52 protein-coding genes and 1 riboswitch (2 of these 53 running past the window's edge) are annotated in these 57,671 nt (G+C 38.8%); of the genes, 51 read left to right on the forward strand and 1 reads right to left on the reverse strand.

Features of this window, described 5'->3' with window-relative positions; genetic code table 11:
* From MKX57_RS02490 to MKX57_RS02565, 16 genes are all read left to right on the forward strand, one after another.
* Positions 1–317, forward strand: the 3' portion of a protein-coding gene (locus tag MKX57_RS02490) for a MerR family transcriptional regulator (RefSeq protein ID WP_089986052.1). It extends 73 nt beyond the left edge of the window; 317 of the gene's 390 nt are visible here — the last part of the coding sequence; its start codon lies beyond the left edge, outside the window; it ends in the stop codon at positions 315–317.
* Entirely contained in the window at positions 310–1,812 is a 1,503-nt protein-coding gene (locus MKX57_RS02495; RefSeq protein ID WP_342550725.1) for a long-chain-fatty-acid--CoA ligase, read from the forward strand. Before MKX57_RS02490 ends, MKX57_RS02495 begins: the two co-directional genes overlap by 8 nt.
* Position 1,813: 1 nt before the next feature.
* On the forward strand, positions 1,814–3,481 hold the full coding sequence (locus MKX57_RS02500; protein ID WP_090002933.1) for an acyl-CoA dehydrogenase family protein: 1,668 nt from the start codon (positions 1,814–1,816) through the stop codon (positions 3,479–3,481).
* Positions 3,482–3,540: 59 nt separating this feature from the next.
* A riboswitch (cobalamin riboswitch) is annotated at positions 3,541–3,724 on the forward strand.
* A gap of 143 nt (positions 3,725–3,867) precedes the next feature.
* Complete coding sequence (locus MKX57_RS02505; protein WP_342550726.1) at positions 3,868–4,839, forward strand: ABC transporter substrate-binding protein; 972 nt, start codon at positions 3,868–3,870, stop codon at positions 4,837–4,839.
* Positions 4,836–5,837, forward strand: coding sequence for an iron ABC transporter permease (locus MKX57_RS02510; RefSeq protein WP_008179045.1), 1,002 nt, complete (start codon positions 4,836–4,838; stop codon positions 5,835–5,837). Before MKX57_RS02505 ends, MKX57_RS02510 begins: the two co-directional genes overlap by 4 nt.
* Positions 5,834–7,294: an adenosylcobinamide amidohydrolase gene (locus MKX57_RS02515; RefSeq protein WP_089986054.1), complete on the forward strand. Its 1,461-nt coding sequence runs from the start codon at positions 5,834–5,836 to the stop codon at positions 7,292–7,294. The genes MKX57_RS02510 and MKX57_RS02515 overlap by 4 nt, the downstream gene beginning before the upstream one ends.
* A 12-nt stretch (positions 7,295–7,306) precedes the next feature.
* Positions 7,307–7,870 carry a cob(I)yrinic acid a,c-diamide adenosyltransferase gene (locus tag MKX57_RS02520; protein ID WP_043990553.1) on the forward strand — a complete coding sequence of 188 codons (564 nt, stop codon included), beginning with the start codon at positions 7,307–7,309 and terminating at the stop codon, positions 7,868–7,870.
* A 235-nt stretch (positions 7,871–8,105) separates the two neighbouring features.
* Complete coding sequence (locus MKX57_RS02525) at positions 8,106–10,325, forward strand: heterodisulfide reductase-related iron-sulfur binding cluster (protein ID WP_089986055.1); 2,220 nt, start codon at positions 8,106–8,108, stop codon at positions 10,323–10,325.
* Positions 10,326–10,522: 197 nt separating this feature from the next.
* A complete protein-coding gene (locus tag MKX57_RS02530) occupies positions 10,523–11,722 on the forward strand; it encodes an acetyl-CoA C-acetyltransferase (protein WP_342550727.1) in 1,200 nt (399 codons plus the stop codon).
* A gap of 4 nt (positions 11,723–11,726) precedes the next feature.
* Entirely contained in the window at positions 11,727–12,578 is an 852-nt protein-coding gene (locus tag MKX57_RS02535) for a 3-hydroxybutyryl-CoA dehydrogenase (protein WP_008179037.1), read from the forward strand.
* A 59-nt stretch (positions 12,579–12,637) separates the two neighbouring features.
* Positions 12,638–13,774, forward strand: a complete 1,137-nt coding sequence (locus tag MKX57_RS02540) for an acyl-CoA dehydrogenase (RefSeq protein WP_008179034.1) — start codon at positions 12,638–12,640, stop codon at positions 13,772–13,774.
* Between the two features lie 137 nt (positions 13,775–13,911).
* The gene (locus MKX57_RS02545; RefSeq protein ID WP_008179033.1) at positions 13,912–15,048 is read left to right on the forward strand and encodes an acyl-CoA dehydrogenase; all 1,137 of its coding nucleotides are present in this window, start codon (positions 13,912–13,914) and stop codon (positions 15,046–15,048) included.
* A gap of 3 nt (positions 15,049–15,051) precedes the next feature.
* Complete coding sequence (locus MKX57_RS02550) at positions 15,052–15,684, forward strand: TetR/AcrR family transcriptional regulator (protein WP_025114794.1); 633 nt, start codon at positions 15,052–15,054, stop codon at positions 15,682–15,684.
* Positions 15,685–15,776: 92 nt separating this feature from the next.
* On the forward strand, positions 15,777–19,025 hold the full coding sequence (gene icmF, locus MKX57_RS02555; protein ID WP_090002938.1) for a fused isobutyryl-CoA mutase/GTPase IcmF: 3,249 nt from the start codon (positions 15,777–15,779) through the stop codon (positions 19,023–19,025).
* A 464-nt stretch (positions 19,026–19,489) separates the two neighbouring features.
* Positions 19,490–20,041 (forward strand): DNA-directed RNA polymerase subunit delta, encoded by a 552-nt coding sequence (gene rpoE / locus MKX57_RS02560; protein WP_170844108.1) that lies wholly within the window; start codon positions 19,490–19,492, stop codon positions 20,039–20,041.
* Between the two features lie 442 nt (positions 20,042–20,483).
* Entirely contained in the window at positions 20,484–22,076 is a 1,593-nt protein-coding gene (locus tag MKX57_RS02565; RefSeq protein WP_008179025.1) for a CTP synthase, read from the forward strand.
* 49 nt (positions 22,077–22,125) lie between these two features.
* Here MKX57_RS02565 and MKX57_RS02570 read toward each other — a convergent pair whose 3' ends face one another.
* Complete coding sequence (locus tag MKX57_RS02570) at positions 22,126–22,656, reverse strand: DUF2529 family protein (RefSeq protein ID WP_043990551.1); 531 nt, start codon at positions 22,654–22,656, stop codon at positions 22,126–22,128.
* Between the two features lie 155 nt (positions 22,657–22,811).
* Between MKX57_RS02570 and MKX57_RS02575 the strand changes: the two genes are divergently transcribed.
* The 35 genes from MKX57_RS02575 to atpD all read left to right on the forward strand — a co-directional run.
* On the forward strand, positions 22,812–23,171 hold the full coding sequence (locus tag MKX57_RS02575; protein ID WP_008179021.1) for a response regulator: 360 nt from the start codon (positions 22,812–22,814) through the stop codon (positions 23,169–23,171).
* Positions 23,172–23,591: 420 nt separating this feature from the next.
* Positions 23,592–24,446, forward strand: a complete 855-nt coding sequence (locus MKX57_RS02580) for a class II fructose-bisphosphate aldolase (RefSeq protein ID WP_090002939.1) — start codon at positions 23,592–23,594, stop codon at positions 24,444–24,446.
* A 151-nt stretch (positions 24,447–24,597) separates the two neighbouring features.
* Positions 24,598–25,248: a fructose-6-phosphate aldolase gene (gene fsa, locus MKX57_RS02585; RefSeq protein ID WP_004269447.1), complete on the forward strand. Its 651-nt coding sequence runs from the start codon at positions 24,598–24,600 to the stop codon at positions 25,246–25,248.
* A gap of 63 nt (positions 25,249–25,311) precedes the next feature.
* Positions 25,312–26,598 carry a UDP-N-acetylglucosamine 1-carboxyvinyltransferase gene (locus MKX57_RS02590; RefSeq protein ID WP_089986058.1) on the forward strand — a complete coding sequence of 429 codons (1,287 nt, stop codon included), beginning with the start codon at positions 25,312–25,314 and terminating at the stop codon, positions 26,596–26,598.
* A gap of 94 nt (positions 26,599–26,692) precedes the next feature.
* Positions 26,693–27,649 carry a class II fructose-bisphosphatase gene (gene glpX, locus MKX57_RS02595; protein ID WP_008179010.1) on the forward strand — a complete coding sequence of 319 codons (957 nt, stop codon included), beginning with the start codon at positions 26,693–26,695 and terminating at the stop codon, positions 27,647–27,649.
* Positions 27,650–27,882: 233 nt separating this feature from the next.
* A complete protein-coding gene (gene rho / locus MKX57_RS02600) occupies positions 27,883–29,166 on the forward strand; it encodes a transcription termination factor Rho (RefSeq protein ID WP_008179008.1) in 1,284 nt (427 codons plus the stop codon).
* Between the two features lie 135 nt (positions 29,167–29,301).
* The gene (locus MKX57_RS02605) at positions 29,302–31,224 is read left to right on the forward strand and encodes an AraC family transcriptional regulator (RefSeq protein ID WP_342550728.1); all 1,923 of its coding nucleotides are present in this window, start codon (positions 29,302–29,304) and stop codon (positions 31,222–31,224) included.
* 23 nt (positions 31,225–31,247) lie between these two features.
* On the forward strand, positions 31,248–32,972 hold the full coding sequence (locus MKX57_RS02610; protein WP_342550729.1) for an ABC transporter ATP-binding protein: 1,725 nt from the start codon (positions 31,248–31,250) through the stop codon (positions 32,970–32,972).
* A 41-nt stretch (positions 32,973–33,013) separates the two neighbouring features.
* A complete protein-coding gene (locus MKX57_RS02615) occupies positions 33,014–33,808 on the forward strand; it encodes an ABC transporter ATP-binding protein (protein WP_239354147.1) in 795 nt (264 codons plus the stop codon).
* Between the two features lie 46 nt (positions 33,809–33,854).
* On the forward strand, positions 33,855–34,907 hold the full coding sequence (locus tag MKX57_RS02620) for an iron ABC transporter permease (RefSeq protein WP_107921620.1): 1,053 nt from the start codon (positions 33,855–33,857) through the stop codon (positions 34,905–34,907).
* Positions 34,904–35,938 (forward strand): iron ABC transporter permease, encoded by a 1,035-nt coding sequence (locus MKX57_RS02625; RefSeq protein WP_089986943.1) that lies wholly within the window; start codon positions 34,904–34,906, stop codon positions 35,936–35,938. Before MKX57_RS02620 ends, MKX57_RS02625 begins: the two co-directional genes overlap by 4 nt.
* A 92-nt stretch (positions 35,939–36,030) precedes the next feature.
* Positions 36,031–37,080 (forward strand): NAD(P)/FAD-dependent oxidoreductase, encoded by a 1,050-nt coding sequence (locus MKX57_RS02630; RefSeq protein ID WP_090002943.1) that lies wholly within the window; start codon positions 36,031–36,033, stop codon positions 37,078–37,080.
* 182 nt (positions 37,081–37,262) lie between these two features.
* Positions 37,263–37,466, forward strand: a complete 204-nt coding sequence (gene rpmE / locus MKX57_RS02635) for a 50S ribosomal protein L31 (protein WP_004269457.1) — start codon at positions 37,263–37,265, stop codon at positions 37,464–37,466.
* Between the two features lie 116 nt (positions 37,467–37,582).
* Positions 37,583–38,155: a thymidine kinase gene (locus tag MKX57_RS02640; RefSeq protein WP_025114779.1), complete on the forward strand. Its 573-nt coding sequence runs from the start codon at positions 37,583–37,585 to the stop codon at positions 38,153–38,155.
* Positions 38,156–38,325: 170 nt separating this feature from the next.
* Entirely contained in the window at positions 38,326–39,402 is a 1,077-nt protein-coding gene (gene prfA, locus MKX57_RS02645) for a peptide chain release factor 1 (protein WP_008180577.1), read from the forward strand.
* Positions 39,389–40,249 (forward strand): peptide chain release factor N(5)-glutamine methyltransferase, encoded by an 861-nt coding sequence (gene prmC / locus MKX57_RS02650; RefSeq protein WP_342550730.1) that lies wholly within the window; start codon positions 39,389–39,391, stop codon positions 40,247–40,249. The genes prfA and prmC overlap by 14 nt, the downstream gene beginning before the upstream one ends.
* Positions 40,250–40,293: 44 nt before the next feature.
* A complete protein-coding gene (locus tag MKX57_RS02655) occupies positions 40,294–40,884 on the forward strand; it encodes a stage II sporulation protein R (protein WP_008180573.1) in 591 nt (196 codons plus the stop codon).
* A 101-nt stretch (positions 40,885–40,985) separates the two neighbouring features.
* Positions 40,986–42,020: an L-threonylcarbamoyladenylate synthase gene (locus MKX57_RS02660; RefSeq protein WP_107921618.1), complete on the forward strand. Its 1,035-nt coding sequence runs from the start codon at positions 40,986–40,988 to the stop codon at positions 42,018–42,020.
* Between the two features lie 164 nt (positions 42,021–42,184).
* Positions 42,185–42,682 (forward strand): manganese efflux pump, encoded by a 498-nt coding sequence (locus tag MKX57_RS02665; protein ID WP_342550731.1) that lies wholly within the window; start codon positions 42,185–42,187, stop codon positions 42,680–42,682.
* 27 nt (positions 42,683–42,709) lie between these two features.
* Positions 42,710–43,144, forward strand: a complete 435-nt coding sequence (locus MKX57_RS02670; RefSeq protein WP_090002947.1) for a low molecular weight protein arginine phosphatase — start codon at positions 42,710–42,712, stop codon at positions 43,142–43,144.
* Between the two features lie 14 nt (positions 43,145–43,158).
* The gene (locus tag MKX57_RS02675; RefSeq protein ID WP_036123044.1) at positions 43,159–44,442 is read left to right on the forward strand and encodes a HAMP domain-containing methyl-accepting chemotaxis protein; all 1,284 of its coding nucleotides are present in this window, start codon (positions 43,159–43,161) and stop codon (positions 44,440–44,442) included.
* A 339-nt stretch (positions 44,443–44,781) separates the two neighbouring features.
* Positions 44,782–45,219, forward strand: coding sequence for a ribose 5-phosphate isomerase B (gene rpiB / locus MKX57_RS02680; protein WP_008180565.1), 438 nt, complete (start codon positions 44,782–44,784; stop codon positions 45,217–45,219).
* Positions 45,220–45,304: 85 nt separating this feature from the next.
* Positions 45,305–45,847 carry a TIGR01440 family protein gene (locus MKX57_RS02685; protein ID WP_089986948.1) on the forward strand — a complete coding sequence of 181 codons (543 nt, stop codon included), beginning with the start codon at positions 45,305–45,307 and terminating at the stop codon, positions 45,845–45,847.
* 28 nt (positions 45,848–45,875) lie between these two features.
* On the forward strand, positions 45,876–47,117 hold the full coding sequence (glyA, locus tag MKX57_RS02690; protein WP_008180561.1) for a serine hydroxymethyltransferase: 1,242 nt from the start codon (positions 45,876–45,878) through the stop codon (positions 47,115–47,117).
* A gap of 265 nt (positions 47,118–47,382) precedes the next feature.
* On the forward strand, positions 47,383–49,539 hold the full coding sequence (locus MKX57_RS02695) for an EAL domain-containing protein (protein WP_090002948.1): 2,157 nt from the start codon (positions 47,383–47,385) through the stop codon (positions 49,537–49,539).
* 124 nt (positions 49,540–49,663) lie between these two features.
* A complete protein-coding gene (gene upp, locus MKX57_RS02700; RefSeq protein WP_008180557.1) occupies positions 49,664–50,293 on the forward strand; it encodes a uracil phosphoribosyltransferase in 630 nt (209 codons plus the stop codon).
* Positions 50,294–50,459: 166 nt separating this feature from the next.
* Entirely contained in the window at positions 50,460–51,581 is a 1,122-nt protein-coding gene (wecB, locus tag MKX57_RS02705; RefSeq protein ID WP_342550732.1) for a UDP-N-acetylglucosamine 2-epimerase (non-hydrolyzing), read from the forward strand.
* 535 nt (positions 51,582–52,116) lie between these two features.
* Positions 52,117–52,488, forward strand: a complete 372-nt coding sequence (locus MKX57_RS02710) for an ATP synthase subunit I (RefSeq protein ID WP_008180553.1) — start codon at positions 52,117–52,119, stop codon at positions 52,486–52,488.
* A 36-nt stretch (positions 52,489–52,524) separates the two neighbouring features.
* Complete coding sequence (gene atpB, locus MKX57_RS02715) at positions 52,525–53,235, forward strand: F0F1 ATP synthase subunit A (protein ID WP_008180551.1); 711 nt, start codon at positions 52,525–52,527, stop codon at positions 53,233–53,235.
* A gap of 65 nt (positions 53,236–53,300) precedes the next feature.
* Positions 53,301–53,525 carry a F0F1 ATP synthase subunit C gene (atpE, locus tag MKX57_RS02720; protein WP_004269474.1) on the forward strand — a complete coding sequence of 75 codons (225 nt, stop codon included), beginning with the start codon at positions 53,301–53,303 and terminating at the stop codon, positions 53,523–53,525.
* Between the two features lie 173 nt (positions 53,526–53,698).
* Positions 53,699–54,220 (forward strand): F0F1 ATP synthase subunit B, encoded by a 522-nt coding sequence (atpF, locus tag MKX57_RS02725; protein WP_089986951.1) that lies wholly within the window; start codon positions 53,699–53,701, stop codon positions 54,218–54,220.
* Positions 54,217–54,753: a F0F1 ATP synthase subunit delta gene (locus tag MKX57_RS02730; protein WP_089986952.1), complete on the forward strand. Its 537-nt coding sequence runs from the start codon at positions 54,217–54,219 to the stop codon at positions 54,751–54,753. Before atpF ends, MKX57_RS02730 begins: the two co-directional genes overlap by 4 nt.
* Positions 54,754–54,781: 28 nt before the next feature.
* Positions 54,782–56,290 (forward strand): F0F1 ATP synthase subunit alpha, encoded by a 1,509-nt coding sequence (gene atpA, locus MKX57_RS02735; RefSeq protein ID WP_008180544.1) that lies wholly within the window; start codon positions 54,782–54,784, stop codon positions 56,288–56,290.
* A 47-nt stretch (positions 56,291–56,337) separates the two neighbouring features.
* The gene (gene atpG / locus MKX57_RS02740; protein ID WP_008180542.1) at positions 56,338–57,195 is read left to right on the forward strand and encodes an ATP synthase F1 subunit gamma; all 858 of its coding nucleotides are present in this window, start codon (positions 56,338–56,340) and stop codon (positions 57,193–57,195) included.
* Between the two features lie 48 nt (positions 57,196–57,243).
* Positions 57,244–57,671, forward strand: the beginning of a protein-coding gene (atpD, locus tag MKX57_RS02745) for a F0F1 ATP synthase subunit beta (RefSeq protein ID WP_008180540.1). 988 nt of this gene lie beyond the right edge of the window; only the first 428 of its 1,416 coding nucleotides appear in the window; its start codon is at positions 57,244–57,246; its stop codon lies off the right edge, out of view.

A 57,671-nucleotide genomic window follows, 5' to 3' on the forward strand; every position in this document is an offset into this window, starting at 1 on the left:
GGCTTCTTTGTCCTCAACGTTCATCTACGAATCAACGAACCTTTTCGAAAAAAGAATCTGCGAAGCTCAAGCTTATTTTCAGAGGAAAGCGTTACGGCTTTTCACTGGAGGAGATCAAGGAAATGGTGTTACTTTTTGATTTTGATCGCTCAGGAATTCAGCAATTGGAGCGAACCGTTGAATACGGAGAGCAAAAGATACAGGAGATTGATAGGAAAATAGCTGAGCTTACGCAAATGAGAAATGAATTACAACAAATGCATGGCATGTTTAATGAGAAATTAACGACTTTAAGGGGAGAGATGCACGATGAATAGTTCCGATTTATTAGCACGTAATGCCCGTAAGTATCCAACAAAGGAAGCCGTTATTTGTCATGGTAGAAGAGTGACCTATCATGATTTAGATGAGCAAGTGACCCGTTTTAGTCATGCATTATTAGAACAGGGTGTAAGGCAGGGAGATAAAGTTCTGATTTTTATGCCTAACGTTGTAGAGTTTGTCGTGAGCTATTTTGCTATTCAGCGAATGGGTGCTATTGTCGTCCCAGTCAATGCTAAGTTTACATTACAAGAAGTAGAGTATGTGGCACAGCATGCTGAGGCAAAGGTGATTATTGCACATGAAGCCATTTTTGCGGCAGTCCAGCATATTGCCGTAATCCCGTTAAAAATTAAAACAGGCCAACAAGTAGCAGGCTGGCTTCATTATGAAACAATGATTCAAAGTGCCAGTTCCCAAACGATTGAATGTCAGTTAAACGAAGATGATGCTTCGACCATTTTGTACACATCAGGTACGACTGGGAAACCAAAGGGCGTATTGTTTAGCTATCGTAATATTTTAACGGTTGCACAAATGATTGCAGTTGAAATGGAGGTCAAGCCTGAAAGCCGTATATTGCTAATGATGCCATTAACTCATTCGGCTCCATTGCATTTATTTTTAATGGCAGGTGTATTTGTAGGCTCTACAAATGTGTTAACGCCAACTTTTACACCAGATTTATTAATGGATTCCATTGAACAGGAAAAAACGACTCATTTCTTTGGCGCACCTGTTGCTTATTTATTAACAGCACAGATGCCGAGATTGCAATCAGCTGATTTGTCCTCCATGAAATGGTGGGTATATGGAGGTGCACCTTTATCTGAAAACGAAGTTCGTTTCATTCAACAGTCATTCCGCACAACTAATTTAACATGCGTATATGGATTAACAGAGGCGGGGCCAAGTGGATCATTGCTATTTGGCAAGGAGCATGAAGGAAAGGCTGGGAGTATTGGACAGCGAGCACCTTTAGGTACAGAGATACGTATTGTTAACGACAGTGGCGAAGATGTACCAGCAGGAGAAGTAGGGGAAATCGTTTTATTTGGTGAGGGTAATATGCTTGGCTACTACAGAGATGAAGCGGCAACCAATGCGGCCTTTATAGACAGTTGGTTAAAAACAGGTGATCTAGCTCGTAAGGATGAAGACGGCTTTATTTGGATTGTTGATCGAAAAAAAGATGTGATTATTTCGGGAGGAGTCAATATTTATCCGAAAGAAATTGAAGATTGCCTTTTAAGCTTTGAGGGGATATTTGAAGCGGCAGTGGTTGGTGTTCCACATCCACAATGGGGAGAGACAGTGAAGGCTGTTTATTCCGCTAAACAGGATATTGATGAAGAGGCTCTAAAAGATTATTTAGAGGGGCAGCTTGCTAAGTATAAAATGCCGCGAATTTTCGAAAAAGTGGAAGCGCTACCAAGGAATGCGTCAGGCAAAATTTTAAAACAATCTTTGAAAGGACAAGAGGTGAGATAGCATGAAAGTTTTACAACAGGAAATAGCAGGCACAAGCAATTTCTTTACAGATGATGATACGCTTCAAAAAGTGTTGGAAATGATGCTCGATAAAGAATTTTCATCTTATGCGCATCGGGAATTGACGGACTTTGGTGAGCTATGTGCGGGTGCAATAGATGTGAGGGCGAAACATACTGATCGACAAGGAGAGCCTCGCCTTCAAAGGTATAATGCCTATGGCGAAGAGGTTTCAGAGGTATGGGTCAATGACGGCTACAAAAAAACAATTGAGGAGACATATAATACGGGGATTGTTGGCTATGTGCATAAAGATATTCCCCAACTAGGTCACAAAGGGAATTATGTCTATAGTTTTGCGCAAGGTTATTTACTGTCACATGCGGAGCCCGGTTTTTATTGCCCTGTGACGTTAACGATGGCTACTGCCTATTTATTAGACCATTATGCAGAGGAAGGAGTTAAGCAGCGCTTCTTACCGCATGTTTGTGCAACAGGCGATATGGAGCTATATGAGGGAGCGACATTTTTAACAGAGCGACAAGGAGGCTCAGATGTTGGTGCGAATGTAGTAGAAGCAAAACTTGTGGGGAATGAATACCGCCTCTATGGTGAAAAGTATTTCGCCTCCAATGCAGGGATGTGTGGGGTTGCAATGGTATTGGCACGAATAGAGGGTGCACAAGCAGGCTCTAAAGGATTAACTCTATTTGCAGTTCCATGGCGTAATGAAGATGGATCGGCTAACCAACTTCGTATTCGACGACTAAAAGATAAATTAGGTGTGAAAGCCGTTCCATCTGGTGAGGTTGAGTTTGATGGAGCACTCGCTTATGTAGTTGGTGATCAAAATAAAGGGATTTATTATATGCTGGAGGCGCTTAATTTATCAAGAATTTGTAATGCTGTGGCATCCATTGGTATTATGCGCCGTGGCTTCTTAGAGGCGAAGCATTATGTGTCAAATCGATATACCTTTGGTAAACCTTTAACACAGTATCCTATGATCCAGGATACATTGGGTAAATATGCCGCTAAGCTGCATGTAGAAGTAGCCACGATTTTTGATCTTATTCAATTATACGATAAAGTGACAGGTGGTCAGGGAACAGAGCAAGACATCATCATGAACCGTTTATATATTGCCATTATGAAAAAGGAAACGGCAGAGCAGGCGGTCCATTATGCAAGTGAAGCAATTGAGCTACATGGCGGGAATGGCTATATTGAGGACTTTGTAACACCACGCTTACTGAGAGATGCGCAAGTGCTGACGGTATGGGAGGGTACGGCTAATATACTAGCTTTGGAGCTTATTCGCTTAGTGGATAAATACAGGGCACATGAATTGTTTGTTCAAGTGATGAGCAAGCGATTAGAAGTATTAACAGACCATTCATTAGTGAAAATCGTTCAAGAGCAATTGACTAAACTATCGGCAACCTTACAAATTTTTAGTACTCTCGATGAAGCGACAAAAACGTTTGAAGCAAAGGATGTTGCCAAAAAAATGGCTCAATTATATGAAAGTGTCATAGCCGTTGAGTGGGCACAAAAGTTTGGTGGGAAATATGATAAACTAGCGGATGTTTATTTAGAGCAAACTTGGTCATTACGAACGATCGGTGCTCCGATGAAAACCGTACAGTATTTTGCTGAAATCGTCTAATAACCTTTGGAGTCGCCTTGATATAGAGGCGACTTTTTTTAATTTCATGTATAATAAAATCAACTGAATATTATAAAGGTTCTTTACTTAAGTAAAGTGAAAAGGGAAATCGGTGTAATTCCGATGCGGTCCCGCCACTGTAAGTGTGAGTTTTTTCAAATGATGCCACTGAAGATTTCGGGAAGGCTTGAAAAAACGTACTGAGCACAAGCCAGGAGACCTGCCTTTATAGCATAGACATGACAGCCTACGAGGATAGGATGGTGGATTTTGTATCAGTTTTTTGGTGCGATTTTGACCCCTCATCATTCGAAGATGAGGGGTCTTATTTTGATGGAGGAATACTTCTAACACATGAACGCACAAATCAACGAAGGAGGATTCACATGAAGAAATTTTGGAAAATAGGGGTATCGGCATTTTTAACGATAGGGTTGCTAGCAGCTTGTGGACAAGAGGCGCAAAAAGACAATTCCACACCTACAGAAGAGCAAACACAACAAGAAACATCTAAGGCGGAAGAAGCAACATTCCCTATGACTATAACGGATGCTATTGGGAAGGATATTACACTAGAGGCTCCTCCTAAGAAAATAGTGTCACTTATTCCAAGTAATACAGAAATATTGTTTGGCCTAGGTTTAAAGGATGAAATCGTAGGGGTTACAGACAACGACGATTATCCACCAGAGGTAGTTGAAAAGGATAAGGTTGGTGGCATGGAGTACAATATTGAACAAATTATTGCCTTAAAGCCAGATATCGTTTTTGCACATGAATCTAGCATGTCTCTTTCGGAATCAGCCATAGCACAGCTAGAATCTGCGGGCGTGAAAGTATTTGTTGTAAAAAATGCCCAAGATTTTAATGAAACCTATACAACGATTGAACAGCTTGGGCGTGCTACAGGGAAATTACCAGAAGCTGAAAAAATCATTGCTGACATGAAGGCGAAAGTGGAAGAGGTTCAGGGGAAAGTGAACGACGTTGAACCTAAGAACGTTTTTGTAGAAGCCTCTGATGAACCTAATATTTATACAGCTGGTCAAGGCACATTTATGAACGCAATGCTGGAGATGATCCATGCAAAAAATGTAGCAGCAGACGGTGATAATTGGTATGAAATTGGTGCAGAAAAAATTATCACAAAAAATCCAGATGTCATCGTGGTGACATATAGTTATGTACCTGATATTTTAACAAAAATACCAAAGCGTGCTGGTTTCGATACAATTAATGCAGTAAAAAATAATGCTATTGTGCAAGTAGATGAAAGCACAACAAGCCGTCAGGGACCACGTTTAGCGGATGGCCTTGAGGAATTAGCAAAAGCTATCTACCCTGAGGTATTTAAGTGAAAAAAATAGCAACAGCCTATGTATTAACATGTACGCTTCTTATCATTAGCATCTGGTGTGGCGTAGCTATAGGCTCTGTTCATATTCCGATAGAAGTGCTGTGGAATCAGTCAGTTGATGAAACAGCTGCCAATATCTTTTGGAAAATTCGGTTGCCCCGTGTGCTTTTAGCGGGGCTAGTAGGAGCTTCTCTCGCCATTGCGGGAGCGGCTTTCCAAGGCTTGCTCAAAAATCCATTAGCAGATCCATATACATTAGGTATTTCATCTGGTGCTTCTGTCGGCGCAGTCATGACAATTTTTTTTAATATTTCTATACCTGTTGTAGGCTTGTATGCCTTACCTACCTTTAGCATGATAGGCGCAATTATTACAATGGTGATTGTGATGAGCTTTGCTAGAGTAGTAGACCGTTCTTTAAAGATGGAAACACTGATTTTAACAGGAGTTATCTTTAGTTCATTTTTAGGATCGTTAATCTCGTTAATGATTGCTTTATCGGGAGAGGAGCTACGCCAAGTAATCGGCTGGCTACTCGGTTCTGTTTCTATGCGTGGTTGGCCATATGTTCAAATGATTATTCCATTTGTCATTGTTGGTTCCCTTATGCTGTGGACTCAGAGACGTGAGCTTAATGTTCTGTTATATGGGGAAGAAAGAGCGAAGCATTTAGGTGTCAATGTAAAGAAAAGTAAGTATTTGATTTTAGTAGGTGGCTCCATGCTAACTGGAGCAGCAGTTGCTGTTTCAGGCACAATTGGCTTTGTAGGGTTAGTTGTACCACATATGACAAGAATGATTTGGGGCTCTGATCACCGTCATTTACTCCCATTATCATTTTTTAATGGGGCAACATTACTTATTATTTGTGATTTAGTTGCAAGAACCATCATCTTGCCAAGGGAACTGCCCATTGGTGTCATTACGGCATTTATTGGAGCGCCTGTTTTTTCCTATATTTTTTATAAGCAACGAAGAGGCAAGGGGGTACGGGCGTGATTGTTGTTGAACATCTATCAGGTGGTTATGAAGACGTACCGATCGTCAAGGATATAAGCTTTACAGTTGAAAAAGGAAAGATTCTTGGCATTTTAGGGCCAAATGGTAGTGGGAAATCAACATTATTAAAGGTAATGAGTGGTATTCTACCAGCAGTTGAGGGCACGATTTCTATTGATGGACAAAGCATTCTTTCCTACAATGCCCGTGCTTTAGCAAAAAAAATGGCTGTTTTACCACAGCTCCATGCGAATGCTTTTTCAAACAGTGTTAGAGAGGCTATTTCGCTTGGACGTTATCCACATCAATCAGGTTTTTTTTCAAGTTGGTCTGAGCAAGATGAGCAAGCGGTTCAACATGCAATGCTACAAACAGGCATAAAACGTTATGAGCATACACCGATGGAATTTTTATCGGGTGGCGAACAGCAAAGAGTTTTTGTTGCACAGGCCCTTGCTCAAACTGCGGAAATTTTACTGCTAGATGAGCCGACAAATCATTTAGACATTGCCCATCAGCGGCAAATTTTAGATATGGTGCGGAAGGAAGCTGTAGAGTGTGGTTTAACGGTAGTGATGGTATTACATGATATGAATTTAGCCTCTCTCTATTGTGATGAATTATTGCTCATGGAAAGTGGACAAATGAGAGCTTTTGGGGCACCACATGAAGTATTAATTGCTTCTCAGATAGAAGAAATTTATCAAGCACGAGTAGCTACTTATGCTCATCCAGAAATACCTAAACCACAAATTACGATGATGCCTGCAGCAAGCGACTATCAACAGCGCGCTGTAATAAAAAAAGAACATTTTATAATAACGGAACAGTTTATTCAGCTCCAGTCAGAGATTCCTATAAAAACTGTATCCTCTGCTGTCCATAACCCTGGAATTGGGTGGCATAATTGCTTGTTAAACCGCTCTGTTCCTAGTGATTATGTGATTAGTGATGTAAAGAGAGAGGTTAATGAATTTTTGCAAAGAGGCCATTTTTCGCCTACGAATACAGTTGTCATGCTGACAGCAGTGCCAACAGCTCTTGTGGCGATCAATGAGTTACCTGCACCATTTGGCAGTGTGATAGTAGCTGTTACTGCTGGTGTAGGGAATGCAGTAGATGTATCTCGTGTGCACGAAAGGCAGGATGAACCATATATTGGTACTATTAATACATGGGTAATTATCAACGGCTGTTTATCGGAGGAAGCATTTTTTCAGGCCATGATGACAGCTACAGAAGCGAAAACGAAGGCTATGCAATCAGAAAATATTCGTGATGAGCGTAGTGGAACAATTGCTACAGGTACTGCTACAGATAGCCTTTTAATTGCAGCAACTCAAAAAGGGACAGAAATGTTATATGGTGGTCCCATTACGGAAGTTGGTAAAATGATTGCAAAGGGTGTTTTTGAAACTACGGTTCAGGCTATCAGAAATTACAAAAATCAATTTTAGGAGATGAGCGAAATGAAGCTGTACACAAAAACAGGGGATACGGGTAAAACAAGTCTTATAGGAGGACGCGTTGATAAAGATAGTTTACGTGTTGAAACGTATGGGGCTATTGATGAATTAAATTCTTTTATTGGTAAAGCTGTAAGTGAATTAGATCCAGCACTTTTCAAGGATATTTTAACGGATTTAGAAACTATTCAACATGAACTATTCGATGCCGGTGGTGATCTAGCCAACGTGATGAAAGAACGACATTATAAGCTAACTGAACAACCAATTGAGGTGCTAGAGGCTCGTATTGATGCACTTTCAGATGAAGCGCCACCATTACAACGTTTTATTTTGCCAGGAGGGGCACCAGCAGCTGCAACTTTACACATTGCGCGTACGGTTGCTCGGCGAGCAGAGCGTGAAATGGTGACACTTATGAAAGAAGTTGAAGATGTGCCAAAAGTTGTACAAAAATATTTAAATCGATTATCAGATTATTTATTTGCAGCTGCACGAGTAGTAAATGCTCGATTACATGTTGCGGATGTTGAATATATTCGCAGTGGAAATGTTTTTAAAAAATAAAATTTAGTTTTCTACAGAAAGTAAAAAATGCTACTTTGAAAAAATTCAGGGTGGCTTTTTTTCTTGTAAAATGTAAGAATATAAAATTATCAGAAATATTTCCGTTTTATGTTGACTGAATGCTCACTCATTTATTAGAATAGGAATATAATATCGAAGTGATGAACATTTCCGTATGAGCTAGCAAATTTATCACAAAGAGAGAAAAATTACGACAAACGAGGGGGGACCAACCATGAGTCCATTATTAATTGCTAACATTGTCTTAACAGTCGTGGTTGTACTTTATGCAGTAGGATTGTTCTTCTATCTGTTGAAAACACGCTATAAGTATGTGCAATTGGGGAAAAAGGTTGAGTTTGATGAAAGTGTAAAAGAACGACTTCGCTATATTATGGTCAATGTATTTGGCCAAAACAAGCTATTAAAAGATCCAAAGAGTGGTTTAATCCATGTAATGTTTTTCTATGGATTTTTAATGGTACAGCTAGGGGCGATTGATTTAATTTGGAAAGGATTAGCACCAGGCACACATTTACCGCTGGGTATTTTCTATGGTGTCTTTACATTCTTCCAAGAACTTGTGGTCTTAATGATTTTGGTAGCGGTTGTCTGGGCATTTTACCGCCGCTATGTTGAAAAGCTAGTACGTTTAAAGCGTGGATGGAAAAACGGTCTTGTATTAATTTTCATTGGTGGCTTAATGGTATCGACGTTACTTGCGAATGGTATGGGATTAATTTGGCATGGAGAGGGATTAACCTATACAGAACCAGTAGCTTCTAGTATTGCTACTATTTTTGGTTTCCTACCTGCGTCAGTAGCTGTTGGTGTGTTTTATGTCATGTGGTGGGCACATTTATTAATTCTATTAACATTCCTTGTGTATGTACCACAATCTAAACATTTCCATTTAATTGTAAGTCCACTTAATGTTTACATGAATCGTTTAGACCGAACAGGAACTTTAACACCCATTGATTTTGAGGCATTAGAAAATGCTGAAAGTGAAGAAGATATGCCTTCTATTGGGGTGGGACGCATACAGGACTTCACACAAAAACAAATGCTCGATCTGTATTCTTGTGTAGAATGTGGACGTTGTACAAACATGTGTCCAGCTACAGGGACAGGAAAAATGCTGTCTCCTATGGATTTAATCGTGAAATTACGAGATCATTTAACATTTACAGGAGCTGTTGTCACAAAGCAAAAGCCTTGGGTACCTTATCAATTCTTTGCCAATACAAAGGGTAATCAGCTTGCGCTGGCAGCTGGGGCTGAAGGTGCAGTGATTGAAGATATCTACAGTCCATCTTTAATTGGTGATGTGATTACAGAGGAAGAGATTTGGGCTTGTACGACTTGTCGTAACTGTGAAGATCAATGTCCAGTAATGAACGAGCATGTTGATAAAATTATTGATTTACGTCGTTATTTAACAATGACAGAGGGGAAAGTAAATCCTGATGCGCAACGTGCGATGACAAATATCGAGAGACAAGGAAATCCTTGGGGATTAAATCGTAAAGAAAAAGAAAATTGGCGTGATCTAGACCCAACAATCCATATCCCAACAGTAAAAGAATTGAAAAAGTCTGGCGAGGAAATGGAATACCTTTTATGGGTTGGGTCAATGGGAGCATTTGATAACCGATCTCAAAAAATTGCATTAGCATTCTGTCGACTGTTAAACGAAGCCGGTGTGAAGTTTGCAATTTTAGGAAATAAAGAGAAGAACTCTGGGGATACGCCACGTCGTTTAGGAAATGAATTTTTATTCCAAGAGCTTGCTACAGCAAATATTGATGAGTTCGTTAAAAATGACGTGAAAAAAATTGTTACAATTGATCCTCATGCATACAATATCTTTAAAAATGAGTACCAAGATTTTGGTTGGAAAGGCGAAGTATATCATCATACTGAATTATTAAACCAGTTAATTGAAGAAAATCGTCTAGCATTAAATTACGAGGTACATGAAACAATTGTTTTCCATGATTCATGTTATTTAGGTCGTTACAATGATGTCTATGATGCACCACGAGAAATTTTGCGTGGCATTCCAGGAGTGAAGTTAGTCGAAATGGAACGTAATCGAGAAACAGCCATGTGCTGTGGTGCCGGTGGCGGTCTCATGTGGATGGAAGAGCATGTCGGCAATCGCATTAACGTAGCTCGTACAGAACAGGCTTTAGCAACTAATGCATCAGTTATTTCATCTGGCTGTCCTTACTGCTTAACAATGCTGGAGGATGGTACAAAGGCTAAAGAAGTGGAAGACTCGATTGGCACATTCGATGTAGCAGAGTTATTGGAGCGTTCAGTATTTGGGGAAAAAGTAAAGGTTGTCGACAACTCTCCTGAGGAAGTAGAAGAAACTATGGAAGAAGTTGTGATGACAGTAGAAAATGCAAGTCAAAACGAGAATAGTGAAATAAGCGCAGAAAAATGATTGCTATTGTAGAAATATTTTAGTTATCTGAAAAATATAAATTGCACAATAAAAAATTGTTTTGTAGAATAAGATTAAATGGAAATGGGAGTTGAAATGAAAACTCCCATTTTTCATCGATAGAAGTCGAGCGAGCGTTCAGTCAATAAAATGCTTCACTACTTCATTGAGAACGTAAAACAAAAGGGGTGTTTTACTTGAATAGAGCTGTAATTTTAGCAGGAGCAAGAACGGCATTTGGTAAATTTGGTGGTTCTTTATCGGCAGTACATGCAAGTGATTTAGGCGCCATTGCAATTAAGGGTGCATTAGAGAAAGCCAATATGGGACTTGATGAAGTCGATGAGGTAATTTTAGGCTCGGTTTTACAAGGGGGACAGGGACAAATTCCTTCTCGACAAGCAGCCATAAAGGCTAATTTGCCAATAGGGGTAAAAACAGAAACGATTAATAAAGTCTGTGCGTCGGGGATGCGTGCAGTGACATTAGCAGATCAACTGATTCGTTTAGGGGACGAAGAGGTAATTGTAGCTGGTGGAATGGAGTCCATGTCTAATGCACCATATTATTTGTTAAATGGTCGAACGGGCTTACGAATGGGTGATTCAACGATGGTTGATGGCATGCTTTATGACGGTCTAACATGTGCTTTTGATCCAGCAAGACCACATATGGGCAGCTATGGTAACTCGACAGCTAAAGAATTCTCGCTAAGTCGTGAGGAACAGGATGCTTGGTCAGTTCGTAGCCATGAACGTGCACTAGCGGCGATGGACAAAGGATATTTTGCAGAAGAAATCGTTCCTGTTGAGATTCCTCAACGAAAAGGTGAGCCACTAGTTGTGAATACGGATGAGGCACCAAGAGCAGGCACTTCTTTAGAAATACTGGCAAAGCTCAAACCAGCCTTTGATAAGGACGGTACCATTACTGCAGGTAATGCACCTGGCGTAAATGACGGAGCATGTGCGCTCGTAATCATGAATGAGGAACGTGCGACACGCGAAGGTAGAGAACCATTGGCAATAATTATAGGTCATGAAGAGCTAGCGATTGAGCCAGAAAATTTCCCTCAAACACCAGGACTGGTCATTAATAAGCTGCTAAAAAAGACGAATAAGTCATTAGCAGATATTGATTTGTTTGAAATTAATGAAGCCTTTGCAGCGGTAGCTTTAGTGAGTAAGCAGTTAGCTGATCTAGATGCAGAAAAGGTTAATGTTAATGGTGGCGCAGTTGCTTTAGGACATCCAATCGGAGCTTCAGGAGCACGAATTATTTTAACGCTTGCTCAGGAATTAAAGCGTCGAGGCGGTGGTATCGGCATTGCCGCCATTTGTTCAGGTGGTGGGCAAGGCGATGCAATCATGATTGAAGTACGAAAACAGGGGGACTGAAATGATGGGAATTCAAAAGGTAATGGTCATTGGTGCAGGGCAAATGGGCTCTGGCATTGCACAGGTTTGCGCACAAGCAGGCTTTGACGTGAAATTGAACGATATAAAACAAGAGTTTTACGAGCGTGGATTAAGTGTTATGACTAAAAATTTATCACGCGATGTAGAAAAGGGTCGTAAAACAGAAGAAGAAAAGGCTGCAATTCTAGGTCGCATTACGATGTCGCTAGATTTACAGGATGCTAGTGATGTAGATATTATCATTGAGGCAGCTGTAGAAAATATGGAAGTGAAGCAATCCATTTTTAAACAGCTTGATGGAATTGCACAGTCACATGCTATTTTAGCTACGAATACCTCTTCACTACCTATTACAGAAATTGCCGCTGTAACAAATCGACCAGAGCAAGTTATTGGCATGCACTTTATGAATCCTGTACCTGTTATGAAGCTTGTAGAAATTATCCGTGGTTTAGCTACAACTGATGAAGTGTATAAAGCGGTAGAAGAGATGACTGTCAAGTTAGCGAAAACGCCAGTTGAAGTGAATGACTTCCCAGGATTTATTTCAAACCGAATTTTACTTCCGATGATTAATGAAGCTATTTATGCTTTATATGAAGGGGTAGCATCGAAAGAAGCGATTGACGATGTCATGAAGCTTGGTATGAACCATCCAATGGGGCCGTTAACATTGGCGGATTTCATTGGTTTAGATACATGTCTCTCCATTATGGAGATTTTACATGAGGGCCTAGGAGATAGTAAATATCGACCTTGTCCACTGCTTCGTAAATATGTTGCAGCGGGTTGGCTAGGAAAGAAATCTGGAAGAGGCTTTTACATGTACGAATAATCCTATGGGGATGGGGTTATAGAAGTGCTACAGGACAACTTAGAGGGGTGACATAATAGATGCATTTGCAATTTACAGATGAGCAAATTATGATGCGCGATATGGTTCGTAATTTTGCTCAAGAAAAAATCCAACCATGGGTAGAGCGAATGGAAGCAGGGGAGTTTCCACGTGAGCTGCTTCAGCAGATGGGTGAACTTGGTTTAATGGGTATCACAACACCTGAAGAGCTTGGAGGCTCTGGCATGGATTTTACATCGTATATTATTGCGATTCATGAATTATCAAAGGTAAGCGCTGTAATGGGAGTTATTTTATCGGTGCATACATCGGTTGGAACGAATCCAATCATTTACTTTGGGAATGAAGAACAAAAGAAACGTTATGTACCTAAACTTGCAGCGGGTGAATATTTAGGTGCCTTTTGTTTAACAGAACCAGGTGCTGGTTCAGATGCTGGCTCTCTTCAATCGAAGGCAGTCCGTGATGGTGATGAATATGTCATTAATGGCTCCAAAGTATTTATTACTAATGGTGGGGAGGCGGATGTATACATTGTATTCGCATCAACGGATCCTGCTGAAAAAACAAAAGGTATTTCTGCCTTTATCGTTGAAAAGGGAACACCTGGCTTAATTATTGGAAAAGACGAGCATAAAATGGGCTTGCATGGCTCTCGCACTGTTCAGCTAACATTCGATAATTGCCGTATCCCAGCCGACAACCTTTTAGGGGAAGAGGGAGAAGGCTTCAAAATAGCGATGGCTAATTTAGATGTGGGACGCATTGGTATTGCTGCACAATCTTTAGGAATAGCTGAAGCAGCACTTGAAGCAGCTACTGCTTATGCTAAAGAACGTGTTCAATTTGGCAAACCGATTGTTGCCCAACAAGGTGTTAGCTTTAAACTTGCTGACATGGCAACAGCTGTTGAATCATCCAAACTACTAGTCTACCGTGCTGCAAATTTACGTGCGAAAGGTTTACCGTGTGGCGCTGAAGCTTCAATGGCAAAACTTTTTGCATCACGAACAGCTGTCCAAACAGCAATAGAGGCTGTTCAAGTATTTGGTGGCTATGGTTATACAGAAGATTACCCAGTAGAGCGATATTTCCGAGATGCTAAGGTAACTGAAATATATGAAGGAACAAGTGAAATACAAAGACTAGTCATTAGTAAACATTTACTGAAATAAAACCTGGTGTAAGGTGTTGGTTGTAGCTTATAAAGAGGATGGGAACCGTTGGATATAGTAAGAAAATCACTAAATGAAACGCTGAATCCAACTTACCATTACACAGAACAGAGTCTAATAAAAAGGGGAAATGGACAATGAACTTTCAGTTAACAGAAGAGCATGAGCAATTACGTGAAATGATTCGAGATTTCGCTATGAATGAAGTGGCTCCAACAGCGGCAGAACGTGATGAAAATGAAGAATTTGACCGTGCCATTTTCGATAAAATGGCTGAGCTTGGTTTAACAGGTATTCCTTGGCCAGAGGAATATGGTGGAGCTGGATTTGATTATCTGGCATATGTCATTGCTGTCGAGGAATTATCACGCGTGTGTGCATCAACAGGAGTAACATTATCTGCACATACATCACTGGCAGGCTGGCCGCTGTATAAGTTCGGTACAGAAGAACAGAAACAAAAGTATCTGCGTCCAATGGCTGAAGGAAAGCATATTGGGGCTTACGGTTTAACAGAACCAGGATCAGGTTCTGATGCGGGTGGCATGAAAACTTACGCAAAACGTGATGGCAATGATTATATTTTAAATGGCTCAAAAATCTTCATTACAAATGGTGGAGTAGCAGATACATATATTGTATTTGCCGTAACAGATCCTGAAGCCAAAAACGGTACATCCGCATTTATCGTTGAAGCGGGATATGAAGGTTTCTCTGTAGGTAAGAAGGAGAAGAAATTAGGAATTCGTTCATCTCCTACGACAGAAATTATTTTCGACAACTGTCGTGTTCCAAAAGAAAACTTGCTTGGAGCTGAAGGGGAAGGCTTTAAGATTGCGATGACGACACTAGATGGTGGACGAAATGGTATTGCGGCTCAAGCTGTAGGAATTGCACAAGGAGCACTTGATGCAGCAGTAGACTATGCGAAAGAACGTGTACAATTTGGTAAACCCATTACTGCAAATCAAGGTGTATCCTTTAAGCTAGCGGATATGGCCACTCAAATTGAGGCATCTCGACTTCTTACATATCAAGCGGCTTGGTTAGAATCTAATAACCTACCATATGGTAAGGCATCAGCAATGGCGAAATTAATGGCTGGCGATACGGCGATGAGTGTAACGACGGAGGCGGTTCAAGTATTTGGTGGTTACGGTTATACAAAAGATTATCCAGTAGAACGCTTTATGCGTGATGCGAAAATTACACAAATTTATGAAGGTACGCAAGAGATTCAACGTCTCGTTATCTCGCGTATGTTAACTAAATAATTGATGACAGAAAAAGATAAAAGGCCCCAAGTACAGTCAACTGTAAAAGATGAAAATTTAATCGCCATTCGTCGTGAGCAAATGATTCAGGGAGCAATTAAGTTATTCAAAGAAAAAGGCTACCATCGGGCCACAACGAGAGAAATCGCAAAAGCTGCAGGCTTTAGTATCGGTACTTTATATGAGTACATTCGAACAAAAGAAGATGTTCTTTACCTCGTATGTGATAGTATCTATCATCATGCAATGGAGCGACTTTCAAGTTACGAGATTAAAGCAGGGACAATCGAAGAGCTAAAGGAAATGATCCGAGAATATTTCCTGCAAATCGATAGCATGGTTGATGAGCTTACAATCATGTATCAAGAAACAAAATCATTGTCAAAAGAAGCGCAACGTTATGTCTTTAGTAAAGAGTTTGAAATGGTTGCTACGTTTGAAAGATTGCTAAAGCGCTGTGTACAATCTGGTGACATAACAATGACAGACAAGCAAATTCATTTAGCAGCCAATAATTTAGTAGTGTCTGGCCAAAGTTGGGCATTCCGCAAATGGGCATTACATCGTCAACATTCAATTGATGAGTTTATTGACATGCAAATCACATTGTTCATTTCAGGCATAAAGGGGTTTTAATATTTCGTTAGGGGTTTGTCGGTAATTGCATAGAGCGACATTGCAATTGCCGGCTTTTTTTATTCATTAAGGGGAGAGAGTGGGGATTTCATATGACAAAGGTAGAAGTATATCGTCCAAAAAATCACGTACGTTTTGTGACAGCATCGAGTCTTTTTGATGGACATGATGCTTCGGTCAATATTATGCGACGCATTTTGCAATCGAGCGGTGTGGAAGTAATCCATTTAGGTCATAACCGTTCTGTGGAAGAAGTCGTAAATGCTGCGATTCAAGAGGATGCACAAGGTATTGCTATTTCTTCTTATCAAGGCGGGCATATGGAATACTTTAAATATATGTATGATTTACTGCGTGAAAAAGGGGCACCACATATAAAAATATATGGCGGTGGTGGTGGAGTAATTTTACCACGTGAAATTAAAGAGCTGCATTCTTACGGCATTGCGGGAATATTCTCACCAGAGGATGGCCGCGTTTTAGGGCTTCAGGGAATGATTAATGAGCAAATTAAAGGAACCGATTTTCCTACTGCAACTGGTAGCTATTTAGAAAAATTAGAGTCTTTAACAACAGAGACTCCTGAAATTTTAGCTAATTTAATTACAGCAGCCGAGTCAAATGACGATGAAGAAACGAATAAAATGCTGGAGGAAGCACGGAAGCGTTCAAAAGGAACACCTGTTATGGGTATTACCGGAACAGGTGGCGCGGGGAAATCTTCGTTAACGGATGAACTAATTCGCCGTTTCTTAAAAGAATTCCCAGAAAAGCATGTGGCAATTCTGTCCGTCGATCCAACAAAGCAAAAAACGGGTGGGGCATTACTTGGGGATCGAATTCGTATGAATGCCATCTTTAATAACCGCGTCTATATGCGTAGCTTAGCTACACGAGGCTCTCGTACGGAATTAACCGCATCCATTGGGGACGTAATAGATGTAGTACGAGTAGCTGGCTATGATTTAATTATCGTTGAAACAAGTGGTATTGGTCAGGGTGATGCCGAGATTACCAAATATACCGATTTATCAATGTATGTTATGACAAGTGAGTTTGGTGCACCAACACAGCTTGAGAAGATTGATATGATTGATTTTGCGGATGTTATTGCTATTAATAAGTTTGAGCGTAAAGGTTCTGAGGATGCACTACGTCAGGTCCAAAAACAATATCAGCGCTCGCGCGAACTTTGGGATGAATCACTTGATAATATGCCGGTTTACGGTACAATCGCTAGCCAATTTAATGATAAAGGAACAAATGCTTTATTTGCCGCGTTAGTGCAAATCATTAACCAAAAAGCTGGTAGCGATTGGGAAACGAGCTATGAGCAATTTGCTAAAACGCAAAAGCAAGATGTAATTATTCCGAATGATCGTCGTTATTATTTACGAGAGCTTACTGATACAGTCCGTGGCTATCATAAAAAAACAGAACAGCAGGTGGCATTTGCTCGTCGTCTTTTCCAATTAGAAGGGGCACTCACTGCAGTTAAGGAAAAAGCACCGGATGATGCACTTATCACATCACTTAATTCTTTAGCAGAAGGTGTCCGAGACGAATTAACGGCTGAATCCAAGCGTATATTAGACAATTGGCAAGCTTTAAAGGAAGCATATGCTGGGGATGAATTTGTGACGAAAGTTCGCGATAAAGAAATTCGCACAATTTTAAAGACAATGAGTCTTTCAGGTACAAAAATTCCAAAGGTTGTATTACCAAAGTTTGAGGACTACGGTGAAATTTTGCGCTGGGTTTATAGAGAAAATGTACCAGGCGAATTCCCATATACAGCGGGTGTTTTCCAATTCAAACGAGAGGGAGAAGATCCAAAGCGCCAATTTGCTGGTGAGGGGACGCCAGAGCGTACAAATAAACGCTTCCACTATTTATCGAAGGATGATGACGCGAAACGTTTATCTACAGCATTTGATTCTGTAACATTGTACGGGGAGGACCCAGATTACCGACCAGATATTTATGGTAAAGTTGGGGAATCAGGTGTATCTATCTGTACATTAGAGGATATGAAAAAACTATATGCAGGCTTTGATTTATGTGCACCCTCTACATCTGTATCGATGACAATTAATGGTCCAGCACCTATCATTTTGGCTATGTTCATGAATACAGCGATTGATCAGCAAATAGAATTACGTGAGCAAGAGTTAGGACGTACTTTGACAGTTGAAGAATTTACAGAGACACGGGAGAAAACACTTCAGGTCGTACGTGGAACAGTACAAGCGGATATCCTGAAAGAAGACCAAGGTCAAAATACATGTATTTTCTCTACAGAATTTGCCTTACGTATGATGGGTGATATTCAGCAATACTTTATTGACCATAAGGTGCGTAATTACTACTCTGTTTCAATTTCTGGCTATCATATTGCAGAGGCGGGAGCAAATCCTATTTCGCAATTAGCCTTCACATTAGCGAATGGCTTTACGTATGTAGAATATTATTTAAGCCGAGGCATGAATATTAATGACTTCGCGCCTAACTTATCATTCTTCTTCTCTAATGGACTTGACCCAGAATATACAGTAATCGGACGTGTAGCTCGTCGTATTTGGGCGATTGTGATGCGCGATAAATATGGCGCAAATGAGCGTGCCCAAAAGTTAAAATATCATATTCAAACTTCAGGTCGTAGTCTACATGCGCAGGAGATTGATTTTAATGATATTCGTACAACATTACAGGCTTTGATGGCCTTACAGGATAACTGTAACTCCTTGCATACAAATGCCTATGATGAGGCAATTACAACGCCTACTGAGGAATCTGTACGTCGTGCAATGGCTATTCAAATGATTATTACAAAAGAGCATGGCTTAGCGAAAAATGAAAATCCACTTCAAGGTGCATTTATTGTGGAAGAGCTGACAGATCTTGTGGAAGAAGCTGTCCTCGAAGAATTTGATCGTATCAATGATCGTGGTGGCGTGTTAGGAGCGATGGAGACACAATACCAACGAGGGAAAATTCAAGAGGAATCGATGCATTATGAAATGCTAAAACATTCAGGGGAGTTACCGATTATTGGTGTTAATACTTACCTGAACCCAAACCCAGCTTCTGATGCTGATATTGATAATATGGAGATTGCTCGTGCATCGACGGAAGAGAAGGAAACTCAAATTCACAATTTACAAGATTTCTGGAAGGCCAATGAAGCTAAAAGCGAGGCAGCTATTAACCGATTACAAGAGGTAGCTGTCCATAACGGAAATATTTTTGCTGAATTAATGGAAACTGTTCAAGTAGCTAGTTTGGGACAAATTACGAAGGCTCTGTATGAAGTTGGTGGACAATATCGTCGTAATATGTAAACAGAGATAGACAATCTCACTAGTTTACTGACATTTCTTTCTAATTTATGTAATAAGCTTCTCTAGTTTTTAGTGTCTAGTCTTAGGATTAGGCACTTCTTTTTTTTTTCGCTATAATAGAAATGTAAAAAAAAGGGGAGGCGCGGTAGAGGATGAAATCAGCTATTCACTACATAATTGTATTAGCTTTAGTATTGGGAGCCATTTTCCTGTATAATAAGCAAATTGGCGCTATTCCTTTACTACTATTATCTGTCTATTTGTTTTATCTTGGCATAAAAAAAATGCGTAATATAAAAAACAGTAATTGAAGCTAGCAAAGGGGCTAAAACTTTGTATATAATGGGTATTATGCTTATTGTATGGAAAGTACCTTTTGCGTGGCCATTTTTGCTGCGCTTGGAAAATAAAGCACCATGTAAATTTAAAACGTCCATTGTGATGAGGGAAAGGAAGTGCACGAATTGAATTTTCGTGAAATGACAAAGGAACAATTAACTGAAGAGTCGTTAATTAACTTAGCGTATGTAATTTTAAATGAAAAACGTGCCTCAGTAACTTTTAATGATTTGTTAAAAATAATTCAAGAGCTTGTAGGCTACAGTGATGAAGAAATAAAATCCCGCCTACTACAATTTTACACAGATCTTAATGTAGATGGCCGCTTCTTATATAACCAAGAAACAGGCTGGGGCTTACGTGAATGGTTTAAAGTAGAGCAGATTGAGGAAGAAACAGCACCATCTGTTAAAACTCAAAAGAAAAAAACTAAAGCTTCTGTGGATGAAGATGATGATCTAGAAGAAGATATCGATTTGGATGAAGAAGATATCGACTTCGACGAGGACTATGAAGAATTCGTAGAAGAAGAAGAGATAGACGAAGAAGATGAAGATAAAGAAGATATTGATTTTGATGAAGACGAAGATTTAGAAGACATTGAAGAAATCGACGAAGAGTTTATTGATGAAGACGAAGATGAAGAAGAGTTCGAAGAAGAAGAGGAAGAAATCTAAAACCTTGCTCTTAGAATTTTCTTACTTTTACGCTTGATGTAAAAATTCTTGACTTCTATCACGGTTACGTTTAATCTTTTACTTGGGCTCCTTAAAAAAAGGAGAAAGACCGTGTATATAATACGCTCCCCCTGCAGACCTATGCAGGAGGAGCGTTTTTTTGTTTTTAACTTTATTCAGACCAGCTCTCCCATACTTTTTGTGCAGATATGAATATAAATGTTTTAAAGTATTCATGATGTATAGTAAACGGTGACTGAATAATTGTTAAAGTTTTAAGGTTTAAAGGAAAGTGGAAAAGAGATAGAAACGATGACAGCTTCGAATCGACTACAATTTTGTAGACATTCTCGGCTTTTCTTTTTTTAGGGTGTTTGACTGTCAGATGTTCTAATCCCTAACAAAACAACTTATCTAGCAATTCTAAAGGAGGAATTTTTTCATGACGAAGTATATTTTTGTAACAGGTGGGGTTGTATCATCACTTGGAAAAGGGATTGTTGCAGCATCTCTAGGCCGTTTATTAAAAAACCGCGGTTTAGAAGTTACGATTCAAAAATTTGACCCATATATTAATATCGACCCAGGTACAATGAGTCCTTATCAACATGGTGAGGTTTTTGTAACAGATGATGGTGCTGAGGCTGACTTAGATTTAGGGCATTATGAGCGTTTTATCGATATTAACCTAGGAAAGCATTCTACAGTAACTTCAGGTCGTGTGTATCAATCGGTATTACAGAAGGAACGTCGTGGCGATTACAACGGTGGTACAGTACAAGTTATTCCTCATATTACAAATGAAATTAAAGATCGTATCCAACGCGCTGGTCGTGAGACAAATGCAGACGTTGTTATTACAGAAGTAGGTGGAACAGTAGGGGATATTGAATCATTACCTTTCCTAGAAGCTATCCGTCAAATGAAAACTAATTTAGGGCATAATAATGTCATGTATATCCACTGTACATTGATTCCTTATATTAAAGCAGCTGGTGAATTAAAAACAAAACCAACTCAGCATTCTGTAAAAGAGTTACGTTCTTTAGGTATTCAACCAAATATTATCGTTGTGCGTACTGAACAAGAGGTACCACAAGATATGAAAGAGAAATTAGCTTTATTCTGTGATGTTCAACCACATGAAATTATTGAATCTCGTGATGCGGAGCATTTATATGAAGTACCATTAAACCTACATGCACAAGATATTGATGATATCGTTCTTGACCACTTTGGTATGGAAGCTCCAGAAGCGGATATGGAAGAATGGCGCGAGCTTGTAGACAAAGTGAAAAACTTACCAAACAAAAGAAAAGTAGCATTAGTAGGGAAATATGTAGAACTTCAAGATGCTTATATTTCAGTGGTAGAAGCATTAAAGCATGCAGGCTATGTTTATAATTCTGATATTGAAATTGACTGGATTAATGCAGAACATGTCAATGCTGATAATGTAACTGCACTATTAAAAGATGCTGATGCGATTTTAGTACCAGGTGGCTTCGGTGATCGTGGTGTGGAAGGTAAAATTTTAGCTACGCAATTTGCGCGTGAAAATAATGTACCTTTCTTAGGAATTTGCTTAGGTATGCAGCTTGCGACAATTGAATATGCACGTAATGTGTTAGGATTAAAAGGTGCTCATTCTACCGAACTTGATGCAAACACAGAGTACCCAATTATCGACTTCTTACCAGATCAAAATGATAGCGTAGATATTGGCGGGACATTACGTTTAGGCCTATACCCATGTAAATTAAAAGACGGTTCTAAAGCAAGTGAAGCATATGGCAAAGAGCTTGTTTATGAGCGTCATCGTCATCGTTATGAATTTAACAATGAATATCGTGAAGCAATGGAAGCAGCTGGTCTTGTCTTCTCAGGTACAAGCCCTGACGGTAAGCTGGTTGAAATTATTGAGCTACCAGAGAATAATTTCTTTGTAGCATGTCAATTCCACCCAGAGTTAGTGTCACGACCAAATCGTCCACAACCACTGTTCCGTGACTTTATCGGCGCAACATTTAAATAAACAAAAAGAGTTGTCTCGAAATATGAGACAACTCTTTTTAATTGGATTATTACAATTCTTCCTCATCAAAACCAAGCATATCATCATAGGCCATTTTGACAGCTTCATAAACAAAAAGCCCTGCAAGTGCATGTGGTACAACTACCCGTTGACCTAAATCATTTGGCAATAAACCACCTTTAATACGAGTAGAAATATACGTATAGGCTAAGTCGGCAAGAGGATTTTCTGTACTTGCTGGTTCACTAGCAACAGCAGCGAAGGGAATAAATTGAGTATTTAATTTCTGAGCTAAAGCTAGTGCTTCTTCATCGTGCGCACTACGAGTAAAAATGCAAACTCGATCGGCTTCTGTTAAGCTTGTATCCAAAGTCCAAGGTGCTAACTTGCTAAATGGTTCTACTGCTTGCAGTGCATTTAATTCCACTGTCTGCATTTCTCCAAAGCAAGCAAAATAGACATTACCTTCGCCAATTGCAGCTTGTGCCAATAACCTTGCAGTCTCCTCGATAGCATCCTCTTCATTTTGTGTAATTCTTTGTAATAATCCACTTAATTGTGTTGTTAGAATTTTTGACATGATCCCACCTCTACCCATATTATAGGGGTGAAAAAGATAGAAAGCAAAAGCAGATAATTTATAATACTAGAAGGTATTAAGCTGAAAAAGTAGAATTATACATAATAAAGAATGTTTTTGTGTAAGAATAAAAAATAAAAAGGGCGGAATGGAATGTGAAACGATTACTAATTGTCGATGATCAGCAGGGAATTCGTTTGCTTTTAAACGAAGTGCTGAAAAAGGAAGGATATGTTACATATTTAGCAGCCAATGGTTTAGAGGCATTAAAGTATGCAGATGAACAAGACATGGATTGCGTATTACTAGATATGAAGATACCCGGAATGGATGGTATCGAAATTTTAAGACGTTTAAAAGAAAAGTTCCCAAAACTTCCTGTATTTATGATGACAGCGTATGGAGAGCTAGATGTTGTACAAGAAGCTTTAAATTTGGGAGCAATCCGTTACTTTACGAAACCTTTTGATATTTTTGAAGTGCGTGACGAAGTTAATAAAGCGTTACAAGTTTAAAAAACAGGCAGTGAATACACGGCCTGTTTTCTTTATGCTTAAAAAAGGAGTACATATTTTCTTAGCGCCGCCGTTATTGCTCTGCACTTTGTCGACACTGCCGCTACGTTACACTACGCTTTCGTGTAGAAAATAATAGCCCCTGCTTTTCAGGTTCAAGCGCCGCCGTTACGTTGCCCTACACTTTGTCGACACTGCCGCTACGTTACACTACGCTTTCGTGTAGAAAATAATAGCCTCTGCTTTTCAGGTTCAAGCGCCGCCGTTACGTTGCACTACACTTTGTCGACACTGCCGCTACGTTGCACTACGCTTTCGTGTAGAAAATAATAGCCTCTGCTTTTCAGGGGCTATTATTTTTGCTATGATTGAGGAGCATATTTATGTAGAAAGAATAGTCCTAAGAGGAGGATTTTTAGTATGGCATTAGTATCTATGAAAGAGATGTTAATTAAAGCAAAAGCAGAGGGTTATGCTGTTGGTCAATTCAACATTAACAACCTAGAGTGGACACAAGCAATTTTACAAGCAGCTGAAGAAGAAAAATCTCCAGTGATTCTTGGTGTTTCTGAAGGTGCAGGTAAATATATGGGCGGATTTATTTCTGTTGTTCATATGGTAAAAGGTTTAATGGAATCTTACGGTACTACAGTTCCAGTAGCCATTCATCTTGACCATGGTTCTAGCTTTGCAAAATGTAAAGAGGCAATTGATGCAGGCTTTACTTCTGTGATGATTGATGCTTCACACCATCCATTTGAGGAAAATGTGAAAATTACTTCAGAAGTAGTAGAATACGCACATGCTAAAGGCGTTTCTGTAGAAGCGGAATTAGGAACAGTTGGCGGAGATGAAGATGGTGTAATCGGTGGTATTATTTACGCTGATCCAGAAGAATGCCGTAAAATGGTTGAGCTAACAGATATCGACTGCTTAGCGCCAGCACTTGGCTCTGTACATGGTCCTTACAAAGGAGAACCAAACCTAGGCTTCAAAGAAATGGAAGAAATCTCTAAATTGGCAGATCTTCCACTAGTATTACATGGTGGTACAGGTATCCCAACAAAAGATATACAACGTTCTATTGCATTAGGTACTGCAAAAATTAACGTTAATACTGAAAATCAAATTGAAGCAACAAAAGCAATTCGTGAGATTCTTGACAACGACAAAGTTGTTTACGATCCTCGTAAATTCCTTGGTCCTGCACGTGAAGCGATTAAAGCAACAGTTGTTGGTAAAATTCGCGAATTTGGTAGTGCACAAAAAGCATAATTTTTGCATTTAATATGTTACAAAAGCATAGATAAATACACATAATAAGAGAAGTGTTGATGCTTTCAATCGACCTTCTCTTGTTTTTGAAATAAAGAAATTTTGGAAAATATTTAATAATATAAGAAAAATGATCAGGAGGAAATATAATATGAAATTTTTTATTGATACTGCAAATTTTGAAGAGATTAAAGAGGCACATGCATGGGGTATTTTATCAGGAGTCACAACAAACCCATCACTAGTGGCTAAAGAAGAAAATGTTTCTTTCCATGATCGTCTTCGTGAAATCGCAGAGCTTGTCGATGGCTCCGTAAGTGGAGAAGTTATTGCACTAGATGCAGAAGGAATGATTAAGGAAGGTTTGGAATTAGCTGCTATTGCTCCTAACATTACAGTGAAACTTCCAATGACACCAGCGGGATTAGAAGCTTGTCGTTTCTTTGCAAACAAAGGAATTAAAACAAACGTAACATTAATTTTTAGTGCAAACCAAGCATTAATGGCTGCGCGTGCAGGTGCTACATATGTATCACCATTTATCGGCCGTTTAGATGACATTGGTCAAAATGGTGTAGAGCTAATTGAAACAATTGCTGACATTTTTACAATTCATAATATTGATACACAAATTATCGCTGCCTCTGTTCGTCACCCTCAGCACGTTACGGCTGCAGCTTTAGCTGGCGCGCATATTTCAACAACTCCATTTAAAGTTTTAAAACAACTTTTCCACCATCCATTAACGGAAAAAGGAATTGAAGGATTTTTAGCGGATTGGAATAAGAGAAAAGGCGAATAATAAGAATATACAGTGAGCCAATTGCAAAAAATACTACTTTCCAATCATGAGGGAGAACGCAAAATGGATGTTTATAAAATTACTGGCGAAAATCGTCTACAAGGTACAATTAAAGTTAGTGGTGCAAAAAATAGTGCAGTCGCCTTAATTCCTGCATCAATTTTGGCGAACTCTCCAGTGACAATTGGAGGGATACCAGAAATTTCAGATGCATGGACGTTAAAGGCTTTATTAGAGGAAATTGGTGGGGAAGTATCGTTTGAGGATGGGAAGATGACAATCGATCCAACAGATATGATTGCCTTACCATTACCGAACGGCAATGTCAAAAAGTTACGCGCTTCCTATTATTTAATGGGGGCAATGCTAGGACGTTTCAAGAAAGCGGTCATTGGTTTACCAGGTGGCTGTTTCTTGGGTCCCCGACCAATTGATCAGCATATAAAGGGCTTTGAAGCATTAGGCGCTAAAATTACGAATGAGCATGGCGCGATTTATTTACGTGCAGATGAATTAATTGGGGCGAAAATTTATTTAGATGTCGCAAGTGTCGGTGCAACAATTAACATAATGTTAGCTGCTGTCCTCGCGAAGGGCCGTACAGTTATCGAAAATGCAGCGAAGGAACCTGAAATTATTGATGTAGCTACACTTCTAACAAATATGGGGGCCAATATTAAAGGGGCAGGTACAAGTGTCATCCGTATTGAAGGGGTAGAAGAACTACATGGTACAGAGCATACGATTATACCGGATCGCATTGAAGCTGCGACATTTATGATAATGGCTGCAGCAGTAGGTGATGGAATTACAATTGATAATGTAATTCCACTGCATTTAGAAGCAATTATAGCGAAGCTTCGTGAAATGGGTGTGAAGATTGAAATTGGTGAAGAAAGTATTTATGTACCAAAAACAGACTTCTCCACTTTGCAAGCTGTTGATGTAAAAACATTGGTGTATCCTGGTTTCCCAACCGATATTCAGCAACCACTTGCTGTGTTAATGTCACAGGCATTCGGTTCCTCAAAAGTAACAGATACTATTTATACAGCTCGATTTAAACATATTGATGAGCTTCGTCGTATGAATGCTGATGCTCGTGTAGAAGGCAACACGGCTATTATTAAAGGGCCAAGCAGACTACATGGCTCAACAGTAACAGCTACGGATCTACGCGCAGGTGCAGCATTAGTTTTAGCCGGTCTTCTAGCTGAAGGCGAAACGGAAGTACAAGATATTTATCATATCGAACGTGGCTATAGCTCACTTATTGAGAAATTACGTGATTTAGGCGCTGATATTCGACGTGAAACAATCCTGGCACGCGTAGCTGAGACAAAGGAATAATGAGAGCTAAAAGTTTTCACTCAATTATGTTACAATAGAGGTAATTTGAATGTTTCGGTATGAAAAATGACCGATAACGGGAGGCAAAGCAACAATGGAACGTAGTTTATCGATGGAAGTAGTACGAGTAACAGAAGCAGCAGCAATTGCATCCGGGAAATGGATGGGACGCGGTTTAAAAATTGAGGCAGATGATGCAGCAACAACAGCGATGCGCAAAATGTTCGATACAATTCCAATGCATGCTACAGTAGTAATTGGTGAAGGCGAAATGGATGAAGCACCAATGCTTTATATTGGTGAAGAACTTGGCTTACGTAGTGGTGGTCCAAAAGTAGATATTGCTGTGGATCCATTAGAAGGTACAAATATTGTAGCAAAAGGTACGAATGGTGCAATGACAGTCCTTGCAATTGCAGATAAAGGTAATCTATTAAATGCACCAGATATGTACATGGAGAAAATTGCTGTAGGGCCAGAAGCAGCTGGTAAAGTAGATATCAATGCTTCTGTTACTTATAACTTATTACAAGTAGCAAAAGCAAAAAATAAAGATATTTCAGATGTAGTTGCTACTTTATTAGATCGTCCACGTCACCAAGCAATTGTTGATGAAATTCGCGAAGCTGGTGCACGTATTAAGTTTATCCAAGATGGCGATGTTGGTGCAGCGATTAATACTGCCTTTGATGAAACAGGTATTGATATTATGTTTGGAACAGGTGGCGCACCAGAGGGTGTTATTTCGGCTGTAGCCTTAAAATGCCTAGGTGGGGACTTCCAAGCAAAGTTAGTACCAGAAGATGAAGAGCAATTAGAACGCTGCCATAAAATGGGTGTAGATGTTGATAAAGTTCTTTATTTAGATGATCTAGTAAAAGGTGACGATGCTATTTTTGCAGCAACAGCTGTGACAGATTGTGAGCTTTTAAAGGGTGTTCAATATAAAGGTGCTTACGCTTTAACACACTCAGTAGTTATGCGTGCTAAGTCTGGTACAGTTCGCTTTGTAGAAGGCCGTCACGCACTTGAGAAAAAACCTAGATATTAATGATATTTTCTTCTAAAATATACCTAGTACATCTATTGTGCTAGGTACCTTCTTCTTTAAATAAACCATCCCGTAGTTTGTAAGGCAATGTTTCATCATATGGTGGACTATGTATTTGTTATTGACCTACTGAGGTAACCGTATAGTGGGAACAGAGCCATTCGTTCGTAAAAAATCTTCGATGATAACCCCAATAATTGTATTATATTTTGAAAAAGACTGGAGTTGTGCATATGTCTGCATTGACAATCGCTCAATTAGAAAACATGACGTTAAAAGAGCTTTACGCTCTTGCACGCCAATATAAAATTTCATATTATAGCAAGCTAACGAAAAAAGAATTAATATTTGCTATTTTGAAAACGCGTTCAGAGCAAGAAGGCTATTTCTTTATGGAAGGTGTACTTGAAATTGTTTCGCAAGAGGGCTTTGGCTTCCTTCGACCAATAAACTACTCTCCAAGTAAAGAAGATATTTATATTTCTGCATCTCAAATTCGTCGCTTTGATCTTCGTAATGGGGACAAGGTATCTGGGAAGGTGCGACCACCTAAGGAAAATGAACGTTATTACGGCTTATTACAAGTTGATGCCGTCAATGGCGAGGATCCTGAAGTTGCAAAGGAACGTGTGCATTTCCCTGCATTAACTCCACTATATCCAGACAGACAAATTAAACTGGAGACAACTCAGCGTAATTTATCAACACGTATTATGGATTTAGTGGCACCTGTAGGTTTTGGTCAGCGTGGATTAATCGTTGCACCGCCGAAAGCGGGGAAAACATCTTTATTAAAAGAAATTGCAAACGCTATTACAACAAATCATCCAGAAGCAGAGCTAATTGTCTTACTGATAGATGAACGTCCTGAGGAAGTAACAGATATTGAGCGATCTGTAAATGCAGATGTTGTTAGCTCAACGTTTGATGAAGTTCCAGAAAATCATGTCAAAGTGGCAGAAATCGTTTTAGAGCGTGCACGCCGTTTAGTGGAACATAAACGTGATGTCATTATTTTAATGGATTCTATCACACGTTTGGCGCGTGCATTTAACCTTGTCATTCCTCCAAGTGGACGCACGCTTTCAGGGGGGATCGATCCAGCTGCCTTCCATAGACCTAAACGCTTCTTTGGATCGGCTCGAAATATTGAAGAAGGCGGTAGCTTAACGATATTAGCGACTGCTTTAGTAGATACTGGTTCACGTATGGACGAGGTTATTTACGAAGAATTTAAGGGGACAGGTAATTTAGAGCTTCATTTAGATCGCCAGTTGGCAGAGCGCCGAATTTTCCCTGCGCTTGATATTCGCCGTTCAGGTACACGTAAGGAAGAGTTATTGCTTGAGCCCGAACAACTTGAAAAACTATGGGCGATTCGTAAAACATTTTCAGATGCGCCTGATTTTGCGGAACGCTTCCTGAAAAAACTTCGTACAACAAAATCGAACGAAGAATTTTTTGAAAAACTGAACGAAGATATGAAAAAAGCAACTAAAGGTAAAGGTTTATTATAGAACAGCCATCACCATTGACAAATAATTGTCAATGGTGATTTTTTTGTATATGTTTAAATGAATAAATGTTTATTGAAATTGATAATCATTATCAATATAATGAAGTTAATAAATATCTTTTTGAAGGAGATTCGGATGAACTATGATGCCTACATGCTACTTTGGCAAAATGCCTATGTTCAAATGAAGCATATTAATTACGTAAATAAATCAAAAGTTCAAATTTCAAAGATAGTAACTAATAGTTCGTTCCTTATCATAACAGCAGGAGAGGCGCAAATTATCATTGATGAACAGCCTTATTATGTACAGCGTTTCAGTATTTTTCACATTGGTAAATCTCAAAGTTTACAAATTAACGCACAGCATAGTGTTAGCTACTTCCTCATACGTTACGAAGGAGATGTCATCTATAAGGATGCCTTTATGCAGCATTTACAGATGCAATATCAACCTTTTCAAATAAATTTCTCTTGTGTGCCTGCTAATCCAATAGCCATTCACAACATACTTCAAGATATGTATAGCAAATGGATGTCGGGCTCAATTCAAGATCATTTTTCAGTTAAAGCCTCTTTGTATGAATTTGTTTATCGTGTGTTTCAAGAATTAGCAGATGGGCAGGGGAACCCGCATGAAATGGATAAGGCAGAAGTAGCACGGCTATATATTCATCAGCATCTTCATCAACCATTATCTATACAAACATTGGCAGATACGCTTCATATTAGTACACGTCATTTATTACGAATTTTTAAAGCACGCTATGGGGTAGGACCACAAATTTATTTACAGCAATTAAGAATTGAGCAGGCACAACAATATTTGTTGGAAAATCAATTTGGTATAAAGGAAATTGCTATTTCACTTGGCTATGAAGATGAATACTATTTTAGTCGTGCCTTTAAAAAGGCTACAAATATGGCACCAAGTAATTTTAGGCTGAAATATACATCTTATATGTCCGAAATGGCCATTACAAATGAGAATCATTTTCAATACAATGAGAATCAGCTCGCGCAAGCAAACCGATTTGAGAACGGAGAAAATGAAATCATGATGCAAAAGGTGATTCAACATATAAGACTGCCTTTTTTTCTGAGCCTGTTTGTTTTATTAACTGCATGTAATGAAGAATCGGTCTCATCAAAGGTAGAGGAACAAACTACTCCAGATACTATAGAGACAAGAATGGTGACAGATGACAGTGGCCGTGAAGTAGAAATTCCAGTGAGAGCAAAAAGAGTTATCACAGACTGGTATCTTGGCCAAATTTTAGCGTTAGATGTTGTACCAGTAGGAGGGGTAACAGCTAACCTCGATTATGCTACGTTTTTAAAACAACACTACAAGGATGGGGAAATTACGAATATTGGTACTGATGGGAAGGTATCATTGGAAAAAATTCTAGAGCTAAAGCCAGATTTAATCATTACATGGAATCCAGAAGATGTAGGGAAATATGAGAAAATTGCACCTACAATTGTCTTTGCTGAAGATGCTCATTCATCAGCAATAGAGGAAATTAAGGCGATGGGAAGTTATTTAGGAAGACAAAAAGAAGCTGAAACATTTGTTAATGAGTTTGAAGATCGGATAGCTACAGCTAAGGAAAAAATAAATGATGTGGTTCCAGACGGAGCAACATTTACTATTTATGAAATGTTTGAAAAAAATGCAACGATTGTTGGAAATTCAAGCGTATCGGGTGGTAGAGCAATCTATCAAATTTTGGGTCTGAAGCCTCAAGAAAAAGTGCAGGAGTTATATGATGCAAAAGAGGCGAGTGGCGGACGTTATGAGATTTCCTACGAGGTAGTAAGTGATTTTGTAGCTGATTATAACTTCATGATTAACTTCTTTAACAAAGATGGGAAGTTGCCAGGGACTTGGACAAACTTAGATGTCGTAAAAAATAATCAAATTATAGAGCTTCCATCTGAATATTATTTTGCCTCTGATCCACTTTCGGGTCTCCATCAAGCTGAAGAGCTGGCTGACAAAATAGTAGAGTTTACGAAGACTCAACAAAAATACATTAGTAGATATGAAGATTGATATTGCAATAGGAGGCTACAACCATGTTATTACAGCGATTTTTCTCATATTACAAACCATATAAACGCTTATTTATTTTAGATTTTAGCTGCGCCATTTTAGTAGCATTAATCGAATTAGCGTTTCCACTTGTTTTAAATAAAGTAATTGATGATATTTTGCCAGATGGCGAACTAAAGTGGATTATTATGGCGAGTTTATTGTTATTTGTCTTATATATTTTTAACTCCATTCTCCATTTCATCGTGTCGTATTGGGGACATATGCTAGGGATTAATATTGAAACGGATATGAGAAAGGAATCCTTTAGCCATGTACAAAAACTTTCTTTTAGATATTTTGATAATAATAAAACGGGACATCTTGTTTCCCGATTAACGAACGATTTAATGGATATCGGTGAGCTTGCCCACCACGGTCCTGAAGATATTTTTATTGCAGCAATGACCATTATAGGGACATTTGGTGTGATGTTCTACATAAATCCAACCTTTACAATTCTTATTTTCCTACTTGTGCCGATCATCCTAGTTCTGACGATTATTTTCGGAAAATTAATGTCAAAAGCATTTCGTCAAATGTTTGGAGATATTGCTGATTTTAATGCTCGCGTTGAAAACAATGTCAGCGGTATTCGTGTTGTACAGGCATTTACAAATGAGGATCATGAAATTAAACGCTTTAAGGTAAACAATGAAAGATTCCGAATGACTAAATTGTTCTCTTATAAGGTCATGGCTTGGAATGAAGCCATTTCAGGTATTCTAACAAAGGTATTGTCATTATTTACATTATTTGTTGGAGCTTATTTTGTGTTAAATGGCGATCTATCTAATGGAGACTTTATCGCATTTATTTTACTTTCAGGGATTCTGCTTGGCCCTATTAATAAAATCAACATGTTTATAGAAAGCTATCCAAAAGGTATGGCAGGATTTAGACGCTATATTGAATTTCTTGAGACAGAGCCTGAGATAGCGGATCGACCAGAAGCGAAAGATATCGATGAAATTGATGGCGAAATCACATTCACGGATGTATCGTTTGGCTACTCAGATGCGAATCGTGCTTTACATCACATTAATTTACAGGTTCGCCCTGGTGAAACAGTTGCACTAGTAGGTCCATCAGGAGCAGGAAAATCTACAATTTGCAGTTTGCTGCCACGTTTTTATGATGTCAATGAAGGCTCCATTAAAATTGATGGTGTGGATATAAGGGATTACAAATTGCAATCATTGCGGGGTCATATTGGGATTGTTCAACAAGATGTCTTTTTATTTGATGGCACTATTCGTGATAATATCGCTTACGGCAATCTGAATGCTAGTGAAGAAGATATTTGGTACGCAGCTCAGCGTGCACAGCTGACCGATGTCATTAAAGCACTCCCAGAGGGAATGGATACATTAATTGGTGAGCGAGGTGTGAAGTTATCAGGAGGTCAAAAACAAAGACTATCCATCGCACGGATTTTCCTGAAAAACCCAAAAATTTTAATACTTGATGAAGCAACATCGGCATTGGACACTGAAACGGAACAAGCTATTCAACAAGCATTAAACGAGCTTTCTATTGGTCGTACGACGTTAGTAATTGCCCATCGATTAGCAACAATTAAGGATGCAGATAGAATTGTTGTTGTATCGAAAAAAGGCATTATTGAAGAAGGAACACATGAGCAATTAATGGAACGAAAACATGCTTATTATGGGTTGTATACAGCTCAATTTGGTCTACAAATATAAGGTTGGTTCAAAGCACTCTCAAAAATGAAAGGAAGTTAATTATGTCAGTACTAGAAATAGATCGTGTGGCGATTGGTTATTCCTCGACGCTCATAGTCAATGATTTAAGCGTGGAAATTCCAAAAGGGCAGATTTCCACAATTATCGGTCCAAATGGTTGTGGGAAATCTACTTTATTAAAGGCAGTAGCCCGTGTACTTCAGACTCAAAATGGGGCGGTTTATTTAGATGGTAAAGCAATTCACCAATTGAAGACCAAGGAAGTAGCCAAAAGAATGGCTATTTTACCCCAAACGGCAACAGCTCCAGGAGGCTTAACTGTTTTTGAGCTAGTATCATATGGTCGCTTTCCTCACCAAGTGGGGTTTGGTACATTGCGCAAGGAAGACTATGAGTATATCCATTGGGCTATTGATGTGACGGGATTAAGGGAATTTAGTGATCGACCAATTGAAGCATTGTCAGGTGGCCAACGTCAAAGGGTTTGGATTGCCATGGCATTAGCACAAGGCACTGATATTCTAGTACTGGATGAACCAACCACATATTTAGATTTAGCCCATCAGCTAGATATTTTATTGCTTTTACAAAAGTTAAATAAAGAAGAAGGTCGAACAATAATCATGGTATTACATGATTTGAATCATGCATCACGCTTCTCCCACTTTATCATGGCCATGAGAGACGGGAATTTAATAGTGGATGGAAGTCCAGAAGAAGTGATGACAAAGGAAAATTTACAAAGAGTGTTCAATATTGATGCTGAAATGGCTGTTTGTCCATATAGTAAAAATCCAATCTGCCTATCCTATCAGCTATACGATATGAAGAAATAAAATCTAGTCTGTATGTTTATTGGGAAGTTTATAAGGAGGAAATAAAATGACTACGTCGACAGGAGTAGGAGAGCTCAACGATTTAGAGGAGCTACAGAAACGATCTCATCCGATCCGTGGAGTAGTAGCTTTAATTGTAGGAGTAATTGGATTAATTTTAGCTATTGGCTTATCGATCTCTTTTGGTGCAGCAGATATTTCACTGGGTACTGTTTGGACAGCAGTTACCCATTTTTCACCAGAATTAACTACACATCAAATTATTCATGATATCCGCTTACCGCGAGTACTCGGGGCAGCTCTAGTAGGAGCAAGCTTTGCAGTAGCGGGGGCGATTATGCAAGGTATGACACGTAACCCATTAGCAGATTCAGGATTGTTGGGCTTGAACTCGGGAGCCGCATTTATGTTGGCAGTGTGCTTTGCCTTTTTCCCTGGTATGCCTTATATGTTTTTAATTTTATGGTCCTTTATTGGAGCAGGTCTTGGGGTAGCCATTGTTTATGGTATTGGGTCGCTGTCTAAAGGTGGTTTAACACCTATGCGACTTGTTTTGGCTGGTGCGGCTGTTAGTGCATTGCTTGGAGCGCTAGGAGAAGGGATTGCTCTTTATTACCGTATTGGTCAAGACCTTGCCTTTTGGTATGCGGGCGGTGTTTCGGGAACAAAATGGAGCCATCTACAAATATTATCACCTTGGATACTTATTGCGATGATAGGAGCTCTTATTTTATCACGTTCAATCACTGTACTGAGCTTAGGGGAGGAAATTGCTGTTGGGCTCGGACAACGTACGGGTGTTGTAAAAGTATGGGGAATGATCATTGTGTTAATTTTAGCGGGTGCGGCAGTTTCTGTTGTAGGAGCAGTTGGTTTTGTAGGCTTAATAATTCCCCATTTAACGAGATACATAGTTGGTCATGATTATCGCTGGATTATCGTTTGTTCGTTAGTATATGGAGCGTTGCTCGTGGTGTTAGCTGATTTAGTAGCACGCATTATCAATCCTCCTTATGAAACGCCGATTGGTGCTTTAATTGCCTTTATTGGTGTTCCTTTCTTCCTGTATTTAGCACGTAAAGGAGGGAAAGAGCTATGAGTAACAGCTATTTAACGCCAAGTCAGCAGAAGACAAAAAAGAAAAATTTTATCATTATTGCTACATTGCTTGTGTTAATCTTCATTACCTTTGTGATTAGTATGAATACTGGGGTGATTAAGCTAACACCAATGGAGGTTTTTAAGACTCTTTTTGGACAAGGAGATGCACAGCAACAATTAATCCTATTTGAATTTAGGCTTCCACGAATCGTGATAGCTGTATTAGTGGGAATGGGTTTAGCTATTTCAGGTGCTATTTTACAAGGTGTTTCTAAAAATGCTTTAGCAGACCCAGGTATTTTAGGGATTAATGCGGGTGCTGGTCTTGCAGTTATGCTGTATATTTCATTTTTTCCAACAACGAAGGCGGCACCTGTCTATTTACTGCCAGTACTTGCCTTTATAGGAGCAGGCTTAACGGCAATTCTGATTTATTCACTTTCTTATAAACGACATGAAGGTATTACACCCATGCGTTTAATTTTAACAGGGGTAGCTGTAGCAGCAGGTATTAGCTCAGCAATGATTGTGCTAACACTACGCCTATCACCTGAAAATTATCAGTTTGTGGCAACATGGCTGGCAGGGAGCATATGGGGTTCAAATTGGAGATTTGTTCTTTCATTATTACCATGGTTAGTGATCTTGTTACCATTTGTTTATGCGAAATCTCGGGTATTAAACATTTTGAATTTAGGCGAATTAACAGCTGTCGGATTAGGGGCCTCGATTGAAAAAGAGCGGCGTTGGTTATTAGCCGCAGCAGTTGGCTTAGCAGGCGCTAGTGTTTCTGTAAGTGGTGGCATTGGCTTCGTAGGGCTCATCGCTCCACATTTAGCTCGCCAACTGGTTGGGGCAAAGCATCAATTTTTACTTCCTGCGGCGGCATTATTAGGGGGTTTTCTCGTATTAATGGCTGATACGATTGGTCGTTCTATACTCGAGCCTTCAGAAATTCCAGCGGGGATCGTCGTTGCCGTTATAGGCGCTCCTTATTTCTTGTATTTATTAGCACGATTAAAGGAATAAATAGTGAAAGTATTTTTGTGAACAATAAAGGTGGGGTAGCCGAGTACCTATCATAATTCTCGGAATTAGCATGAAGGGGATGGAATCTAATAATGGTGAAAGAACTATATGATGTAACGATTGTTGGCGGTGGTCCAGCAGGTCTCTATACAGCCTTTTATAGTGGCATGCGAGATTTAAAAACGAAAATTATCGAGTATAGCTCTCAGCTCGGTGGTCGTATGTTAATTTATCCTGAAAAAATGATTTGGGACGTTGGTGGAGTTACACCTATTTTAGGCGGACAGCTTATCAACCAGCTTGTTGAACAAGCTCAAACTTTTGATCCGACAATTGTTTTAAATCAAAAGATAGAAGGATTAGAAAAACAACCAGATGGAACATTTATATTAACTTCCTCGACGGGTGAAAAGCATTATTCTAAAACAGTGATTTTGGCAGTGGGTTATGGAGTTCTAACGATGCAAAAGCTTGAAATAGAAGGAGCAGATCGCTATGAAGTAACTAATTTACACTACACTGTACAGGAATTAGAGATTTTCCGGGATAAACATGTTTTAATTTCAGGCGGTGGTAATTCAGCCGTCGATTGGGCGAATGAGTTAGAGCCAATTGCAGCGAGTGTTACGATCGTTCATCGTCGAGAGGACTTCGGGGGTCATGAAAAGAACGTTTTACGGATGAAGGAATCCTCCGTATGTGTAAAAACGCCATATGAAGTAGTGCAATTACATAGTGATGGAGATTTAATCCAGTCTGTATCGATTATGAATAAAGAGACGGAAGAGATAGAGCGAGTTGAAGTAGATGCCGTTATTGTGAACCATGGCTTAAAATGTGATTATGGTGCACTAGAAGAATGGGGATTACATATAGAAGATGGCGTAGCACTCGTCAATGAAAAGAGAGAAACTAATATAGAAGGAATCTATGGGGCGGGTGATTTTATTGATCATCCAAGTAAAGTTAGGCTAATAGCAGGTGCCTTTACAGATGGCGTATTAGCGTTAAATAGTGCAAAACTATTAATAGAACCTGATGCACCAAAAGTTGCTTATGTTTCTTCCCATAATATCCGTTTCAAAGAGCGAAATGAAAAAATAGGGTTACAAGATAATGATTATCGTGAGGTTCGTGGATAAAAACTATTGAAATCTTTCTTTTGATATTTTTTTCTTGAAAATAATAAAACGCCTATGCTATACTTCATAAGTATGCAACGTGTACATATATAGCTGATGGTTTCACTCATATTCGGGCTATGTAAGGTACAGTTCGATAATACTCTGTTCCAGATGGTTCAGGGCGAGAGGAGAAAACGAATATGAAACAAGGAATTCATCCAGACTACAAAGAAGCAACAGTAACTTGCTCTTGTGGGAACACTTTCAAAACTGGTTCAGTAAAAGAAAACATCGTTGTCGAGTTCTGCAACGAATGTCACCCATTCTATACTGGCCGTCAAAAATTCGCGTCTGCTGATGGTCGCGTGGATCGTTTCAACAAAAAATACGGTCTTAAAAACTAATGTTAGTTTAATACCTGCCAAGCATGTGCTTGGCAGGTATTTTTTTCAGTAAATATGACACGTTGATGCAAGTCTTTTCAAAATACAGATCGACCAAAAGAAAGGGAGAAGACAGTATGGCGCAGCTATATTTTAAACATGGTGCAATGAATAGTGGAAAATCAATAGAGATTTTAAAAGTTGCCCATAATTATGAAGAACAACAGAAACCTGTAATGATGTTTACATCAGGATTAGATACACGTGATGAGGTTGGTTTTGTTTCCAGTCGAGTAGGTCTAAGACAGCAAGCCATCCCTGTTTATGAAGATACAAATATTTTTGAACTTGTGCGAAACAATTCGGTTAAACCATATTGTGTACTTGTGGATGAAGTTCAATTTTTAAAAAAAGCGCATGTTTTACAACTAGCTAACATTGTGGATGAATTAGATATTCCAGTCATGGGCTTTGGCTTAAAAAATGATTTTCAAAATGAACTGTTTGAAGGCAGCCAATACATGCTTACATATGCAGATAAAATTGAAGAAATGAAAACCATTTGTTGGTTCTGCCATAAAAAAGCAACGATGAATTTACGAGTAGATGGAAATGGACAGCCTGTATATACAGGAGATCAAATTCAAATTGGTGGAAATGATTCCTATTATCCAGTATGCCGAAAATGTCATGCTCATCCTTCGCTATAATGGAAGGTCACAGTATGAAGCACTAAGAAAAAGTGGCATATATGCGAAAAGTTTTTTATACTAAGTAGTGGACATACACATTGTAAATAACCATTATGCTTTAGCATAATTTTAATGGAGAGCTCTTGGTAAATAGGAGCAATTTAAGAAACTAAATAGAGGTGAAATCCATGTTTGATCGATTACAGGCAGTGGAGGATCGCTATGAAAGGCTGACAGAGCTTTTAAGCGACCCGGATATTGTTAATGATAGTAAGAAATTACGTGAATATTCGAAGGAACAATCAGATATCCAAGAAACTGTGGATTCGTATCGTGAATATAAAAATGTCAAAGAGCAATTAGTAGATACACGTGAAATGTTAGATAGCGAAAAAGATCCTGATATGCATGAAATGGTAAAGGAAGAATTTAACCTATTAAAAGCACAGCAGGAAGAACTTGAGGAACGTTTACGTATTTTATTAATTCCCAAAGATCCTAATGATAATAAGAACGTTATTATGGAAATTCGTGGAGCCGCTGGTGGAGACGAGGCAAATATTTTTGCTGGTGATTTATTCCGCATGTATTCTCGTTATGCAGAAACACAGGGCTGGAAAATTGATATTATGGAAGCCACTCCAAACCCAATGGGCGGCTATAAAGAAGTGATCTTTATGATTAACGGACAAGGTGCTTATTCAAAGTTCAAATTTGAAAATGGTGCACACCGTGTACAACGTGTACCAGCTACCGAATCACAAGGACGTATCCATACATCAACAGCAACAGTAGCATGTTTACCTGAGGTAGAGGAAGTAGATGTTGAAATTCATGAAAAAGATATTCGTGTAGACACATTTGCATCTTCTGGTGCGGGTGGTCAATCGGTAAATACAACGATGTCTGCGGTTCGTATGACCCATTTACCAACAGGTGTTGTAGTTTCCATGCAGGATGAGCGTTCTCAAATTAAAAACCGTGAAAAGGCAATGAAAATTTTACGCGCTCGTGTAGCAGATATGTATATGCAAGAAGCGCAAAAAGAAATCGATGCCACACGTAAGTCAGCTGTGGGTTCTGGTGATCGCTCAGAGCGAATTCGCACATACAATTATCCACAAAACCGTGTAACAGACCACCGTATTGGGTTAACGATTCAAAAGCTAGATCAAATCGTCGAAGGTAGATTGGACGAAATTATCGATACGCTTATTTTAGAAGAACAAGCATCGAAGTTAGAGCGTTTAAATGATGACTTATAAAAATGTGATGGAGGCCCTTGAGTGGGCTTCTTCTTTTTTAGTGGATAATGGTCGGGAGCAAACTGCGGCACGTATTGTTATGCAGCATATACTTGGTACAAGTTATTCAGAGGTTATGCTACATTTACAGGATAAATTAACAGAAGAACAGCAAGTAAAATTTAAAGCTCTTATAGAAGAACATGTCAATGGTCGCCCAGTTCAGTATTGTGTGGGAAGTGAGGAGTTTTATGGTCGTTCATTTATCGTCAATGAATCAGTTTTAATTCCTCGACCGGAAACGGAAGAACTAATTCTTGGCACTATTAATCGTATGACTAAACTATTTCAACATCAAGCATTGAAGGTAGCTGATATAGGTACGGGTAGTGGGGCTATTGCCATTTCAATGAAGCTGGAATGTCCTGCGTTAACGGTCGTAGGAACTGATTTATCCGAGGATGCATTAGCGACAGCACAAAAAAATGCACAGAGATTAGAGGCCGATATTGATTTTAGGTCGGGAGATTTAACTGCTCCGCTCGCGGGTGAAAAATTTGATATTATTTTATCGAATCCTCCATATATCGCGTTTGATGAGGCTGAGGCTATGTCAGATGTTGTACTAAAGCATGAGCCCCATAGCGCACTATTTGCGGAGGAAGATGGTCTTATTTTATATCGACAATTAGCAGAGCAATTGCCAATGTATATGAATAGACCTGCATTAATTGGATTAGAAATCGGTTATACACAAGGTGAAAAAGTAGCAAAATTCTTTCAAGATAGTTTTCCACAGGCTACGATTTCGATAGAAAAAGATATTAATGGGAAACCGCGAATGATTTTTTGTGAGATTCATGTATAAAGTGTCTTCATCTTGCCAACAATGTTGAGCAAGGAGGGATTTATATGTTAAATGAATACAAGTTTATTAGATTACCTAAACAAAATATTTTTCTAGCGTTTGCTAGATTAGTAGTAGTGGCCATTGCCTTACAGCTATGTGTGTTATATATTCCATCATTAGTAGGTTTTGCAAAAGAGGCTACTAATCAAGAACAAGAAAACGATTTTAGAATTCGTGTAATTGCTAACAGCAATACAGCACAAGATCAATATGAGAAAGAGCAGCTTGTGGAAGAATTAAAGCCCTATTTTATGCAAGTAGTAACTGCAGGAGTTGCGGGGAATGAGCAAACTCAAACATTAAAGCAACAAATTGAAACAGAATTAAGCGAAAACTATCCACAGATTGATACACAGGTAGTGGTTGGGGATAACTTATTTCCGCCTAAAAGACAGGGAGCGGTATTATATCCACAAAATGTGTATCACTCCATTGTAGTTAAAATTGGTGATGCGCGTGGCGATAACTGGTGGTGCAGTATATTCCCATCCATTTGCGAGCCTGAAAAAGAAGAAGTAAAAGCAGAAGAGCCAGAAGAGGAAGAGCAAGTAACATTCTTTATTTGGGAATGGGTGAAAGGGCTTTTTGCATGAATTGTTCACAAATTCAGATAACTTATGCACATTTTTTAAGAAGTTATAAACAATATGTGGATAATTCAGTAAGAATCAATAAGTGAAGGTAGGTTTTAATCATGGAAACCGTTTGCAAGGTTGTGGACAGTAATGTGAATAGTCAAATTAATTATACACAAGCTGTGGATATCTTAAATGCGGGAGAGGTAGTAGCATTTCCGACAGAAACGGTTTATGGGCTAGGAGCTGTTGCAACAAATGATGTGGCAGTGAAGAAGATATTTGAAGCGAAGGGCCGCCCTTCAGATAACCCTTTAATTGTTCATGTTGGTACAAAAGAGGAAGTAACGAATTATATAGAACATATTTCTGAAATTGCCAAGCAATGCATGGATTTATTTTGGCCAGGACCGTTAACGCTTGTGATGCCTGCTAAACCAAATGTGCTGGCTCAAAGTGTAACGGCTGGATTATCGACTGTGGGTATTCGGATGCCAGATCATCCAGTAGCACTTGCCTTATTACAGCAGCTTCAAAAACCGCTTGCTGCGCCAAGTGCTAATCGTAGTGGTAAGCCGAGTCCAACGGAAGCTATCCATGTTTTAGATGATTTGGGAGGGTACATACCTTATATTTTAGATGGAGGTTCCACAGGTATTGGGCTAGAGTCCACTGTATTAGATGTGACACATGAGCCTCCAGTAATTTTACGTCCAGGTGGCATTACGAAGGAGATGCTTGAAGCTAAAATTGGTCCGGTTATTCAACCAACTAAAATAGAGCAGAAACTAGAAGAGACTCCAAAGGCTCCGGGCATGAAATATACACATTATGCACCAAATGCACCGGTATATTTAATTAATTGTCATGATGGGGAAGTAAGCGAAGCTGTTCAACAATTACAGCAGCAAGGACATGCTGTAGCACTTCTTGCACCTGAAAATTTACAACATAGTAAAGCTGATTTTTACTTTTCAGTAGGTGCAGAGGGAAGTAAAGAAGAAATGGGTGCTTCATTATACCATGCACTTAGAGCCTGTGATAAAACAACAGCTACCGTTATTTTAGCTACGACGACTTCGACGGAAGGCGTAGGGGCAGCTATTATGAATAGACTTGAAAAGGCCTCTGGTGGCAAATGGTATTCATTGTAAATAAAGTTGAGTGACAAAAGACATTGAAAATTCACATGTCTTTTGTCTTTTTTTATGTGCATGGATCATATTTATAAAAAGGAAAATCTTATGTGGACAAATATGATAATAATGTATTTTCGAGCATAAAATGATAAAATATTAGGGAGAGAAGGAGTGCATTCTTGCAGGGAATTCTTGCAGGTATATTAACGTCTGTTGATGTTATTGGTCTATATGTATTGCTGCCGAATGTTAGATATCGCTTATTTTTATCATTATGGACGGCTGCGTTGCATATGATTTTTCCTTTATTGGGATTTGAATTAGGAAACTATTTAGTTCGTTTTCTATTAGAATGGGGACAATGGATATCGAGTATTTTGTTATTTTGCATTGGCGTGCATTTACTATTATTCTCTCATCGGGATGAAAAAGTTACAATTTCCCCCGTACTTTTAGCCGTGACTGCAAGCCTAGATACCTTTTCAGTTAGTGTTTCTTTTGGTATGCTAAACTTAGAAAAAACAATTTTTATTATGAGTGCAGGCTTGAGTGCCTTGATATGCGCCTATGGGTCATTAGTCATTGCACGTAGGAGCCAAGTCTTTTTTGGGAATAAAATTCAAATCGTTGCTGGCATTATTTTTATTATCATAAGTATCCTAGCTATTCGGCAATAATTCATATAAAAATGGAGAGTGATAAGTGTGAAAATATTATTTGTTTGTACAGGCAATACTTGTCGCAGTCCAATGGCAGAAGTCATATTAAAACATAAACAAATAGACAATTTAGAAGTACGTTCTGCAGGTATTTATGCTATGCCTAATGCCCAAATGTCAGCACATGCGCAACAAGTGTTAAATGATGCCGGAATGTCTCATCAGCATTCTGCAACACAATTATCCATGGTAGAAATAGACTGGGCAGATTTAGTCCTAACGATGACTACCGCTCACAAAGACACTGTTATTTCAAGTTTCCCAGGAACTGATCATAAAGTATTTACATTGAAAGAGTATACGAATGAAGGCAGCCTGGAGAATGTAGTCGATCCTTACGGTGGTAATAGAGCAATATACGAAGCAACATTTGCGGAATTACATGAATTGGTTGATCAATTAATACAAAAACTACAATAGAATTGAGGAGCCCTATGAAAAAACAATTTGGTTTACGACTTAAATTGGTGTTATTTGTGAGCGTGCTAGCATTAATTACTTACAGTATCAGTTTTATATTTATTGAATATTTACAACCGACCTTCTTCCCGAGTATTAATGGAAAAGTGTTTCAAGTGGTGACTTATGCATTAGGAATCACATGGTCAGGCATATTGGCTGCCATTTTTAGCGTAATTTTAATTAAACCTTTACAACAACTTGAGCATTCCGCAACTCTAGTAGCAGAGGGGAAAATTGGACAGGATGTTCAAATGCCTAAAACAAACGATGAGATACGTTCGGTTGCAGAGGCATTCCAACAAATGGTGCTAAATTTACGTCAAATGGTCGAAAGTATCGATCAAAATTTCCAACAGACCAATCAATCGATCATTCAGCTCTCAGATGAAGCGGGAGTCGCTACTCGAAAAGCAGAAGGCATTGCGTCAACCGTTAAGCATATTTCGGCAGGAGCTGAAGCATCTGCGACAGCTGTACAAGATACCGCTGAGGCAATTGAGGATGTACGAGCTCTTGCGACAGAAGTAAATAGTAGAGCAGAAGCATCTGCATCACAATCTACAGAGATATTACATAATTTATCGACAACAACCAATGCAATCGAAACATTAGTTAATAGTATTCAGCAAATAGCTACGGGTAACAATGAGGCCTTAAAAAGCATTCATGCTTTAGAAGAAAATGCGGGTCAAGTTGAGCGCATTATAGGCTTAGTTGGTGATATTGCGGCACAAACAAATTTACTAGCTTTAAATGCATCTATTGAAGCAGCTCGTGCAGGAGAACATGGAAAAGGCTTCGCTGTAGTTGCGGAGGAAGTTCGTGGTTTAGCAGATGAAAGTGCAAAAGCTGTCCAAGGGATTACTGCTTTGATCCAGTCTATGCAGCAAAATGTTGAGGTCGTAGTTAAACAAATGAATGAACAGGTAGCCTTTGCAACGAAGGAAGCAGATCGAGTATCTGAAACAACGACAGCTGTAGAAGGTATGTCATCTAATGTACATGAAATGGCAACAGCAATTGTAGAGATATCTTCACTAATTGAACAGCAAATGCACAATATTGAGACAACTGCTCGTCAATCACAAGAAGTGGCTGCAATTGCAGAAGAAACATCAGCAGGTGCACAAGAAGTTCGTAGTGCGGCTGAAGAGCAAGCCTATGCTATTGAACAGGTAGAGCACCTAGCACAAAGTTTAAAAAAGCAATCAGAAGCTTTGCATAAAGTGATTCAACAATTTGATCGACAGGCTTAGTCCTGAAAGGCTGTTTATAAATGCGATGAAAAATCGGATTTATAGACAGTTTTTTTATTTTTGGAAGAAATAGTGATATAGTTTGTCCACTGTATATAAAATGTGAAAAAAACTTTAGTAGATAGAATATTACAACAAAAGACCGTTATCCGAATTTATTAACATGATATTCACACTATCCACAGAAAAAACAACTTAAAAGTGAATGATTTTTAGCTTGTTAACAATAAATGTTCGTCTTTTAGGAGAAATCAGCATAAAAATACAAGAAAAATCGTGTTATTCTTCAGAAAGAAGTGGTACACTAAGGTTGACTATAATTCGAAAAGAGGGAACCCAGTGAGAATAGCAATTTCTTCTGATCACGGAGGCAACAACCTACGTCGTGAGATCATGCAGCTACTAGATGAGCTTCATATTAGCTACGAAGATTTTGGTCCACAATCTGCGGATTCAGTAGACTATCCGGATTACGCAAAGCCAGTTTCTGATGGTGTAGCAAACGGAAAATTTGATAAAGGCATTTTAATTTGTGGCACGGGAATTGGTATGTCGATTGCTGCAAATAAGGTGAACGGTATTCGTTGTGCGCTAGTACATGATGTATTTAGTGCGAAGGCAACGCGATGCCATAATGACTCTAATGTTTTAGCTATGGGGGAACGTGTTATTGGCCCAGGTCTTGCACGTGAAATTGTCCAAACGTGGCTAGAAACTGAGTTTGAAGGTGGTCGTCATACACGACGCATCGAAAAAATTACTGAACTTGAGCAATAAATGATTGTTATTCCATATATGGCATTCATCAAGGCTGTCATATATGGCATGATTTTAATGGATATAGATGAAGGAGCTGAGCTTAATGGTTGTAAAACAAATACGAACGCATTTGACTCAGTTACTCAGTGAATTTGAAGAGCAGGTAACATTACGACCTCATACTATTTTTGTCGTAGGATGCTCTACATCTGAAGTGATTGGTCAGAAAATTGGCACAGCAGGCGCATTGGAGATAGGGGAAGCGATTTTTGAGCCGTTACAAGAATTTGCAATGAAACACGAGCTACATTTAGCATTTCAAGGCTGTGAGCATATTAATCGTGCTATTACAATGGAGGCATCAACAGCTGAACGGTTTGGCTACGATCCAGTGGCGGTAGTTCCAGTACGTACTGCGGGTGGCTCTATGTCCGCATATGCCTATACGCGTTTTGCTAACCCTGTGGTTGTTGAAACCATTCAGGCACATGCAGGTATTGATATTGGACAAACATTAATTGGTATGCATTTGAAAGCAGTAGCTGTCCCAGTTCGCACATCAGTGAAAATGGTGGGAGAAGCAGTGGTGACGATTGCAACAACACGTCCAAAGCTAATTGGCGGGGAACGTGCTGTATATAAATAATAGAGGATACTAGGAGGCTTTTTCTAACATGGCATATGAAAAATTAGCAGTACAAGACAAAGCAGTATTAGAAGGAATTCTTGCAGAAAAAAAACGTCAACAAGCAAATATCGAATTGATTGCATCTGAAAACTTTGTTTCAGAAGCAGTTATGGAAGCTCAAGGTTCTGTACTGACAAATAAATACGCAGAAGGTTATCCAGGTAAACGCTACTATGGTGGCTGTGAACATGTAGACGTAGTTGAAGATATTGCACGTGATCGTGTGAAAGAAATATTCGGAGCAGAATACGCAAACGTGCAACCACACTCTGGTGCGCAAGCGAATATGGCTGTATACCACACAATTTTAGAACCAGGTGACACGGTTCTTGGTATGAACCTTTCACATGGAGGTCACTTAACGCATGGATCTCCTGTAAATTTCTCGGGTATTCTTTATAATTTTGTGGAATATGGTGTAACAAAAGACACACAAGTTATCGATTATGAAGATGTGCGTCAAAAAGCATTAGAGCATAAGCCAAAACTTATTGTTGCGGGTGCTTCTGCATACCCACGTGAAATCGACTTCTCTAAATTCCGTGAAATCGCAGATGAAGTAGGTGCATACTTCATGGTGGATATGGCACATATTGCTGGTCTTGTAGCTGTTGGCGAGCATCAATCTCCAGTGCCGTATGCAGACTTTGTTACATCAACTACACATAAAACATTACGTGGACCACGTGGTGGATTAATTCTTGCTTCAAAAGAATGGGAGCAAAAATTAAACAAATCTGTATTCCCAGGAATTCAGGGTGGACCATTAATGCATGTCATTGCTGCTAAAGCTGTTGCATTTGGCGAAGTGTTACAACCAGAATTTAAAGACTATGCAAAACAAATAAAATTAAATGCAAAAGCTTTAGCTGAAGTACTTATTGAAGAGGGCGTTGAAATTGTATCTGGTGGTACAGATAACCACTTATTACTATTAAACGTTAAATCTCTTGGTCTAACAGGTAAAGTAGCAGAGCATGCATTAGACGAAGTGGGCATTACAACTAACAAAAATACAATCCCTTACGATACGGAGTCTCCATTTGTTACTTCAGGTATTCGTATCGGTACACCAGCCGTTACATCTCGTGGCTTTAAAGAGGAAGATATGAAAGAAGTGGGTGCAATTATTGCAGCTGTTCTTAAAAACCCTGAAGATGAAGCGGTTCAAGCGGACGCAAAAGATCGCGTCAAAGCATTAACAGATAAACATCCATTATACGCTTAATTGTATAGACTGTGTTTAGAGTGAAAATTTCACTTTAAACACAGTTTTTTATTTCAAAACAATAAAATACATATTTTTTTAATTAAGTAGAATAATCCTCTTTATTTTGAATAAATTTACATATAATCAGTAGAGAGCGATATATTATAGTAGGCTGAGGACAGATTGTGTCCAAGAAAAGAAGTTTTTTTTAATAAAAGTGAAAATTTAATTAAATATTATGTACAATGGAAATGGGATGAAGTGATAGAGACGGAGGGGTTGGATGGTCACTAAATCGTTAGATGTAGATAATGATGTTTTATTAAATAGTATTCTTAAATTAGGGGATAATTCTAAGGAAAGCTATGTAATTTTTGATGCAACAAATCATCATATTATAGTAGAGTGTAATGAATCTTTTTGTAACCTTACAAATGCTTCGAGGTCACAAATCCTAAAAACTAATTATTTTGCATGGCTATCAGATGAAAAAATGACAACCATTAAAATGATCAAAGAAAAAATACATAACGGTATCATGGTGCAAGCGAAGCTACATCATAAAGGTATCAATAAACCCCTATTTTGGGCAGAAATACAAGCACTACCATTTCGGAATGATACAAATATTACGCAATATGTGTTGGTCCTTATAAAGGATGTTACGTATTATCATACAGAAGATTTCTTAATGCGTTTAGAAAATGATATGTATAAGGCGATAGAGAGAGATAGCTCTTTTGAGCAAAAGATGCATATTATTTGTCATGGACTTGATGAGTTTTTTATGCCGAATACTTCAAGTATGGTTCTCATCAAAACAGAGAGCAATCTATTACAGGCTTTTACAGATAATTGTCGAAAAAAAGATGTACCGAGATGCTGTGAAAATAATGATTTTTTTACGAAGGTTATGCAATCAGAAACCTCTATTTTCATTGAAAACTTGGATGAGGTACATATTCCAGATGAACATAAACAGTTTGCTGCCTCATCTCACAAACCGTATGGATTATTTATACCTATACGCAATCAACAGCGGCAAGTCATAGGGCTCTTTTCAATATATTATGAGCAAGCACAAAATGACTCCTCATATTTTAAAAGTATGTTTCGTAAAATTGGTGCACTTGTTGCCTTAGCGTTTACGTATGCAAGAACACAAAGAAAAATATGGGATCTAGCCTATACTGACATTACAACAGGTTTACCTAATCGTCATAGCTTTGTGAATTTCCTCGAAAAAGAGGTTGAACGTGGACAAAATGGTTATATCAAAATAGTAAAGCCAAGCGAATTTCATCAAGTGGTTGAATTGTATGGGAGAGAATTTGGCGATGAATTATTAAGGCAGCTCGCCAAACGACTAGAGCAAGACAAACCAGCGGATCGCGAATATATTGCTAGATTTACAAGCTCTAGTCTAATTTTATCCACCATGACTTTCGATGAAAATTTAAATAATTATGAATGGCGTATAAAAGAGACAATTCGACAGCCATTTATAATAGGAGGAAAACAAATCTACATCACGTTAAAAACAGGCATTGCTTCTTTTAATGATGACATAAAGATTAATGATGCAATTCGGTTTGCTGATAATGCGCTCTCCTTTGCTACCGATAAACCAGGTACACATACTGAAATTTTTACGACAGAAAAAAATGACGTTCTTGTACAGCGAATGACTGTTTTAAATCATTTGTCACAGGCAATCAAAAATAAAGAAATTACAGTTCATTTACAGCCAAAAGTAGATTTACGGAATGGAGAGATTCAAAGTATAGAGGCTCTTGCACGCTGGATATCCCCAAAGCTAGGCTTTGTGTCACCAGCAATCTTTATTCCAGTAGCGGAAAGTGCAGGAAAGGTTAGAGAAATTGACGTTTTAGTTTTAGAAACTGTGCTTTCATGGCTGGCAGAGCGGCAAAAGTTAGGAAAGAAATTAGTGAAAATAGCAGTCAATATTTCACCTGATCATTTTTACTATACGCATTTTGTTCAAGATACGCTAAAGCTCGTTCGGCAGTATGGTATAGATCCAAGTAATATTATATTAGAAGTAACAGAAAATATAGGTTTAGTAGATTTCCAATCTGCCTATAAAATTATTCAAGAATTAAAAAGCTATGGTTTCAAAACATCCGTGGATGATTTCGGGACAGGATTTTCTTCATTGAGCTATCTGCAACAATTACCATTCACTGAATTAAAGATTGATCGAAGCTTTATTAATGCGTTAGAGGATCCTGCAACGCTTGCTATTGTACGCTCGATTATACAATTGGCATTAAACTTAGGAATGATTTCTGTGGCAGAGGGAATTGAAACAGAAGAACAGGTTGAAATACTCCGTGCGTTAGGTTGTACAGTTGGACAAGGATTTTTCTATTTTAAACCAATGGCAATAGAAGAGTTAGATTTAATTCTTGATCAATAACTCACTTGGTCCAAAGAAAATATAATAAAAGGAGTTGCCTTAAATTTATTTTTGAGGCGGCTCCTTTTTTCTGTTATACTAGTTGAGATAAAAATGAAATCCGAACGGTTAGGAGAGAATCCCTTTGAGCAAAGTCTATGTATTTGATCATCCACTAATCCAACACAAATTAACTTATATTCGCGACAAGAATACAGGTACAAAAGAATTTCGTGAGCTAGTAGACGAAGTAGCAACACTTATGGCATTTGAAATTACACGTGATATGCCGGTGGAAGAAATTGAAATTGAAACACCTGTAACGATTGCGAAAACAAAAGTACTTTCTGGTAAAAAGCTAGCGATTGTACCGATTCTTCGTGCAGGAATTGGTATGGTAGATGGTGTACTAAAGCTTATCCCAGCCGCAAAAGTTGGACATATTGGTCTTTATCGTGACCCTGAAACATTAAAACCAGTTGAATATTACGCAAAGCTTCCAGCAGATGTGGAAGAACGTGATTTCATTATTGTAGATCCAATGTTAGCAACTGGTGGTTCAGCAGTGGAAGCTATCAACTCATTGAAAAAACGTGGAGCTAAAAACATTAAATTCATGTGCTTAATCGCTGCACCAGAGGGTGTCAAAGCTATTCAAGAAGAACATTCAGATGTAGATATTTACATTGCTGCTTTGGATGAAAAGCTAAACGATCATGGCTATATTGTACCTGGTCTAGGTGATGCCGGAGACCGCCTATTCGGCACAAAATAAAAATGTTGTTATGAATTTCCTCATTTAGGAAACTAATAATTTGTGAAAGCGTCCTTCAAATTTGAAGGGCGTTTCATAGTATGTCTAGGTAAGTACTCCTCATGTTGGACTTCAACTGGTGTGGTGTCCTTTTCATACAATAACAAAAAGGACGGTGCAGATCGTTTTGATGAAAAAATGGAAAGTAATGACAATTTTTGGTACAAGACCAGAAGCAATTAAAATGGCTCCTCTTGTTTTGGAGTTACAAAAGTATCCTGATCAAATAGAATCTATTGTAACAGTAACAGCACAACATCGCCAAATGCTAGATCAAGTACTAGAGACATTTGAAATAACACCGAACTATGATTTAAATATAATGAAAGATCGTCAAACATTAATTGATGTGACGACAAACGCATTGCAAGGTTTAGATAAAGTAATGAAGGAAGCACAGCCGGATATCGTTTTGGTACACGGTGATACAGCAACGACTTTCATTGCAAGCTTGGCGGCGTTTTATAACCAAATCGCAATTGGGCATGTTGAAGCAGGACTGCGAACTTGGAATAAGTATTCACCATACCCGGAGGAAATGAATCGCCAGTTAACAGGTGTAATGGCTGATTTACATTTCGCACCAACAGAAGTATCTAAAAAGAATCTTTTAGATGAAAATAAAAACGCTGATACAATATTTGTAACAGGTAATACGGCTATTGACGCATTAGCTACAACTGTTAGCGAACATTACACGCATCCTGTATTAGACAAAATTGGCGAAAATCGCATGATTTTATTAACGGCACATCGTCGCGAAAATCTTGGTGAACCAATGCGACACATGTTCAAAGCAATCACTAGAATTTTAGCTGAGCATGATGATGTTCAAGTGGTATATCCGGTCCATATGAATCCTGCTGTAAGAGAAATCGCGAATGAAATTTTAGGTGACAATGAACGAGTACATTTAATAGAGCCTCTTGAAGTATTTGACTTCCATAACTTCGCGGCGAGTTCTTACATGATTTTAACGGACTCAGGTGGCGTCCAAGAAGAGGCACCATCATTAGGGAAGCCAGTTCTTGTCCTAAGAGACACAACAGAGCGCCCAGAAGGAATTGCAGCTGGAACACTAAAGCTAGCAGGAACTGAAGAAGATACAATTTACGCCTTAGCTAAAGAATTGTTAACAGATAAAAAGGCTTATGAGGCGATGGCACAAGCATCAAATCCATATGGTGATGGACATGCATCTAAACGAATTGTAGAAGCGTTGCTAGGTTTTTTACAAAAAACTAATTAATGTACTATAATTAAATTGAAAAATAAGTCTAATGTACCTGTTGAATTGGGTAAGCTAATTTATGAGCATAATTATGTCGTAAATTAGCTTTTTCTATGAGCCAAGAAAATAAGAACATTTGAAACTATGAAATTTCATACACAAATTTGTCAACAATTTGACAAGAGTATATAGGTTGTGAAGTTTTTCTCTATTACCAATTGACTTCAAATATCACCTATTGTATGCTTACAAAGGGTAAGAATGATAAGGGTTTCAGTCATAATTAGGACGTTGAAACACTTGTTATATCAACTTTCTACTAAATTGACAGTTCAAAATAAAACTGTCGATTTGCAACGTTTTGTGCGTTTCGGTTTTTACCGAGTTGGTAAGGGGTGTAAGTTATTTTTTGGGTATTTACACCTGTAATTGAAATGACTCTCCCATTACTATTCCGCTGTGAGTAGTGCCTTTCACTGCTCTTTTCTGATTTCACATGGTGGTCAGCAAACGCTTTCAATACTCGAAAATTTGATTCAGGAGATTACAACCAATGCTAGATTTGCATCACATTTTTGCTGTGCAGAAGAGGGCGTTATTTTTTTTGCTTGCACTCTGCGCATTAGGCTGGGGATTCACTTCCTTTCAAACTGTATTTGCGGGCATCGCAGTCGGTGCATTCTTTGGTACGTATAATTTTTGGATTCTAGTTCGCCGTATGGAGAAGTTTGACAGGTCCATTAGTGAAGGGAAGAAAATAGGCTCACTTGGTACAGCACTTCGCTTTGGATCAGGTGTTGCGGCAGTCGCAATAGCCATTTCGTTGCCAAACTATTTTCACTTAATTAGCACGGTCATAGGGCTAATGATTCCGTACGTTTTTCTCTTTGTCGAGAGAATTGTGTCACATGTAAGGAACCGCTAATGTGCTTTAAATTAGAAAGAGAGGTGAAAAATAACAATGACTCATGAAGCTCCGTTACTAGAAGTCGGTTTTTTAACTTTTAATAAATCGACAGTTATGATGTTACTAGTTGCTGCAATTATCGTATTTTTAATTGCCTTTATTTCAACTAGAAGCTTAAAACTAAAACCAACTGGTATGCAAAACTTCATGGAATGGATTATGGACTTCGTTAAGAACATCATCAAAAGCAACATGGACTGGAAAACTGGTGGTCGATTCCACATTCTAGGTATTACGCTAATTATGTTTATCGCAGTATCTAACTTATTAGGTCTTCCATTCTCAATCGCTTATGGTCATGAACTATGGTGGAAATCACCAACAGCTGACCCAACTGTAACGATGACGTTAGCAACGATGATTTTAGTTTTATCGCATTTCTATGGTGTAAAAATGAAGGGTACAGGCCATTATGCTGGTACATTCTTTAAACCAATGTCTTTCATGTTCCCACTTAAAATAGTAGAGGAATTTGCAAATACATTAACGTTAGGTTTACGTCTTTACGGTAACATTTACGCGGGTGAGATTTTACTTGGCTTATTAGCCGGTTTAGCATCATCAGGTGCTGTGGGATTCATCGGAGCAATCGTTCCAATGATGGCATGGCAAGGTTTCTCAATTTTCATCGGCTTTATCCAAGCCTTTATCTTCACAATGTTAACAATGGTTTACATGGCTCATAAAGTGAGCGATGACCATTAATATAAAGCATATATCCTATGCTTGAACCACAAAAAAACAAACAATTCCAAGGAGGAAATTTTCAAATGACAGGTTCATTAGGTTTATTAGCAGCAGCAATCGCAATCGGTTTAGGTGCACTTGGTGCAGGTATCGGTAACGGTCTTATCGTATCAAAAACAGTAGAAGGTATCGCTCGTCAACCAGAAGCTCGTGGCGTTCTTCAAACTACAATGTTCATCGGGGTTGCATTAGTTGAAGCCCTACCGATCATCGCAGTAGTAGTAGCATTCATCGTAATGAACAAATAATTCAGTTGAACACTGAATTTTACTAGTGGCGAAGCAGGATTCTCCAGATGAAACTTCGCCCTTCATTTTGGAACAGATAAAAGCTATGTGTAAATATAGCTTTTTAAAATAGGTAGTTTTTTAAGTCCATAAATTATGTTGAAGTTATAGCTCTTGAAGGGAGTGAAACAATCGTGTTTTTAGATAATCTTGTACTAGGTGCTAGCGCTGGTAAGTTCAACAGCGGAGACATCATCGCAACATTAGTTATCTTTTTAGTATTAATGTTCTTACTTAAGAAAGTCGCTTGGGGTCCACTTATGGGCATCATGCAACAACGTGAAGAGTTAGTAGCGAGTGAGATCGAAGCAGCTGAAAAAGCGCGTAAAGATTCGCACCAATTTTTAGAAGAACAAAAGAGCCTTCTTAAAGAAGCTCGTACGGAAGCACAATCGATTGTTGAAGGCGCTAAGAAGCAAGGCGAACTACAAAAAGATGAAATTCTAACTGCAGCTCGTAATGAAGCAAACCGCTTGAAAGAATCGGCTTTACGTGAAATTGAGTCTGAAAAAGAAAAAGCTATTGCAGCTGTACGTGATGAAGTCGTTTCATTATCTGTACTTGCAGCATCTAAAGTCCTTAGCAAAGAGATTTCTGAGGCAGACAACCGTGCTCTAATTGAAGAGACGATTGCGAAGGCAGGGGAAGCTCGATGAGTAATTCAGCTGTAGCAAAACGTTACGCTCAAGCGCTTTTTGAATTAGCGCAACAAAAAAATATTCTTGCTGAAGTTGGAGCAGATTTAAACGAGCTAACAAAGATTGTTAAAGAATCTCCGGATTTATTAACGCTTTTAAATGCTCCAAAGTTCTCTATCGGACGTAAGAAACAAATGGTAGCTGAAATCTTTGCAGGTTCAACTCCAGAGGTTTTACGCACAGTTCAACTATTAGTTGAGAAAAAACGTGTAAACGAAGTGAAGCTTATTGCGAATGCATATGCTGAGCTTGCTGCAAAGGCACAAGGTACTGCAGATGCAACAGTATTCTCTACGCGTGCACTTTCTGCTGAAGAAAGCGCTAATATTTCTACAACATTTGCGAAGCTTGTAGGGAAACAATCATTAAACATTACAAACGAAATTGATCCATCACTACTTGGTGGTATTCGTGTTCAAATCGGTAATCATATTTACGATAGCTCAGTAGCGAACAAACTTGAGCGCCTAAAACGTGAATTAATCGGTTAATAATTTAGAAATGTGAGAGGTGACATACATGGGCATCAAGGCTGAAGAAATCAGCAGTCTGATTAAACAACAGATTGAGAATTATGAATCTGAACTTAAAGTAAGCGAAGTTGGTACAGTTATCCGTATTGGTGACGGTATCGCTCTTGCTCATGGCCTCGACAACGCCATGGCTGGAGAACTTCTTGAGTTCTCTAATGGTGTTATGGGTATGGCTCAAAACCTAGAAGAAGGTAACGTTGGTATCGTAATCTTAGGTCCATACACAGACATCAAAGAAGGCGATGAAGTTCGTCGTACAGGTCGTATCATGGAAGTACCAGTTGGTGAAGAACTAATTGGCCGTGTTGTAAACCCACTTGGTCAACCAGTGGATGGACAAGGTCCAATCAACACAACTAAATCTCGTCCAATCGAAAGTCCTGCTTTCGGTGTAATGGCTCGTAAATCAGTACATGAACCATTACAAACTGGTATCAAAGCAATTGACGCTTTAGTACCAATTGGTCGTGGTCAACGTGAGTTAATCATCGGTGACCGTCAAGTAGGTAAAACATCTGTAGCAATCGATACAATCTTAAACCAAGATGGCGAAAATATGATTTGTATCTATGTTGCAATCGGTCAAAAAGAATCAACTGTACGTGGTGTAGTTGAAACTTTCCGTAAGCACGGTGCATTAGATTATACAATCGTAGTAACTGCTGCTGCATCTCAACCAGCTCCATTACTATTCTTAGCACCATTTGCTGGTGTTTCTATGGCAGAAGAATTCATGTTACAAGGTAAGCACGTATTAATCGTGTATGATGATCTTTCTAAACAAGCATCAGCTTACCGTGAACTTTCACTTCTTCTACGCCGTCCTCCAGGTCGTGAAGCTTACCCTGGTGACGTTTTCTACTTGCACAGCCGCTTACTTGAACGTGCTGCGAAGTTAAATGAAACATATCAAAATGGTTCTATTACAGCACTTCCATTCGTAGAGACACAAGCTGGGGATATCTCTGCATACATCCCAACTAACGTTATCTCGATTACTGATGGTCAAATATTCTTACAATCTGACTTATTCAACTCAGGTGTACGTCCAGCGATTAACGCCGGTCTTTCTGTATCACGTGTAGGTGGATCTGCTCAAATTAAAGCGATGAAAAAAGTTGCGGGTACACTACGTCTTGACTTAGCTGCATTCCGTGAGCTTGAATCATTTGCTCAATTTGGTTCAGATTTAGATAAAATTACACTAGCTAAACTTGAGCGTGGTAAACGTACGGTTGAAGTTCTTAAACAAGACCTAAACAAACCACTTAAAGTTGAAAAGCAAGTTGCAATCCTTTATGCATTAACTAAAGGTCACTTAGATGATATTCCAGTACAAGATATCGTTCGCTTTGAAAGTGAATTCTTAAGCTGGTTAGATTCAAACCACACAAACGTTTTAGATCACGTTCGTACTACAAAAGAGCTTGCTCCTGATGCTGATTACGTAGCAGCTTTAACGGAGTTCAAAAAAACTTTCGCTAAATCAGAATAAGTTCGAGCTAGTCACTTGATTAAAAAACAAAAGGTGGTGAAATACCAGTGGTAAACTTACGCGAAATTAAAGGTCGTATTAATTCTACAAAGAGTACGAAACAAATTACGAAAGCGATGCAGATGGTTTCTTCTTCTAAGTTACGTCGTGCAGAGCAAAACGCTAAAGCGTACGTTCCTTACATGGAAAAAATTCAGGACGTAGTTGGCGCGATCGCTTCAGGAACAAAAGACAGTGGACACCCAATGTTAACTGCTCGTCCTGTTAAGAAAACAGCTTACTTAGTCATTGGTTCTGACCGTGGTCTTGCAGGTGCTTACAACTCAAGTATCCTACGTCAAGTACAACGTACAATTGACGAGCGTCATAAATCTAAAGACGAATACGTGATTTTAGCAATCGGTCGTGTTGTACGTGACTACTTTGTGAAACGTGATCATAATGTCATCAGTGATGTTGTCGGTCTTCCGGACCAACCTACATTTGCTGATATTAAAGAAATCGCTCGTAATGCTGTTGGTATGTTCATTGACGGTACGTATGATCAACTTTATATGTACTATAATCACTTTGTCAGCGCTATTGCTAACGAAGTGACAGAGAAAAAACTTCTTCCATTAACAGATCTTGCACCTGCTAGCAGCAATGCTTCTTACGAATTTGAGCCATCTGGTGAAGCAATTCTTGAAGTGTTACTTCCACAATACGCGGAAAGCTTAGTTTATGGCGCATTATTAGATGGAAAAGCAAGTGAACATGCTTCTCGTATGACGGCTATGAAAAATGCAACTGATAACGCATCTGATCTTATTTCAGACCTTTCATTGCAATATAACCGTGCGCGTCAAGCGGCGATTACACAAGAAATTACAGAAATCGTTGGTGGAGCTGCAGCCTTAGAATAGGCCAGCTTCCCAATGTCGTATAAGAATACGATAGGAGGATACACAGTAATGAATAAAGGACATGTTATTCAAGTAATGGGTCCAGTTGTTGACGTAAAATTTAACAATGGCCAATTACCAGCAATCTATAACTCACTAACAGTTAAGATTGAACGTCCTAATGAAGAACCAACAATTCTTGCATTAGAAGTTGCGCTTCATTTAGGTGATGATTCTGTTCGTACAATTGCAATGTCATCTACTGATGGCTTACAACGTGGAGCAGAAGTAACAGACTCAGGAAAAGCTATCTCAGTACCAGTTGGTGAAGTTACTTTAGGTCGTGTATTCAACGTACTAGGTGAAGTAATCGACTTAGGTGAAGAGATTCCAGCTGACGCTCGTCGTGATTCAATTCACCGCGAAGCACCAACATTCGAAGAACTTTCAACTACAGTTGAAATTCTTGAAACAGGTATCAAAGTAGTAGACTTATT

The organism is Lysinibacillus sp. FSL M8-0216 (assembly GCF_038595555.1).
GTDB classification, from domain to species: Bacteria; Bacillota; Bacilli; order Bacillales_A; family Planococcaceae; genus Lysinibacillus; species Lysinibacillus fusiformis.

What these genes read in the sequence shown, in the direction of transcription:
- MKX57_RS02495 (WP_342550725.1), top strand. Translation starts at nt 310, where the DNA reads ATGAATAGTTCCGATTTATTAGCACGTAATGCCCGTAAGTATCCAACA.
- MKX57_RS02500 (WP_090002933.1), top strand. Translation starts at nt 1,814, where the DNA reads ATGAAAGTTTTACAACAGGAAATAGCAGGCACAAGCAATTTCTTTACA.
- MKX57_RS02505 (WP_342550726.1), top strand. Translation starts at nt 3,868, where the DNA reads ATGAAGAAATTTTGGAAAATAGGGGTATCGGCATTTTTAACGATAGGG.
- MKX57_RS02520 (WP_043990553.1), top strand. Translation starts at nt 7,307, where the DNA reads ATGAAGCTGTACACAAAAACAGGGGATACGGGTAAAACAAGTCTTATA.
- MKX57_RS02525 (WP_089986055.1), top strand. Translation starts at nt 8,106, where the DNA reads ATGAGTCCATTATTAATTGCTAACATTGTCTTAACAGTCGTGGTTGTA.
- MKX57_RS02535 (WP_008179037.1), top strand. Translation starts at nt 11,727, where the DNA reads ATGGGAATTCAAAAGGTAATGGTCATTGGTGCAGGGCAAATGGGCTCT.
- MKX57_RS02540 (WP_008179034.1), top strand. Translation starts at nt 12,638, where the DNA reads ATGCATTTGCAATTTACAGATGAGCAAATTATGATGCGCGATATGGTT.
- MKX57_RS02545 (WP_008179033.1), top strand. Translation starts at nt 13,912, where the DNA reads ATGAACTTTCAGTTAACAGAAGAGCATGAGCAATTACGTGAAATGATT.
- MKX57_RS02550 (WP_025114794.1), top strand. Translation starts at nt 15,052, where the DNA reads ATGACAGAAAAAGATAAAAGGCCCCAAGTACAGTCAACTGTAAAAGAT.
- icmF (WP_090002938.1), top strand. Translation starts at nt 15,777, where the DNA reads ATGACAAAGGTAGAAGTATATCGTCCAAAAAATCACGTACGTTTTGTG.
- MKX57_RS02565 (WP_008179025.1), top strand. Translation starts at nt 20,484, where the DNA reads ATGACGAAGTATATTTTTGTAACAGGTGGGGTTGTATCATCACTTGGA.
- MKX57_RS02570 (WP_043990551.1), bottom strand. Translation starts at nt 22,656, where the DNA reads ATGTCAAAAATTCTAACAACACAATTAAGTGGATTATTACAAAGAATT.
- MKX57_RS02580 (WP_090002939.1), top strand. Translation starts at nt 23,592, where the DNA reads ATGGCATTAGTATCTATGAAAGAGATGTTAATTAAAGCAAAAGCAGAG.
- fsa (WP_004269447.1), top strand. Translation starts at nt 24,598, where the DNA reads ATGAAATTTTTTATTGATACTGCAAATTTTGAAGAGATTAAAGAGGCA.
- MKX57_RS02590 (WP_089986058.1), top strand. Translation starts at nt 25,312, where the DNA reads ATGGATGTTTATAAAATTACTGGCGAAAATCGTCTACAAGGTACAATT.
- glpX (WP_008179010.1), top strand. Translation starts at nt 26,693, where the DNA reads ATGGAACGTAGTTTATCGATGGAAGTAGTACGAGTAACAGAAGCAGCA.
- rho (WP_008179008.1), top strand. Translation starts at nt 27,883, where the DNA reads ATGTCTGCATTGACAATCGCTCAATTAGAAAACATGACGTTAAAAGAG.
- MKX57_RS02605 (WP_342550728.1), top strand. Translation starts at nt 29,302, where the DNA reads ATGAACTATGATGCCTACATGCTACTTTGGCAAAATGCCTATGTTCAA.
- MKX57_RS02610 (WP_342550729.1), top strand. Translation starts at nt 31,248, where the DNA reads ATGTTATTACAGCGATTTTTCTCATATTACAAACCATATAAACGCTTA.
- MKX57_RS02615 (WP_239354147.1), top strand. Translation starts at nt 33,014, where the DNA reads ATGTCAGTACTAGAAATAGATCGTGTGGCGATTGGTTATTCCTCGACG.
- MKX57_RS02620 (WP_107921620.1), top strand. Translation starts at nt 33,855, where the DNA reads ATGACTACGTCGACAGGAGTAGGAGAGCTCAACGATTTAGAGGAGCTA.
- MKX57_RS02625 (WP_089986943.1), top strand. Translation starts at nt 34,904, where the DNA reads ATGAGTAACAGCTATTTAACGCCAAGTCAGCAGAAGACAAAAAAGAAA.
- MKX57_RS02630 (WP_090002943.1), top strand. Translation starts at nt 36,031, where the DNA reads ATGGTGAAAGAACTATATGATGTAACGATTGTTGGCGGTGGTCCAGCA.
- rpmE (WP_004269457.1), top strand. Translation starts at nt 37,263, where the DNA reads ATGAAACAAGGAATTCATCCAGACTACAAAGAAGCAACAGTAACTTGC.
- MKX57_RS02640 (WP_025114779.1), top strand. Translation starts at nt 37,583, where the DNA reads ATGGCGCAGCTATATTTTAAACATGGTGCAATGAATAGTGGAAAATCA.
- prfA (WP_008180577.1), top strand. Translation starts at nt 38,326, where the DNA reads ATGTTTGATCGATTACAGGCAGTGGAGGATCGCTATGAAAGGCTGACA.
- prmC (WP_342550730.1), top strand. Translation starts at nt 39,389, where the DNA reads ATGATGACTTATAAAAATGTGATGGAGGCCCTTGAGTGGGCTTCTTCT.
- MKX57_RS02655 (WP_008180573.1), top strand. Translation starts at nt 40,294, where the DNA reads ATGTTAAATGAATACAAGTTTATTAGATTACCTAAACAAAATATTTTT.
- MKX57_RS02660 (WP_107921618.1), top strand. Translation starts at nt 40,986, where the DNA reads ATGGAAACCGTTTGCAAGGTTGTGGACAGTAATGTGAATAGTCAAATT.
- MKX57_RS02675 (WP_036123044.1), top strand. Translation starts at nt 43,159, where the DNA reads ATGAAAAAACAATTTGGTTTACGACTTAAATTGGTGTTATTTGTGAGC.
- MKX57_RS02685 (WP_089986948.1), top strand. Translation starts at nt 45,305, where the DNA reads ATGGTTGTAAAACAAATACGAACGCATTTGACTCAGTTACTCAGTGAA.
- glyA (WP_008180561.1), top strand. Translation starts at nt 45,876, where the DNA reads ATGGCATATGAAAAATTAGCAGTACAAGACAAAGCAGTATTAGAAGGA.
- MKX57_RS02695 (WP_090002948.1), top strand. Translation starts at nt 47,383, where the DNA reads ATGGTCACTAAATCGTTAGATGTAGATAATGATGTTTTATTAAATAGT.
- MKX57_RS02710 (WP_008180553.1), top strand. Translation starts at nt 52,117, where the DNA reads ATGCTAGATTTGCATCACATTTTTGCTGTGCAGAAGAGGGCGTTATTT.
- atpB (WP_008180551.1), top strand. Translation starts at nt 52,525, where the DNA reads ATGACTCATGAAGCTCCGTTACTAGAAGTCGGTTTTTTAACTTTTAAT.
- atpE (WP_004269474.1), top strand. Translation starts at nt 53,301, where the DNA reads ATGACAGGTTCATTAGGTTTATTAGCAGCAGCAATCGCAATCGGTTTA.
- MKX57_RS02730 (WP_089986952.1), top strand. Translation starts at nt 54,217, where the DNA reads ATGAGTAATTCAGCTGTAGCAAAACGTTACGCTCAAGCGCTTTTTGAA.
- atpA (WP_008180544.1), top strand. Translation starts at nt 54,782, where the DNA reads ATGGGCATCAAGGCTGAAGAAATCAGCAGTCTGATTAAACAACAGATT.